The 50,426-nt window shown below is 45.4% G+C and carries 44 protein-coding genes and 1 pseudogene (1 of these 45 only partly in view); 24 read left to right on the forward strand and 21 right to left on the reverse strand.

Annotation, left to right across the window (positions count from 1 at the left end; translation table 11 throughout):
- Together K2P83_RS00905 and K2P83_RS00910 are read left to right on the forward strand one after the other, a co-directional pair.
- On the forward strand, positions 1 to 97 hold the end of the coding sequence (locus K2P83_RS00905; protein WP_292925992.1) for a hypothetical protein. Its footprint begins 590 nt before the window's first position; the window shows 97 of its 687 coding nt (coding positions 591-687); its start codon lies beyond the left edge, outside the window; its stop codon occupies positions 95 to 97.
- Entirely contained in the window at positions 94 to 390 is a 297-nt protein-coding gene (locus K2P83_RS00910) for a hypothetical protein (protein WP_292925993.1), read from the forward strand. The genes K2P83_RS00905 and K2P83_RS00910 overlap by 4 nt, the downstream gene beginning before the upstream one ends.
- Positions 391 to 625: 235 nt before the next feature.
- Here K2P83_RS00910 and K2P83_RS00915 read toward each other — a convergent pair whose 3' ends face one another.
- The 6 genes from K2P83_RS00915 to K2P83_RS00940 form a co-directional block, all read right to left on the reverse strand.
- Entirely contained in the window at positions 626 to 1,144 is a 519-nt protein-coding gene (locus K2P83_RS00915) for a GNAT family N-acetyltransferase (protein ID WP_292925994.1), read from the reverse strand.
- Positions 1,145 to 1,187: 43 nt separating this feature from the next.
- On the reverse strand, positions 1,188 to 1,574 hold the full coding sequence (locus tag K2P83_RS00920) for a SirB2 family protein (RefSeq protein WP_292925995.1): 387 nt from the start codon (positions 1,572 to 1,574) through the stop codon (positions 1,188 to 1,190).
- Between the two features lie 2 nt (positions 1,575 to 1,576).
- Entirely contained in the window at positions 1,577 to 1,993 is a 417-nt protein-coding gene (locus K2P83_RS00925) for a hypothetical protein (protein WP_292925996.1), read from the reverse strand.
- A gap of 184 nt (positions 1,994 to 2,177) precedes the next feature.
- The gene (locus K2P83_RS00930; protein WP_292925997.1) at positions 2,178 to 2,534 is read right to left on the reverse strand and encodes an STAS/SEC14 domain-containing protein; all 357 of its coding nucleotides are present in this window, start codon (positions 2,532 to 2,534) and stop codon (positions 2,178 to 2,180) included.
- An 85-nt stretch (positions 2,535 to 2,619) separates the two neighbouring features.
- A complete protein-coding gene (locus tag K2P83_RS00935) occupies positions 2,620 to 3,465 on the reverse strand; it encodes a DMT family transporter (protein WP_292926034.1) in 846 nt (281 codons plus the stop codon).
- A 59-nt stretch (positions 3,466 to 3,524) separates the two neighbouring features.
- Entirely contained in the window at positions 3,525 to 4,631 is a 1,107-nt protein-coding gene (locus K2P83_RS00940; protein WP_292925998.1) for an aromatic ring-hydroxylating dioxygenase subunit alpha, read from the reverse strand.
- Between the two features lie 223 nt (positions 4,632 to 4,854).
- On the opposite strand from K2P83_RS00940, the gene K2P83_RS00945 reads away from it, so the two are divergent.
- The 3 genes from K2P83_RS00945 to K2P83_RS00955 all read left to right on the forward strand — a co-directional run bounded on the left by K2P83_RS00945 (position 4,855) and on the right by K2P83_RS00955 (position 8,914).
- Positions 4,855 to 6,294, forward strand: coding sequence for an adhesin (locus tag K2P83_RS00945; RefSeq protein ID WP_292925999.1), 1,440 nt, complete (start codon positions 4,855 to 4,857; stop codon positions 6,292 to 6,294).
- Positions 6,295 to 6,415: 121 nt separating this feature from the next.
- Complete coding sequence (locus tag K2P83_RS00950; protein WP_292926000.1) at positions 6,416 to 8,602, forward strand: primosomal protein N'; 2,187 nt, start codon at positions 6,416 to 6,418, stop codon at positions 8,600 to 8,602.
- A 75-nt stretch (positions 8,603 to 8,677) separates the two neighbouring features.
- Positions 8,678 to 8,914, forward strand: a complete 237-nt coding sequence (locus tag K2P83_RS00955) for a DUF465 domain-containing protein (protein ID WP_292926001.1) — start codon at positions 8,678 to 8,680, stop codon at positions 8,912 to 8,914.
- A gap of 73 nt (positions 8,915 to 8,987) precedes the next feature.
- Here the strand turns inward: K2P83_RS00955 and K2P83_RS00960 are convergent, their stop codons facing one another.
- The 5 genes from K2P83_RS00960 to K2P83_RS00980 all read right to left on the reverse strand — a co-directional run bounded on the left by K2P83_RS00960 (position 8,988) and on the right by K2P83_RS00980 (position 12,827).
- Positions 8,988 to 9,428: a YaiI/YqxD family protein gene (locus tag K2P83_RS00960; protein ID WP_292926002.1), complete on the reverse strand. Its 441-nt coding sequence runs from the start codon at positions 9,426 to 9,428 to the stop codon at positions 8,988 to 8,990.
- A 30-nt stretch (positions 9,429 to 9,458) separates the two neighbouring features.
- On the reverse strand, positions 9,459 to 10,043 hold the full coding sequence (gene pgsA, locus K2P83_RS00965) for a CDP-diacylglycerol--glycerol-3-phosphate 3-phosphatidyltransferase (protein ID WP_292926003.1): 585 nt from the start codon (positions 10,041 to 10,043) through the stop codon (positions 9,459 to 9,461).
- 64 nt (positions 10,044 to 10,107) lie between these two features.
- Positions 10,108 to 11,925: an excinuclease ABC subunit UvrC gene (gene uvrC, locus K2P83_RS00970; protein WP_292926004.1), complete on the reverse strand. Its 1,818-nt coding sequence runs from the start codon at positions 11,923 to 11,925 to the stop codon at positions 10,108 to 10,110.
- 5 nt (positions 11,926 to 11,930) lie between these two features.
- Positions 11,931 to 12,119, reverse strand: a complete 189-nt coding sequence (locus K2P83_RS00975) for a 4-oxalocrotonate tautomerase family protein (RefSeq protein ID WP_013966196.1) — start codon at positions 12,117 to 12,119, stop codon at positions 11,931 to 11,933.
- 33 nt (positions 12,120 to 12,152) lie between these two features.
- Positions 12,153 to 12,827 (reverse strand): uracil-DNA glycosylase, encoded by a 675-nt coding sequence (locus K2P83_RS00980; protein ID WP_292926005.1) that lies wholly within the window; start codon positions 12,825 to 12,827, stop codon positions 12,153 to 12,155.
- 158 nt (positions 12,828 to 12,985) lie between these two features.
- Between K2P83_RS00980 and K2P83_RS00985 the strand changes: the two genes are divergently transcribed.
- The 4 genes from K2P83_RS00985 to K2P83_RS01000 all read left to right on the forward strand — a co-directional run bounded on the left by K2P83_RS00985 (position 12,986) and on the right by K2P83_RS01000 (position 19,912).
- On the forward strand, positions 12,986 to 14,773 hold the full coding sequence (locus K2P83_RS00985; RefSeq protein ID WP_292926006.1) for an autotransporter assembly complex family protein: 1,788 nt from the start codon (positions 12,986 to 12,988) through the stop codon (positions 14,771 to 14,773).
- A 12-nt stretch (positions 14,774 to 14,785) separates the two neighbouring features.
- Positions 14,786 to 18,622 (forward strand): translocation/assembly module TamB domain-containing protein, encoded by a 3,837-nt coding sequence (locus tag K2P83_RS00990; protein WP_292926007.1) that lies wholly within the window; start codon positions 14,786 to 14,788, stop codon positions 18,620 to 18,622.
- A 51-nt stretch (positions 18,623 to 18,673) separates the two neighbouring features.
- Positions 18,674 to 18,811: a hypothetical protein gene (locus tag K2P83_RS00995; RefSeq protein ID WP_292926008.1), complete on the forward strand. Its 138-nt coding sequence runs from the start codon at positions 18,674 to 18,676 to the stop codon at positions 18,809 to 18,811.
- A 591-nt stretch (positions 18,812 to 19,402) separates the two neighbouring features.
- Positions 19,403 to 19,912 (forward strand): hypothetical protein, encoded by a 510-nt coding sequence (locus K2P83_RS01000; RefSeq protein ID WP_292926009.1) that lies wholly within the window; start codon positions 19,403 to 19,405, stop codon positions 19,910 to 19,912.
- 327 nt (positions 19,913 to 20,239) lie between these two features.
- On the opposite strand, the gene K2P83_RS01005 is transcribed toward K2P83_RS01000, so the two are convergent.
- The 4 genes from K2P83_RS01005 to pyrE form a co-directional block, all read right to left on the reverse strand.
- On the reverse strand, positions 20,240 to 21,013 hold the full coding sequence (locus K2P83_RS01005) for a M10 family metallopeptidase C-terminal domain-containing protein (protein WP_292926010.1): 774 nt from the start codon (positions 21,011 to 21,013) through the stop codon (positions 20,240 to 20,242).
- Between the two features lie 226 nt (positions 21,014 to 21,239).
- Positions 21,240 to 22,019, reverse strand: coding sequence for a response regulator transcription factor (locus K2P83_RS01010; RefSeq protein ID WP_292926011.1), 780 nt, complete (start codon positions 22,017 to 22,019; stop codon positions 21,240 to 21,242).
- 609 nt (positions 22,020 to 22,628) lie between these two features.
- Positions 22,629 to 25,154: a DEAD/DEAH box helicase gene (locus K2P83_RS01015; RefSeq protein ID WP_292926012.1), complete on the reverse strand. Its 2,526-nt coding sequence runs from the start codon at positions 25,152 to 25,154 to the stop codon at positions 22,629 to 22,631.
- Positions 25,155 to 25,241: 87 nt separating this feature from the next.
- Complete coding sequence (pyrE, locus tag K2P83_RS01020) at positions 25,242 to 25,886, reverse strand: orotate phosphoribosyltransferase (RefSeq protein WP_292926035.1); 645 nt, start codon at positions 25,884 to 25,886, stop codon at positions 25,242 to 25,244.
- Positions 25,887 to 25,913: 27 nt separating this feature from the next.
- Here pyrE and K2P83_RS01025 point away from each other — a divergent pair, with 27 nt between their 5' ends.
- The 4 genes from K2P83_RS01025 to K2P83_RS01040 all read left to right on the forward strand — a co-directional run bounded on the left by K2P83_RS01025 (position 25,914) and on the right by K2P83_RS01040 (position 29,877).
- A complete protein-coding gene (locus tag K2P83_RS01025) occupies positions 25,914 to 26,687 on the forward strand; it encodes an exodeoxyribonuclease III (protein ID WP_292926013.1) in 774 nt (257 codons plus the stop codon).
- Positions 26,684 to 28,060 carry an MFS transporter gene (locus K2P83_RS01030; RefSeq protein ID WP_292926014.1) on the forward strand — a complete coding sequence of 459 codons (1,377 nt, stop codon included), beginning with the start codon at positions 26,684 to 26,686 and terminating at the stop codon, positions 28,058 to 28,060. The genes K2P83_RS01025 and K2P83_RS01030 overlap by 4 nt, the downstream gene beginning before the upstream one ends.
- Positions 28,061 to 28,066: 6 nt before the next feature.
- A complete protein-coding gene (gene zapE, locus K2P83_RS01035) occupies positions 28,067 to 29,278 on the forward strand; it encodes a cell division protein ZapE (protein WP_292926015.1) in 1,212 nt (403 codons plus the stop codon).
- Positions 29,279 to 29,727: 449 nt separating this feature from the next.
- Positions 29,728 to 29,877 (forward strand): hypothetical protein, encoded by a 150-nt coding sequence (locus tag K2P83_RS01040; protein ID WP_292926016.1) that lies wholly within the window; start codon positions 29,728 to 29,730, stop codon positions 29,875 to 29,877.
- 1,076 nt (positions 29,878 to 30,953) lie between these two features.
- Here the strand turns inward: K2P83_RS01040 and K2P83_RS01045 are convergent.
- Positions 30,954 to 31,247, reverse strand: coding sequence for a hypothetical protein (locus tag K2P83_RS01045; protein WP_292926017.1), 294 nt, complete (start codon positions 31,245 to 31,247; stop codon positions 30,954 to 30,956).
- 660 nt (positions 31,248 to 31,907) lie between these two features.
- On the opposite strand from K2P83_RS01045, the pseudogene K2P83_RS01050 reads away from it, so the two are divergent.
- The 4 genes and pseudogenes from K2P83_RS01050 to K2P83_RS01065 form a co-directional block, all read left to right on the forward strand.
- Positions 31,908 to 32,213, forward strand: a pseudogene (locus K2P83_RS01050) (transposase); the annotation flags it as partial.
- Positions 32,214 to 32,420: 207 nt separating this feature from the next.
- Positions 32,421 to 34,025 (forward strand): multicopper oxidase domain-containing protein, encoded by a 1,605-nt coding sequence (locus K2P83_RS01055; protein WP_292926018.1) that lies wholly within the window; start codon positions 32,421 to 32,423, stop codon positions 34,023 to 34,025.
- 743 nt (positions 34,026 to 34,768) lie between these two features.
- Entirely contained in the window at positions 34,769 to 35,635 is an 867-nt protein-coding gene (locus tag K2P83_RS01060; RefSeq protein ID WP_292926019.1) for an HDOD domain-containing protein, read from the forward strand.
- Between the two features lie 459 nt (positions 35,636 to 36,094).
- Complete coding sequence (locus K2P83_RS01065) at positions 36,095 to 37,981, forward strand: multicopper oxidase domain-containing protein (RefSeq protein ID WP_292926020.1); 1,887 nt, start codon at positions 36,095 to 36,097, stop codon at positions 37,979 to 37,981.
- 166 nt (positions 37,982 to 38,147) lie between these two features.
- Here the strand turns inward: K2P83_RS01065 and K2P83_RS01070 are convergent, their stop codons facing one another.
- The 3 genes from K2P83_RS01070 to K2P83_RS01080 all read right to left on the reverse strand — a co-directional run bounded on the left by K2P83_RS01070 (position 38,148) and on the right by K2P83_RS01080 (position 41,042).
- Positions 38,148 to 39,167, reverse strand: a complete 1,020-nt coding sequence (locus tag K2P83_RS01070) for a UDP-N-acetylglucosamine 2-epimerase (RefSeq protein ID WP_292926021.1) — start codon at positions 39,165 to 39,167, stop codon at positions 38,148 to 38,150.
- A gap of 35 nt (positions 39,168 to 39,202) precedes the next feature.
- Entirely contained in the window at positions 39,203 to 39,766 is a 564-nt protein-coding gene (locus tag K2P83_RS01075; RefSeq protein WP_292926022.1) for an SGNH/GDSL hydrolase family protein, read from the reverse strand.
- Between the two features lie 301 nt (positions 39,767 to 40,067).
- Entirely contained in the window at positions 40,068 to 41,042 is a 975-nt protein-coding gene (locus tag K2P83_RS01080) for a Gfo/Idh/MocA family oxidoreductase (protein ID WP_292926023.1), read from the reverse strand.
- A gap of 249 nt (positions 41,043 to 41,291) precedes the next feature.
- On the opposite strand from K2P83_RS01080, the gene K2P83_RS01085 reads away from it, so the two are divergent.
- The 7 genes from K2P83_RS01085 to K2P83_RS01115 all read left to right on the forward strand — a co-directional run bounded on the left by K2P83_RS01085 (position 41,292) and on the right by K2P83_RS01115 (position 48,739).
- Positions 41,292 to 42,479, forward strand: coding sequence for a radical SAM protein (locus K2P83_RS01085; protein ID WP_292926024.1), 1,188 nt, complete (start codon positions 41,292 to 41,294; stop codon positions 42,477 to 42,479).
- Between the two features lie 73 nt (positions 42,480 to 42,552).
- Complete coding sequence (locus K2P83_RS01090) at positions 42,553 to 44,451, forward strand: alginate lyase family protein (protein ID WP_292926025.1); 1,899 nt, start codon at positions 42,553 to 42,555, stop codon at positions 44,449 to 44,451.
- Positions 44,452 to 44,706: 255 nt separating this feature from the next.
- The gene (locus tag K2P83_RS01095; RefSeq protein WP_292926026.1) at positions 44,707 to 45,207 is read left to right on the forward strand and encodes a low molecular weight protein-tyrosine-phosphatase; all 501 of its coding nucleotides are present in this window, start codon (positions 44,707 to 44,709) and stop codon (positions 45,205 to 45,207) included.
- Positions 45,207 to 46,313 carry an S-(hydroxymethyl)glutathione dehydrogenase/class III alcohol dehydrogenase gene (locus tag K2P83_RS01100; RefSeq protein WP_292926027.1) on the forward strand — a complete coding sequence of 369 codons (1,107 nt, stop codon included), beginning with the start codon at positions 45,207 to 45,209 and terminating at the stop codon, positions 46,311 to 46,313. The genes K2P83_RS01095 and K2P83_RS01100 overlap by 1 nt, the downstream gene beginning before the upstream one ends.
- Before the next feature lie 2 nt (positions 46,314 to 46,315).
- Complete coding sequence (gene fghA / locus K2P83_RS01105) at positions 46,316 to 47,158, forward strand: S-formylglutathione hydrolase (RefSeq protein ID WP_292926028.1); 843 nt, start codon at positions 46,316 to 46,318, stop codon at positions 47,156 to 47,158.
- A 142-nt stretch (positions 47,159 to 47,300) separates the two neighbouring features.
- A complete protein-coding gene (locus K2P83_RS01110) occupies positions 47,301 to 47,777 on the forward strand; it encodes a hypothetical protein (RefSeq protein WP_292926029.1) in 477 nt (158 codons plus the stop codon).
- Between the two features lie 119 nt (positions 47,778 to 47,896).
- A complete protein-coding gene (locus K2P83_RS01115; RefSeq protein WP_292926030.1) occupies positions 47,897 to 48,739 on the forward strand; it encodes a hypothetical protein in 843 nt (280 codons plus the stop codon).
- A 197-nt stretch (positions 48,740 to 48,936) separates the two neighbouring features.
- Here the strand turns inward: K2P83_RS01115 and rdgB are convergent, their stop codons facing one another.
- Both rdgB and rph read right to left on the reverse strand, forming a co-directional pair.
- Positions 48,937 to 49,539, reverse strand: a complete 603-nt coding sequence (rdgB, locus tag K2P83_RS01120) for an RdgB/HAM1 family non-canonical purine NTP pyrophosphatase (RefSeq protein ID WP_292926031.1) — start codon at positions 49,537 to 49,539, stop codon at positions 48,937 to 48,939.
- Positions 49,532 to 50,269: a ribonuclease PH gene (gene rph, locus K2P83_RS01125; RefSeq protein ID WP_292926032.1), complete on the reverse strand. Its 738-nt coding sequence runs from the start codon at positions 50,267 to 50,269 to the stop codon at positions 49,532 to 49,534. The genes rdgB and rph overlap by 8 nt, the downstream gene beginning before the upstream one ends.
- Positions 50,270 to 50,426 lie beyond the last annotated feature (157 nt).

A 50,426-nucleotide genomic window follows, 5' to 3' on the forward strand; every position in this document is an offset into this window, starting at 1 on the left:
AACCACTGAAGAATTGAAACAACGATATTCAACTGGCTATGTCCGCAAAAGCGCGGAGCCGGTTAATTCTCCGTTAGACCACATGGCTCACCTATGAAAAACAGCGTCAAATCTTTGATCGTGGGTACTTTTATCACGGTAAGCACATTTGATTTTTCCTATGTAGCCTCTGTATTGAAACTTATTGGGCTTTCTCATATTCTCTATTGGCAAGGCTGGTGGCTGCAAACATTCATTCCATGCTTGAATATCGGTACCGCAGAAAATCCGGTCTGTGAAGGTACACCGCTAAACTTAGTTGTATTTTTATTGGGTATTCCGTTTGGCATAATTCTCTACTCTTTGTTGGCCTATGGCGTTATATCTTTCTGGAGCCGCCGTGCCGTCTAACATGGTGTTCAAGCGGGACGCACTAAAGCGCGCTCCTTAACTATATGTTAGTTGCATATATTGAGATATCAAACTGGAATCTTAATAAACCAATTACCAGATTTATCCGCTTTGGTGAACCATTAAGGGCAAAAACCAATTAAATTATGTTTGGCAATAAGGGAAAGTTAGGATAAAGATAATCCTTCAGTGCTGCGACGATCCGCACACAGTGCATCGCTTCAACAGCAGTGGGTTAAATGATCTTCTCTAGATATTCAATCGTTAATCCGGAAACTTTGGGCACACCGATACCCAGATGCAATGGATAAGTTTCAATCCTGCCGGTGCGCGAGTAGCCTCTGCGTTGATAAAATGCGATTAATTCCGGGCGCTGTGATATCACGAACATGACAAACTTGTGCACGCGCAGAGTGCTCAATGCAAAACTTTCCGCCTGCTCAAGCACATACTTGCCGAGCCCTTTTCCTTGCAGACTGGGGTGAACTGAGAAAAAGCCGATGTACGCAAAGTCGTTTTCTTTGGCGACATAGATACACGAAGCCAAACTTTCCGGTTGATTGATGACAAAGAATCGTGCATCGGGATTAGACATGGCCGTTTCCACTTCCTGCCGGTTGGTTCTGTCGCCCTGGATAATATGTGTTTCCCGGGTCCAGCCGGTTTCTCCGCGGTAGGTCAGATTTACCAGATCAGCTATCGCCTGTGCTTGATCCTGGCTGGCTTTGTCAAGACGAAAATGCGAGAGATCCATCGATTTTTAGGGTGTTTTGCAGGATAAAACAGTCTTGCCAGTTTTAGGACCAGAGACCTAACACCGGGCTTTTGGTCAGGGCAACCAACACGATATAGATAAATACGCACTGTGCTGCAATCCAAGCGGTGATTTTTGTTCTCCGGGTTTTGCCGAAGCGGATTGCTATCATGCCAAGACCGATATAGAGCAACAAACCGGTTACTTTGGCAGTTAACCAGGAATTATCGAGCGGATTTTGCTGAATAGTTATTGCCAGTATAATGGCGCTGGTCAGCAGAATGGTATCCACAACATGCGGCAGGATTTTTACCCAGCGTTGGCGCAATTTCTCCGAGTCTTGCATCAACCAGACGCCGCGCAAGAAAAACAACGCATAGCTCACGATAACGCTAGTAATATGAATCAGTTTTAGCGCTTCGTAACTCATGCTCAGCTCCCGGCAATCAACCAGCCGTGACTGCCTGCCACGGCACCGGCAATGGTGATCAAGCTCAGAGTTAATAAAAACAAATGCTTGCGCTGAATTTTGACAAATGTTTCTGCCGAAACATCTGGCTGCACAGGCACATTGGCTTGCTGACGCCGACCACGCGGTTCCATAACAAACAACATCACGCTAAACAACAGCCAGATCAGCACCATCGTGTGCATCCACCAATACTGCCATTGCGTGAAACGCTGCCAGGCATCCAAACCATACACCATATAAAAACCGCTCAGCCCAACGATTAATGTAGAAACACGAGCTTGTGCGGCAAATCGTTGCCTAAATCGAGCAAAAAATTCCATCGCTTCCGGGGGTGATTGCATGCGCGCCAGAGTCGGCAACAGTACGGTCGTCACCATGCGACACCGCCAATCCAAAACACCACGCCCAGAACATGCAATACTCTGGCAAAAACAAACTCATCCATGCGATTTCTTCTTACCGGTTAACATTTTTTAAAATGACCGAATCATCGAACCCGAATGTGCTGTAGCTAAGGTGTGATGCTTTGATACAGCGCATCCGGAGATTATGCGCAACGCGTCAACTATTCACGCTGTCAGATGCCCATTCCTCGGCTTCTTCATAGTTATGGAACACCAATACGTTCGCATTGGTAAACAAATTAGAAACCCAAGCACCCCACGCTTGCCATTCGTCATCAGTCACTATAGCCACCCGGTTAAACTCACTGCCGTGATCACGCATGAATTTGATTTCTTCCCAAGCCACATCAACGGTGTAATCCAACATGTCGCGCCAATCAAATAAAAGGTTCGCTTCACCTTCAAAGTGTGACTGGTAAAGCACCTGTTGTTCAAATTCGTTATAGTCTGCCAATGTAAATTCACCAATGACCGCAACAATAACAAGATTGTCTTTCTTCTGAATAGTAATCATGACTTCACCTCAAATGATAACAATCTCATCATAGGCAATTAAACGGGATGGTGCAAATTTTGCTTCCGGGCAATTCGTCGCGCAGTCATTTTTGTGCAACAGCAGAATTCACCTTTATACTCAAGAAACCACTGAGAGATCCGCCAAGTATAATCAATCCCATGCCTATCCACGCAATGGGTGACAACAGCTCATTCCACAGCAGGATACCCCAAAGACTGGCAAACAATACGGTACTATAACCCAGCGAAGTCACGACCAGCGTTACACCTTTATGATACGCACGGGTCATAGCGAGTTGCGCCAATGTCGCGGTCACACCGATGCCAAGCAGCAACCATAATCCGGGCCAGGTGACCGGATTCAGTGTCGTGAACATCAATCCTACCCCGGTAATCAGCGTACTGATCAATGTAAAATAAAACACCACGAGCCATTCCGTTTCGCCCAGATTGCCCAGTTGTTTGACATTAATGTACGCAATCGCTGCAAAAAAACCGGAAGCCATACCCATCAGGCTAGCAACCCAATGATCTTCCGGTAACGTGGGTTGCATCAGTAAAATAACTCCTGCAAAGCCAATCAAAATAGTGCAGATTAATGGCCAATGAATATGTTCTTTCAGAATCAGCGTGGAAAATAACGCTACGAAAAGCGGCCAGGTGTAATTCAATGAAATCGCCGTTGCCAACGGCAATTGCGTCAGGCAATAAAAGAACATCAACAGACTGACTAGCCCGGAGATCCCCCGCCAACAGTGAATCCGCCAATGCGGCGTGCACACTGGGAGGCGATAGTAGCGGAGGATCAGATAAGTCATCCAGACACCAAACAACGAGCGGTAAAAAACCAGTTCGGTACTGGAAAAATAAGTCGCGCCTAGTTTGACCAACACACCCATGCAGGCAAACATAAAGGCAGCCACCAGCATCCACAGCGAGCGCACGTGTTGATGTTTCCTAGAATACAGAAATTGCGGTTAAGCGATGATCAGACATGCGGCCCGATTTCTCGTTGCAGAAATTGATGAAAATGCTCCATTCCTGCTTCCATAGGGATTTGGTACGGTCCCGTTTCATTACGATTCTGTTCGTATAACGCACGCCGTCCGGCTGTCATCAATTTGCAGATTTCATCATCTTCGAGTGCAGTTTCTTTATAGGCAGCCTGCTCCGCTTCAACAAAGTCACGCTCAAACAGCGCAATCTCTTCCGGGTAGTAAAATTCCACCACGTTCGTGCAACTTTCAGCGCCGGTAGGAAGTATTGTGCTGATTACCAACGTATGGGGATACCATTCCAACATGATATTGGGGTAATACAGCAGCCATATGGCGCCATGCGGCGGTGTTTTTCCTTCCGTTTGCTGCAGCACCTGCTCGTGCCATTTGGCATAAACCGGGCTGCCTGGCCGCTGGAAGCGTGCATTATCGATTGCTATGGTTTGCACACTATACCAATCGCTAAACTCCCAATCGAGTTGCTCGGTATTCACAAAATGACTCAAACCCGGATGAAATGGATCGACATGATAATCTTCCAGATACACTTCAATAAATGTTTTCCAATTACACTGATATTCATCAATTTGGATACGATCCAGCAAATAACCGGAAAAATCAAAATCCTTGAGCACATTCAGTTTAGCCATATCTTGCGAAACCTTGCGATTGCCGTTAAATAACAAACCATTCCAATTTTGCAGTGGTGTCTTATCCAGATTGAGGCAAGGATTCTGCTTAAAATGCGGCGCGCCGAGCAACTTGCCATCCAGTGCATAAGTCCAGCGATGAATGGGGCACACAATACTCTTGGTACTGCTTCTACCTTTCAACAAAAGTGCTTGCCGGTGACGGCAAACATTAGAAAGTAATTCAATACCGTGTCCATTACGTACCAGTATCTTGGCATTGTTCATCCATTCTGGCACATAATAATCCCCAACATTGGGTAGCATCACTTCATGCCCCACGTAGCCAGGACCCTGATCAAAAAGGATACGTTTTTCAATCTCCAGAATTTTGGGATCCACATACCAATCGATGGGAAGCTGCACTGACAACTCTGTCAGTTGTGAGATCTCAGCCATGTTAGACATATAAATACCTTATATCTCCCGATTAAAAATTTAGCGGCGAAAATACACGAAAAGACAAAAATTTAAAACCTATTTAAGCAAGTCAGGAAAGAAAATTGAATGCTTCGCTATAATAGCAATCTTTTGGTAGTAAAATATTAGTATCCATTTGCACGTTATGCGTACAAAATTGCGAATTGTACAATATTGAATTATTTAATTAATCAAAAAGAGAGTCTCTTTAATGAAATTCACACACCTGTTAAGAAAGAATTCCTGGTTACCCGTAATATTCACCCTATTGATTGTTGGTTTAACTGCCTGTGGCAGCGACGATGAAAAATCAACCGCGTCGTCATCTTCATCTTCATCTTCAGCGTCATCTTCATCAGCGACGACGACTAATAGAACCATGCCTACCGGCCCAGCAACCGGTATTTTGGTTGACTCCCCTGTTTCCGGCGTATCCTATGCCGCATCTTCCGGAAAGTCTGGCTTAACCAATGACAAAGGCATTTTTAATTTTAATCATGGTGACAAAATCGAATTTAAACTGGGCAGTTTGACACTGGGCAATATTCCCGGTTCACAAATTGTGACACCGATCGAATTGGCCAACGGCAGTGACAATAAGTTACAGAATTTGCTGGTATTGCTGCAATCTCTCGATTCCGATGGCGATCTTTCAAACGGCATCGCCATTTCGAGTGAAACAGCCGCTGCTGTCAAGTCATCGATCAACCTGGAAAGCGATCCGGAAACGTTTTCCGCTTCGGCCAATTTAAAGAGCATTATGGAAGCCAGTAGCATTGAAGGCGATGTCAGAACAATCGAAGAAGCCCGCACACATTTCCTTTCGCAAGGCACCGCTCTCCTCAGCGCCCAAATCTGGGTTAGCTACGACACTAAAACAGCCAGCGTGCTGCGAATTGCTGCTGACAGCAGCGGAGAATACTTACAGGGCGATGCCAGACCGGATGATTCCTGTGACGAGAACCGTGTTTGTGGTGGCCGCACCATTTTCCAGGCCGGTGTCGAATATGGCATTGCGGTTGCAGAAGAATTTGATACCCGTGGATTCAAACTGACTGGAAAACCATCCATTGACACCAACCTGAAAGCTGGATTTTCCAATCCTGGTCCAACCCGGCGAGTTCGCACCGATGGCTTTGAGCTGATCAATTCCGACATCGTCATTGTGCAAAGAGCGCGCACAGAAAGCAGTGTATTCGGCGAACTGTTCCATATCGCCAAACCGATTCAGCTGAGCGATGAAAATGAAGTGGTAGAAAAAGAAGTCAAAGAAACACGCTACGCAAAAATTGATAACGATGTCGCCGGTATCGTCGGTGCTTGGGCCTTTGATGAGCATGCCATCCAAACACAAACTTTGGTTTTCTTTCCAAATGGTAAATTCCTGATGATTGATCCGACCGGCGCTACGCAGCGGGCAGATCAAGCAAAATGCGGAAAACCTGGTATCGAGTTTTCTTCCTACGCGTACAACAAAGGCGCCAGCAAGTTAAACTTATCCAGTTTCACGTACAACACCAACGGATGTGCTGGCTTCTCTGATCTGGATAACAATACAGCAATCGGCTTTTCGATCAATTCGAGTGGGAATACTGCCAAACTCGACAAGCCAGGTGAAGAATCGGTAACGATTTATCGGGTTTCCCGCTAACACGGCTACTAAAAGACCGTTGAAAAACTCACCGGAATTGCATGGATTTCCGGTGAGTGTTTTGTTTCTGAAGTAGCAAAAAGCTCTGATCGTTCTGGATCACCCTGCCTTTACATCGCCTATGCCCATCATTCGTGTCGCACTTAACGTTCCAGTCGACACTTTGTTTGATTACCAATCAAATGACGCAACCCAACTCGATATCGGCTTGCGTGCCTGCGTACCTTTCGGAAAAAAACGAGTAACCGGCATCATCATTGCAGTCGGTTCTGAAACGCGAATCTCTGTTGAGAAGCTTAAGTCAGTACATTGTATTTTCAGAGAAATCGAACCCTTGCCCGCTGCATTACTCGATTTGTTTCATTTTTGCAGCCAGTATTATCATCACCCGCTCGGGTTGGTTATCATGAATGGCTTGCCCGTCAAGCTGCGTGGCAACAAACCGGTTAAATTGAAAGAACCTTCGAACAATGTTCAATTCAGCCTTACCGAAGCTGGAAAACAAATCGATTTATCCAGCATTCCAGCACGTCAGCGTGTAGCTCGCCGTCTATTCACCGAACTCCAGCACACGACGGTGCTCAGCAATCTCCAAGCAAAAAAAATCTCGCCGCGCGCGAGCAAGTTATTACAGGAATGGATACAACTGAAATGGGTGTCGGCAATGCCCATTCCTGCAACTGCGGTGACAAAGGCTGTAAAAATCCCCTCGTTAACTGCCGAGCAGGAAATTGCTGTAAGCGCCATCACAACTGACATCAAGCAATTCAATACCTGGCTGCTGCATGGCGTGACCGGCAGCGGCAAAACCGAGGTCTATCTCAGAATCATTGAACACGTACTTGCTCACGGAAAGCAGGCACTGATACTCATTCCCGAAATCAGCCTAACACCACAACTGGAAACTGTTTTTCGCGCCCGTTTTCCCACTACCCATTTGGTCAGTTTGCATAGCGGACTCAACGATACGGAACGGCTAACCGGTTGGTTACAGGCGCAACGCGGTCAAGCTAGAATTATACTGGGCACACGCCTTGCTGTTTTTACCCCATTGCCCGTTCTGGGATTGGTCATTGTCGATGAAGAACAGGACAGTTCTTTCAAACAGCAAGATGGGTTGCGTTATTCGGCACGTGACTTGGCAATTTTTCGCGCCAAAGAAAATGACATTCCGGTGGTACTGGGGTCGGCCACTCCTTCACTGGAAAGCTATTACAATGCGCTCAATGGGCGCTACCACAGCGTACGCTTGCTATCCCGTGCCATCAAAAACGCCGCGCTTCCGTTGATTCAGTGTATTGATACGCGCACCAACAAGACTCAGGAAGGCTTATCCGAACCGCTCATCAAAGCGTTGGATAAGTGTCTGGCAGAAAAACATCAGAGTCTCGTTTTTATTAACCGGCGCGGCTATGCACCGGCACTTCTGTGTAAAGCCTGCGGGTGGACTGCCCTCTGCCAGCGTTGTTCCAGCCGCCTGGTCGTGCATTTACGCGATAAAAAACTATGCTGTCATCACTGCGGCCACCGGGAAAACTTTCCACACGCATGTCCACATTGTGGCAATCAGGATATTGCACCTTTCGGACAAGGCACGCAGCGCGTGGAAGAAACTTTGGCAGCGCATTTTCCAACTGCACGGATTTTGCGCATTGATCGAGATAGCATTCGCCGTAAAAATGCGTGGCAAGACATTCTGCATGCGATCCATGCGCAAGAAGTGGATATTTTGGTCGGCACTCAACTACTCGCCAAAGGGCATGATTTCCCGAACCTGTCATTGGTCGGTATTCTAAATGCCGATTCTTCGCTATACAGCACCGACTTTCGTGCCAGTGAGCGCTTGTTTGCACAATTGATGCAGGTCGCCGGCCGCGCGGGACGGGCGAGCGTCGCTGGTCACGTGCTCATTCAAACCGAATTTCCTGATCATCCTCTATACCATGCCTTGCAAAAACACGATTATGATGTGCTGGCACAAACCCTGCTGGAAGAAAGAAAAACGGCCGGATTCCCGCCTTTTGTCTATCAAGCCATATTGCGCGCGGAAGCCCACAACATTGCGATTGTACTGGATTTCCTTAAGCAAGCCGCCAGTCTTGCCAATCCGCCCCGTTCCGTTGAATTATTTGATCCAGTACCCGCGCAAATGCTGCGTTTAAAAGGCTTGGAACGCGCGCACTTACTGATACAATCCTCCTCACGCAGGCAATTACAAGCGTTTATGACCGAATGGTATACGAGAATTGATACATTGCCTGCGCATAAAGTGCGCTGGGTACTCGATATAGATCCGCTTGAATTTTGATTTAGATCAGTATTCGCTCGTCGTAATCAGCTCATTATGATTACTTAAACGAAAACTATAATGAGGAGCCAACCAATGATTGAGAAACATGATTTACACCATGAATTTCCAGAATATTATGACCGCATCCATGATCTAAAGATCAATAACAGCCATTTCGCGCACCTGTTTGAGGAATATCATGCCGTCAATCGAGAAATCCTCAGAATCGAAGAAGGCGTCGAAAATACTGCGGATGAATATTTGGAAGAACTGAAAAAGAAACGCTTGTTATTTAAAGACAAGCTATATGGAATGATTACCAATACCTAATAGTCGTGGCAATATCACCGCCGCTGCTGCTAATGGCGGGGCGGTATTGTTACTCGCTAAAGATCTTCACAGCTTATTGCGCCAATAATTTATCCAATTGATTAGCAAATGACTTTCGATCATTTTGACTCAAAGTAGACAACCCGCCAGTATCAACACCACTGGAACGTAAACCTTCCATAAAATCCCGCATGCTTAATCGTGCGCCTATATTTTCCTGGGTATAAAGCTCACCACGAGGACTCAGTACAGAGCCTTCTTTTTTGATGACTTCGGCTGCCAGCGGGATATCACTGGTAATCACCAGATCGCCTTTTACCAGCCTTTTTACAATTTCGTTATCCGCCACATCAAACCCAGATTCCACCTGATGCATTCGAATAAATTGTGATGGCGGGATATATACCGGATGATTTGCAATCAATACCAAATGCCGCTTGGTTCTCTCGGCCGCTCTAAACAGAATTTCTTTGATTACGCCGGGACAAGCATCCGCATCAATCAAAATCTTCATCGTCTATCACTTGCGGCAAATGAATGGTAATTAAAGAATCTTGCTGTCATCCTTGAGCACCTGTGGCATAGCAGCCTTTAAGTAATAGAACATAGACCATAGGGTTAAAACGGCGGCAATATAAATAAGCCATGTGCCTATTTCTTGTGAATCAAAGCTCTCACCAATGCGCTCATGATAAAGTAGCAAGGGGATAGCGACCATTTGTGAAGTCGTCTTGATTTTACCGAGGAAAGATACCGCAACACTTCTTGACTGACCGATTTGTGCCATCCACTCGCGTAACGCTGAAACGGTAATCTCACGCCCGATGATGATTAAGGCAATCGGCGCATCCAGCCGCCCAAGATAAACCAATACAATCAACGCGGCTGACACCATCAATTTATCAGCAACCGGATCAAGAAAAGCGCCAAACTCGGAGGCTTGATTCAAAACTCGCGCCAGATAACCGTCAAGCCAGTCCGTAATGGCTGCACCGGTAAAAATCAGCGTAGCCACCAGATTCTGATTGTCTGGCGATAACCAGGAATGCGGTAAATAAAAAATACCGACAAATAATGGAATGGCGAGTATCCGTAGCCATGTGAGTAGATTAGGTAGATTGTAAGGCATGATCGTTAGCTGATACTGATTGATTAAATGGGTAGCGATCTGGACTGGTAACAGAAATTAATCATTAATGTATTTCTTTATATATTTTCTCTGCCAGCTTCCGGCTAATTCCCTCTGTTTGTTGCAACTCTTCAATACTCGCGGTTAACACTCCTTTCAATCCGCCAAACCGGCCTAACAAGCGTTGCCTGCGTTTAGCCCCAACGCCGCTAATATTTTCCAGACTAGAGCTGGTTCTGGCTTTACCACGTCTGCCACGATGACCCTGAATCGCAAACCGGTGCGCTTCGTCACGAATCTGCTGAATCAGATGTAACGCCGCATGCTCACTGGGTAATTGTAACGGCTTTTCCAGTGCGGGAGAAATCAATTGCTCTAAACCGGGTTTTCGTTCTTCGCCTTTGGCCACACCCAATAAATTGGCGTCAGAAATACCGAGTTCTTGCAAGGCCTCCTGTGCTGCTGTGACTTGCCCTTTCCCGCCATCGATTAGAATCAGATCAGGCAATTGTCCCTCTCCGCTAGCAACCTTCTGATAGCGCTTGGAAAGCGCTTCACGCATGGCGGCATAATCATCGCCTGGGGTAATCCCATCGATGTTATAACGGCGATACTCATTATTGCGCATAGAAAAATTATCATACACAACACAAGATGCAACGGTAGCTTCCCCCAGAGTATGACTGATATCGAAACATTCAATCCGGTTCAAGCCGGGCATTTGCAATTCCTGCTGTAGTGCCAACAAACGCTTCTCCTGGCTGGCGTGCCGGCTCATCATCTGTTTCAGTGCAAGATGCGCGTTCTCGGTCGCCATGTCGAGCCATACGCGCTTCTCGCCGGTCGGATTCAAGTTAATCGTAATTTTATGCCCGCATTGCTCAGTTAGCAGATCCTGTATTGCTTCGCGCTCAATTTTTTCGCTCAGAATAATCAGAGGTGGTACGCTTCTATTCAAATAATGCTGCGCCAGGAATGCTTCAACAACGGCTGCTGCGGTGCAATCATCCGCATTTTGTGGGAAAAAACTCTTGTCCCCCAAGTGCCGCCCTCCCCTGATCATCGCTAAGTTGACGCATACTTTTCCTGAACCATCGTTCATCAGTACGCAGGCGACGACATCCGCATCCAGTGCTTTCCCGCTGTCGACAAACTGTTTTTCCCGGATTCTGCGTAAAGCTTGAATCTGATCCCGCAATGCAGCTGCCTGCTCATACTCCATGCGATCTGCAGCCTGCTGCATCTTCACTGAAATGACTTCCATCACTTCAGTTTGCTTGCCTTGTAAAAACAACTCGGCGTTCTTGACGTCATTTTGATACGCCTGCTGAGAAAGCTGACCGATACACGGGCCACTGCATCGCTTGATCTGAAACAGTAAACAAGGCCTTGTCCGATTACTAAAAACACTGTCCTCGCAGGTCCGAAGGCGGAATATCTTTTGTAACAACTGTATGCTTTCCCGGACTATACCGGCATTCGGATACGGTCCAAAATACTGATGTGTTTTATCCAGCGCACCGCGATAAAATCCTAACCGGGGAAAATTGTGACCGCTCAGAATCACATAGGGATAGGATTTATCATCCCGGAATATGATGTTATAGCGCGGCTTCAGGCTCTTGATTAAATTATTTTCAAGTAACAGCGCTTCGGCTTCGGAGCGAGTGACCGTTGTTTCAATACCGGTCACTTGCGAAACCATGAGCTGGGTTCTGGGCCCCAGATTAGTCTTCTGAAAGTAGGAAGAGACGCGTTTCTTAAGACTAATCGCCTTTCCGACATAGATCACTTCGCCTTTGGCATTTATCATGCGATAAACACCCGGCTGATGCGGTAAATTTACACAAAAATCCTTTGCATCAAAATCGGTGTTCGACAAACTGCTTAATCCTGACTACCGAGTAATTTTCCTGCAATTGCCCAATTTTCATCAGGAATCTCATCAAAACTGATATACGTATAGGATTTCGGCTTCTTGGCGATGCGTTCCAGGGTATCGGTCAGCTCGGCAGCAATTTGCTTTTTCTGTTCACGTGTTAATGTTCCGGCAACGCGGATATTGACATAGGGCATATAAAGTTTCTCCTTTGGTTTTTAGTGATATTCTTATCGCTTCATATCGGCAACAATTTTTTCAAATACTTGTTCAAACATTGCCGCTGTGAGACGTTTGGTTTGGGTATTGTAGCGGCTGCAATGATAGCTGTCATAGAGTTTCACGTCATTCTCAAGCGGCAAATGATGCACAGCGCCATGACCAAACGGATAATCTTTTAATTTGAGCCGCGCGCTCATTAACGCCGCTTGATGCGCGACTGTCCCGAGTGCAAGTAATGCCATGCCGTCTTTTTGAACAAATTCGTTGATTTCTGCTGTCAGATATTGGTTACATTGCTTAATTTCCTGAGGAACAGGCTTATTCTCCGGTGGCAGACACTTAACCGCATTGGTGATGCGGCATCCAAGCAGTTGCAGCCCATCATCCGCAGAAACGGATTCGGGTCGAGTGGCGAAACCAAATTTATGCAATGTCTGGTACAGTAAAATCCCCGCAAAATCACCGGTAAATGGCCGGCCTGTCCGATTGGCGCCATGCATACCGGGTGCTAGACCAATAATCAACAGTTTCGGACACCTATCCCCAAAAGCGCTGACGGGTCGTGCATGATAATCCGGGTGCTTGGTTTTTACGGATTGCAAGAAATCCGACAAGCGTGTGCATTGCGTACAATCAAAAAAATTTAAAGTATTGCAGTGCTGTGTTAAAGATTCGTTCGTCATGAGTGGGAATCAAAGTAATTGGTGATATTGCAAGGTTCAAACAGTCCAACAGTGAGTTTTTGTTAAACTTATTTTGATAAAGGTACACTGATTAACTATAAAAGTATAAAAGGATGTTATTTAGACTGAGGCCGTAGCCGGTTTTAGATCGAATCACTATGTCAAGCGCTCTCTCAAAAATTGATTACTGTTATATTCGATTCTGGTCAACGATCCTGCTGCTCATCGCAATCATACCCGGTATAACTCTGGCGCAAGAATCATTCGATATCACAAAAAACTCAACAACCGTGATATTGTCGGCGCCGGACACTATTAAAGAATTTCTTGTAACGTACTTTAAACTCCCAGCAGAGCCCTTTGCTGACAGTACTGCTGAAAAAACTTTCCTGTATCGCGCGCAAAAAGAAATTCGCAGCTTACTGGCAACAGAAGGTTACTTCTCACCCGTAATTTCATCATCGCACCAGACTCAAGGCGAAGTTACAAAACCAGAAATTCGAGTCGATCCCGGCGTAGTAACGCGCATTGGTGAAGTTTCCATCGTGTTTCGTGGTGAAATCATACAAGAAGACGCCAAATATCAGAAACGCATTGAACAACTTCGTGCCGCATGGCCTTTGCAAGCGGGTTCACCCTTCCGTTCTTCCGAGTGGGAACAGGCAAAAGCGACTTTATTATCTGAGCTAACACAAGAAGATTTTGCGGCCGCAAATATTGTTACCAGCCAGGCAACGATTGATCCTGATCATGCCCGCGCCGATCTTTCCGTAACCATTGATTCCGGGCCCGTTTTTTATTTGGGCGCGATACAAATAACCGGGCTAGAACGCTATGACCAGACTTTGATCACTAATCTAGCGCCATTTAAAATTGGCGACGCGTATCGACGCGATTTACTGAATCTTTTTCAGATTGCGCTCCAAAAAGCGCCACAATTTAACACGATCTCCGTCAATATTTCCCCCGATACGTCCCAACATAAATCCATTCCTGTTCAAGTCGTTTTGACTGAAGCGCAATCGCAGCGTTTCGCATTCGGTGGCGGGTACAGCTCGAACAACGGGGCACGGGGTGAAATCAATTATCGTAATCATAATTTCCTGGATCGCGCCTGGAATTTGACGAGCATGCTACGTCTGGAGCAAAAACGCCAAACCTTTTTTGCTGGCATTGATACACTCCCTGATCAAAATAATATCAATTATTCATTGATCACCAGTCTGCAAATGACTGATATTCAGAATTTGAAGACGAATGAACAAAAAATTGGTATGACGCGCAATTATCAAACACCAGAAATTCAAATGCAGTTTGGATTGAATTGGCAACGAGAAAATAAACAGCCTGCAGGTGCAATCAATCAGATTAATGAAGCATTAACACTGGATTGGCGCTGGCGACGTCAGATTGTCGACGATCCGCTTAATATCCGGCGTGGTAATGTGACCGAGATTCGCATCGGAGGAGGCAGTCAGCAACTCCTATCAACTCAGGATTTTGTACGCACCTATGCGCGCCATCAAATCTGGTGGCCAGTTGGCTCTCAGGATGTCATTTTTCTGCGGGCAGAAATTGGTTACACACTGGCTTCATCACGTTTTGGAATTCCTCAGGAATATCTCTTTCGTGCGGGTGGTATTCAATCGGTTCGCGGCTATGACTTTAAAAGCATCGGAGTGCAGGAAGGCAATGCAATTGTTGGCGGTCGTACCATGGCAACGGGCACCATCGAATACACGCGCTGGATAACTCACCAATGGGGGGCCGCTGCTTTTGCAGACATCGGTAGCGCTGCAGACAGCTGGCAAAAAATGCATCCGTTTATAGGCTATGGCGGGGGCATCCGCTGGCGCAGTCCTGCTGGACCTATCGCGCTTGATCTGGCCCGGGCGCATGAAACCGGCACGCTACGCTTCCATTTCTCCATGGCGGTTGCATTCTAAACTCTGATCATGATGACCAATCAAACCAATAGCAATCAGAATCCCAAGCGGATCAGTCAGCGCTCTACACGGCTGATCGGTTTGCTCGTTGTATTGCTGGTATCCGTCTTGATTGCCGGGTATTGGTTATTGAACAGCCAATCCGGGTTGCAAGGAACGCTCTCGACAATCAATCGATTGAGTTCCGGGGGGATTCAATTTGAAGGAATTCAGGGAACACTGCGAAACATTCAAATTAAAAGCATTCATTTTGCCCATGAAGAATTCCAGTTAACACTGCATAATACCCACGTAACCTGGAATCCCACTGATTTGCTTCAGAAGCAGATAAAAATCGATCAGTTATCTGTTGAAGCAATGGATATCCGCATACTCCCTTCACCCGCTGCAGCGCCACAGCGCACTTTACCTGAAAACCTATCTCTACCGTTCGCTCTGTCAATTCATACGATTAAAGTAGATTCAATACATTTACTTTCAACAATCCATGAGAATTCTGATTTGATTATTTCTGACCTTACGCTATCGGTTGATAGCAATGGGCATTACCACCAACTTAACAATCTGGATTTTCGTACACCTTGGGGGGGGGTCAGTGCTCTGGCAGAACTCAACGGAAATTCTCCTTTTGATCTGTATGCGCAAATCGATCTGTCTGATGCCCATCAATGGGGCGATTCGCAAGCTGTCATCTCCGGGAATCTGGAGCAGATGAATATTCAGATTCATGCCATGCAATCGGTCACAAAAAGAGATTTGACTCTACAACTGCAACCATTTGCAGCCAATCCAGTAACGCAGCTTCATGCGGTTCTAGAAAAGCTTAACCCGGCTAGTTTTGTTTCGGACTCACCCCATGCCAGCCTTTCCGTCATTGCCAATTTGACCTGGAATGAATCCGGGCAACTGGAAGGCAAGATTCTGCTTGAGAATCATGCAGCGGCCACATTGAATGACGGCGGCCTACCCTTTTCCGCATTCAGCGCGCAGGCTCGCATCACTGCAGAAATCCTGCAGTTGCAGGATATCCATGCGCAAATTAAGCCCGGCGAAATTGTAAGCGGGGATCTTATCTGGCAGTTAGAAGAAGCATCCGGGGCAGCCAATCTGCTTGTCAGCAAAGTAAATCCGCAGCATATTGATAGTCGCATCCGCGCAGCCCAAGTTTCGGGGAAAATTAGCTTGGAAGGTAGTGCGCAGAAACAATCGGCGCGCGTCAATCTTAAGGATAGTTCAATCAGTTTCAACGCAGCCATCACACGAAATGACGAGCATGTTACGCTCGAGCAATTTCAACTGCAGCGTAGCAAATCACAATTAGCCGGGCAAGGGAAATTCGATCTCGGCAATGAACAATCATTTGAACTGTCAGGGAATTTAGAAAACTTTAATATTGCTGATTTTATCCAGGCACCGAATTCCAATCTGAATGCGGCGATCCAGCTATCCGGTCAACTGTCTCCGCAAATTTCCGGAATGTTGAAATACACGATTCAAAAAAGCCGCTTGGAGAAATTCCCGGTAACAGGAGCCGGTCAGATTGCATTCAACGGGTCTAATCAGTTTAAGGGTAAGGCAGAATTAAATATCGGATCCAATCATTTTCTGGCGCAAGGCGGCACCGCTGAATCCGGAGATACTTATCAATTTGCTGTGAATGCGCCCGCTTTAGAACAAATCGGATTTGGTTTTGCGGGCGATTTACAGACGCACATTCAGTGGAATGGAAACCTAAAGTCACCCGATTTTGATTTCAAGATAAAAAGCCGGCATCTCCAGTTACCGGGAAATCAACACCTCTCAGGACTGGTTGCTGATGGGCATTTAAACAATAAAACCATTTCACTGAAAGCAGCTATTGGAAACTATGTTGTCAGCGATAAAGCAACCCTGCAACACGTGGAAATAAACGCCGGCGGAAAAATTTCTGACCACACGTTATTGGCTAAAGCACAGATAAATGATATTTCCAAAATCCAATTAAAAGCTGTTGGCGGCCTAGATAAAAGATCACCCGCTCAATCCCTGCGCTGGAACGGGCAACTAGCAGAATTCACCTCCACTGGAAAAATACCCGTTCGCTTAACAGCGCCAACAACTTTGGCAATCAATTCGGAATTCGTATCACTCGGCCAAACAAAATTATCCGTTTCCGATGGATTCTTAAACATCGATCAACTGCACTGGACACCCGGGGAATGGAAAACTCAAGGTCATTTTTCAGGCATCGCCTTACTGCCGGGCGAATACCAAAACTCAAAACAATTGTCGTTACAGTTAGGTGGTCATTGGGATTTTGTTTCCAATTCGCAATTAACCGGCAGTCTGCACATGCAATGTGAAAAAGGGGATTGGTATTTACCCAACGAAATATCACAGCCTTTGGGCTTGGAGGTGGCTCAGCTCAAAATCGTTGCACAAAATGGGAAAATAACCGGCCAGTTTGAATTAGCCAGCCAATCTATCGGCACTGCCAAAGCGCATTTGACCGTACCGGCAAAGCAATCGAACAATAGCTGGACTATTCCCGATGAAGCACCGCTGAACGGTGAAGTCATTGCCCGCATCAAGGACTTAAAATGGATTGATTCCCTTTTAGGTAACCGTGTGAGTACCAATGGACAGCTTCAGGTTCAGGCAACTATTCAAGGAACGCTCAAGCAACCGGACTTTAATGGCCGCGTTTCCGGCACGCAATTGAGTGTGGTTCTGCTGGAGCATGGCATAAATTTGCAGCAAGGCAGTTTGGTTGCCAATTTCCGCCAATCGAACTTAAAAATAGATCGACTGCACTTTATCACCCCGCACGAAGCACCACCGGATGACCGGTTGTTAAAAGATGTCAAGCTGGATAGCGCATCGGGTTCTTTAACAGTTACCGGAGACATCGGACTTATTGGCAATGAAAGCCAATTGGATTTCAAATTGAATCAACTCCCTTTCACGCACAAAACAGATTATTGGATCGTTGCATCCGGTTCAGGTCAGGCTAGGTTTCACAAAAACAGTTTGAGCGTGACAGGCAGCCTAGCGGCAGATGCCGGCTTATTGTTGCAACCGCCGCAAGATCGCCCTGAATTATCGGATGACATTGTGTTTGTCAACAGCCCCAATACTGCCCCGCAAAATCTGTCGCTACTGTTGGATATAGCGCTCAATTTAGGAGAAAAATTCTATCTCCGTGCAGCCGGATTGGAAGGCCGCTTAGCGGGTCAATTACAAGTTCAAAATGATAAAAATAATACGCTCAAGGTGAATGGCGCCATTGCAGCGCAAGATACCACTTTTAAAGCGTATGGCCAGAACCTTACGGTTCAACGTGGCATCGTCAGCTTTCATGGCCCTCTGGATGATCCCGGGTTAAATATTTTGGCCGTGCGGGAGGGTTTAGCGGTTGAAGCCGGCATTGAGATCATGGGTTCGGTGCGTCACCCAAGGGTGACATTGGTATCGACTCCGAATGTTCCCGATACCGAAAAACTTTCCTGGATCGTTTTAGGTAGAAAACCCGATCCCGGCGGATTAGATACATCGGTATTACTGGCAGCGGCGGGTTCGATATTAGGCGGGCAATCCGGAGCCGGAATTACCGAAAAAATTACTAAGGCATTGGGTGTCGATGAAATTTCATTCAAGCAAGCGGGAGTTGGCAGTTCACTGAGCGGGCAAATCGGTGTAGTCGGAAAACGTATTTCTTCCCGTGTTTATTTGAGCTATGAGCGCAGCCTGGCGACAACCACCATGGGAATCACGAAACTGACTTACAATTTGACCCCAAAAATAACTGTTGTGACACAAGCGGGCGAAGACAGTGCGATTGATCTATTTTATACATTTCAATTTGATTAGAACTAATTACTGTACTGATAAGACTGCGACATATGCCAGGAGGCGATTTTGATGCCTCTCTTCGATAACCCCATCGGTCATTTTTCTTTCCAGCCTATCATTGCGATTCCCAGCGAGAGCCTGATGTATCAGGCGGGGAAATTCCGGCAGGATAAAGACGACTTGAATATACCAAAGCAGCAAAAATAGCCGATTACAAAGCCTTTGTCTGCGATCGCAACGCAAATCAATGATCGAAAAAAGGCGATTGGAGATATTTTTCGAAAATAAAAATTCTTTACTATAGACACCCTTACTTCGAAAGCTATGTAACTTTACTGTCACTTATTCCGACACACCAAATACACATGATCTCAGCAATATAGAATCTGCCATTAAAAAGATTGATTGAAATCTCCGCATTCTGCTATCGAAACTTTGAGAATTCTTCCTGTTTAATGGCTGATTCCATAAAATTAGATCAGACTAATTACGATCCCCTTCAGGAACGTTATGGTCTGGTTTAATAGTCTTTCCATATGATTCCGTATCAGGTGAATCAACTGTTGGTTTGCTACAAGCGGTTAATGTCAATGCCAATACCATAATGATAGTAACTAATGCTATTAATTTTATTTTATCCCTTATATTTAGTAAACCTGAAGCTAACATGCTGCAGATGTAGCTATGCTGCCAATTATGGTTAAACTTAACATTGATCTACATCAATATTATTCGTTTTCATGAAGAGAAGTAAGAAAGGGGTTGCAACATCGAAAAATCATAATAATTTTGCTCCGCGTGCCCTGCCCCTATCCCCGCGGCAAGACCACGGGGAATCGCAAATTGAAAGTTTATGTGTTGATGGATAGCTGGTATATGCGACGCCGCGTGATTTCCGCCAACACCCGACTAGGTTTTTCGGTGATTGGTCAGATAAGGGTAGACACTCGCCTCTACGATCTACCACTACCGCGGCGTCACGGCAAATTAGGCGAAGTAAGAAGTATGGGGAGAAATACACGCCGAAACAAATTGATCAACTGCATCGTACCATCACAACGCTCAAGAATTACGGCAAAGTACAACGCGTGCGATTGCGCAGCCAACTTAGTCAGAACGCGCTTTCTCGATGGTCAGTTAGTGCATGCTGTTTGGTACGAATTTGAAAGAAGGAATGGAGAATGGGAAGTAGCCAGCCTGATATTGAGCTCAGACATCACACTGACGTCGGAACAAGTAATTGAAAGCTATAGCCGCGTTGGTCGATTGAGCCCATGTTCAATCAACTTAAACAAACTTGAAGCATGAAAGAAGCATGGCAGCAAACACACAAAGCCTTACAGCGCTGGGTGCATATCACTAGGGTGAGTTATGGCTTAATACAACTGCAAAGTTGCTAAAACAACACAACAATCGATGCGCTTTGTCAGCATACGCCTTGGCGCAAAGAAAATTAGTGAGGAAATCAACAGATTCAAGTTAAAAATTACCAGCTCGAACTGATGGCTCTATACTCTATTCAATAGAATTTTAGCCAGACAAATGCCAATCCCAGTCAGAAATTCGCGATTCTATATGAATAAAACATCCCGTTGTAAACCACAACGGGATGCCAAAATCGAGAGAAAACCAGAACTAAAGGATAAAGTCGCTAGCGTTGATTCCGGTTGTGGCTGCTCCGGTTAATTGGATTTCCATATCAGCCGTCAAATTACCATCATTATCCAATTCCACCTGGATAATAATGTCACTTCCTGAAGTGAAATATCTGACCTCACCCGCAGTTCCAGTGAAAGCAACATTGCCGATGAAAGTGAACGCTTGATTTCCCGCCGTGACAACATTCGCATCAATCGTTGACAAATCAATTTTGTCGACTAAATGTGTGAAATCAGTACAAATATCACGATTTGCTCCAACTGCACTTTCACTGGTTGCGTTGAAATCATAGGTATCATTTCCGCCACCATCGGTCATCGTGTCTTTGCCGGACCCACCGATAATGGTGTCGTTACCACCACCAGCACTAATGGTATCGTTACCCCCTAAGCCTGTGAGAATATTGGCGTTGCTATTGCCCGTGATAACGTTTGCTGCGCTGTTACCCGTCCCGTTAAGTGCCGTGAGAAAGCCGGCAGTATTGTCTAACGTCAGATTTTCGAAGTTGGTTTTCAACGTAGTGGAAGCATTGCGTGTGATCACAGTATCCGTACCATTGGCAAAGGCTTCGAATATTTGATCGGTGATTGAGTTGATCCTATAAATGTCATTGCCTGCACCGCCATACATCGTGTCATTGCCAGCAGACCAATTAGCGTTCAGGTCATCATTGCCGACAGTCCCCAATAAGGGAAAACCCGTGCCCGTGCTACCGTCATCACTGCTCGCTGTTCCATTAATAATAGCCATAATAAGATCTCCTTGTTATTTAGAAATACATTCCTAAACTACGCCACAAAAAGCTAAAGATTATTTTTGATGAGATTCTTCATCTCTTTGAAAGAATGAAACACTTTCCGATTCGGATTGGTTAATCGCTAAAGCAGTTTCACTCTATACTTGTTCGAATTGGGTGAATATGATTTTTTTGCTTTTTTACTAGGCTTTTTTTGCAGAAGCTATCGATGTAACTCATTCAGTTATTATGTTTCCTCTGATAGCACGACGGTACCATGCCAATATAACGGCGAAACAAACGTGCGAAGCTGGATGCATCTGCAAATCCACTCAGTTGCGCGACATCGGTGATCGTTATTTCCGGATTACGCAGGAATTCTTTGGCCTGCATGATGCGATGTTTTATCAGAAATTCACGAAAAGTCATGTGATGTTCATTGTGGAAAATTCTGCTGAAAGTAAAAACACTCATCCCGCAGATGGAGGCCACTTCTTTCTCGATGATTTTTTCCTGAAAATGCGCTTGTACATAGTTAATAGCTTGAATTGTGCGTTTCGATAGCAGCACTGTAGGACTACAATGAAATTCTTTGGGGATCTGACAACGTCTAAGAAGATTTACTCGCGGCTTAGTGGACCGAGATCTGGATTGAATGGAAAGCTGGTTAATTTCTTCGATGACCGATTCTGCTTTAAGCGGCTTTATCAGGTAGTTTCTAACACCGGTTCTAAATGCCCAAACCGCTAAATTTTCATTGTGCTGAAGAGTCAACATGATAACGGGGATGCCCGGGTGATCCAACCGGATCTGCCTGAGCAATTGTAAGCCAGACACGTCAGGAAAATCGTAATCGAAACAAATCAGATTGGGTTTGTTTTCTGTAATGGTGCATGTGATTTGATTCGTATCGACCGAGTAAATTTTGTGGACAGCTATTTCGTTTTTCCTAGAAAAAATAGGCTGCGCATTTTTATTATTTTTACACAAAGCTATCCATAAGATATTGATATTTCGCATTTCATATCGCCTCGTTTGAATGGTAATAACTGAAAACCAAAATCTCTCGATATCAGTTTTCAAACATTCTGAACTTCGAAGTGAAAGGTGTTATACCGATCCTTTCAATTGATATTTACTCAAAGGCCTCTCTAAAAATCCATATTTCGTCACAACACTTTGTTGCTCGAAAAAAATGTTTCCTTGTGATTACGGTCACATGATTACGGTGATAGTTTATTAAATGTACTTAACTCCACCCTTTACTTTTTTTTCGGGCTGCATTTCTCGCCTTAAGTTCACGACCAGTCATGGGAGTTACAATACGAGGTAAGCGAGCCATACTGACAATATGGCATATTAGTGTATTTAGTAAACTGTCACTGTAATTCGATTTGATAGGGAGAGTTCAGACTGAGAATATACTCACTCGCGCCGACACGGCTTGCCACTCAATCACTAGTGTGCGTAAGCTACTGGTTAAATGGGAGGAGAGATACCATACCAAAGAACAAGAAAATTGATCGTAACCTACTGAATAATAAAGGGTCAAATGCGTGCGCATTTTGCTGAATAGAAATTCTTTATTCTGGACTTGGCCCCGTTCGTTTCTAGCACCGACTTTTTGTTTCATAAAGGAGTACTCAGTAGCTTATCGATTGACTCGCCATCTAATTTCATTAAGCGAATTTCAGTTTTCAGCTGTTCATGTACAGCCCCATACTCCTTGCCCGTAAATTGTGTGCGCAACTTTTGAAGTCCGATTGCTACATTCTGCCCAAATTCTGCGATATCGGACGTCGATATAAAATTGAGCCCATTGACGAATGGTCTCACTACTTCATCGATTTCATTCCCCGTAGAAACAATGAGCGGTTGTATTGGAATGTCACTTAACTCTTGATGCTGTGCTCTTACCCAGTCAGGGTGGCCTTTAGCCTGTAGCACGTATTTCTTTGACAGCTGATTTCCTGCCTTTGCCTCAAATGTGTAACAGCGTCGATGAAAAATCCACACAATATCCGGAGCTCCTCCCGCTGTAGACCTTATTACCTCCGCCCCAAGACATTGACCAAGGTGCTCTAAACCAATGTGAAATCTTGTGTGTTCTCTGGGCGCCGATAAGCCCGCAAGCATTTCATCGATTTTCCTGCCAAATGCTGGACCTTGCCACCCCCAACTTTCTATCCGATTCCAGATTGATTCTACTTGCACATCCAGCTCATCTGATTTTTCTGGTATTTTTACGCCCTTACTACGAAGCCGAAGTATCCTGTCCAGAAAGCCTGAGTTAATCCCTATTGCTTTTGCTCTTTGCAAGCAGTCAATTTCACCAGTGTTCTCATCGGCTAAGTGCGCTGCAATAGATGCGAGAAAAAGCCACCAAGCGCGATAGCCTGCAAGCTCTGGCTTATTTATATTGTCAATCGTTTGGCGTGCCACTTGATAAGCACCTGAATAGTCATTACTCCACATGGCACGAAGATAGAGAACTTCTGCTTTGCCGGTTACATCATCTCCAAACTCATCAGGTTCCTGATCTGGAATATTCAGCTCCGCAATGTTTTCGTTCGCATTTCTCCGATATTCTTCATCTGTTAGCAAACCGATGATCATTTCGGTTAAACCTTCAGGACTCTCTCTGGCAACTTCTCCCTGTTCGATACCCCAAGAAAGTTCCCGTTGAATCTCTCCAGGAAGTTTTTTCGCGAATACCGGCGAAGTAATGCTATCAATTAATGATTGCCCAAGTAGAACTATAACGGCAAAATCGGTTGCATCGCGCGTGCAACGACCCATACCCTGAATCAAACGCGTTCTTTCGCGGCGGCGAAGCAAAGGTCCCAGCTTCCAGCGCTCACGAAGATTGCGTTCCAATGCTCCAACAGCGCCAGGACTCTCGGTTATAACAAGCAGACGACAATCATCGCCGGGAAGATCAACACCATCGTACCGCCCTGCAAGGCACAGTACCACACCTTCCATTCCAGTGAATGATTCAAGACTATTTTCTATATCCCGCGCATCAAGTTGTTTTGGTTCTGGACTCATACCGGCGGAAACCATTTTGTAGGTACGTTCCGCTATCGGAAACGATGGTGCAAGGATGAGTGCACGATGTTGGCTTACCCCGTTCCAAATTGATGAAACGACACGGGGGCATTTCTCTTCTTCGAAATAAAGGCTAGGCATAAAGATGTAGCGCTTGCCCCATTGCGCATGTTTTACTCGAATTGTCTCGATGTTTGTTATCCCATATCCACGAAGCAGGTCGCCTTCCCCGCCAAGTGTAGCCGACATATATATGCGCTGTTTTGTTTCACTGAACGGATTATGAGTATGCGTCGGTGAAACAATTGGACGTATTTCTATCTCACGGAAAGATACGAAGAACAAACATGCCGGAAGATTATTGCGGATTACGGTCCATGGATAATGGATACTTGGCTCGCTCGCTTTATCAAGCACTGCCGTTATGCTTGAAAGAACATCTGCACGCGAATGTACATCTGCTAACTCGACCGAAGAATATTCTCTCCCATCGGTGACAATACGATATTGCGAGTCAGATAATGAAGGACGAAGAGCAGTCAAAACATCGTCATAGATTTTCTTATTCTCCCGAGAATCAATCTTCACTGTCCACATTGCAGCAACATACTGTTCACCACCGTGCGCATCATCGAACACTAAAACATTCGAAGCTTGCACAACTGGATTGACGTTAAAAAAATTCGAAAACGTAGTTACGCCAATAGCATTTCCCGTCGTATAACGACCAACTTCACCAGGATCGCGAGTCTCTTTAGAGCCAATCAGATTAGCGCAATCGATTCCGAGATTTTTTGCCTCACGCAGCACCTGCATCGCCAATTGGTTAGTAAGAGTGAGATAAGCCACACGCTCACTTGTTTGGCGTCTGCGCCATTCTGCAATGAGCAGTCCTACTATAGTTTTACCAGTACCTGTTGGTAACTCACATGCTATGTTGCTCTTATCTTGCAGATTCGTATAATCGCGCAAAGCATCGGCTTGTGGGCCGCGAAGATAACCATGAGATTTCGCTCGATTGGGAAGCTTGGCAAACAATTCTTCGGGTGTCGCGTAAGTCTGCGCGGCTTTTGGTTTTCGAAACTGCGGTCTGCTTTTTTCCATAACTTATGCTCCACCTAATTACCACCATCGCTGCTCTTTCTTTGTAATTTATACTGAAAAAATACACTCAAAACGTTGCCCGCAGCATCAGTAGTTTACGCCATACTGACTCCGGTAGCGTTGCACTGCTTGTAAATACTGCGACAGCTCCGGATGGTGATGCAAATAAGCGACCAAATCATCCAGATCAATGATCGGCGTGACCGTCAGGCCGTGCATTTGCTGCACTTCCTGCACCGCTGAGCGCTCACCTGTGCCACGCTCCATACGATCGAGCGCGATCACGACACCACCGGGTACCGCACCTGCGGCTTTGATCAGTTCGACCGATTCGCGCACCGAGGTACCGGCGGAAATCACATCGTCGACGATCAGCACGCGGCCTTGCATCGGCGCGCCGACCAGCACCCCACCCTCGCCATGATCCTTGGCTTCCTTACGATTAAAGCAGAACGGATAATTCTTGCCCATTTCCGCCAGCGCGATAGCGATGGTACTGACCAGCGGAATCCCCTTATAAGCGGGACCAAACAGCATATCAAACGGAAGCGCTGCAGCGACAATCGCTTTGGCGTAAAATTGCCCGAGCTTGCGCAGTGAATCGCCATCGTTAAACAAGCCGGCATTAAAAAAATACGGGGACATGCGCCCTGCTTTGGTTTTAAATTCACCAAAGCACAGCACATTGCGCTCAATGGCGAACTGAATAAATGCCTGCCGGAAATCGGACATAAACTTGATCAACCCAAAAATAAAGATATGCAAATTATAACGCTTAACCTGAACGGCGTTCGCGCGGCCGCAAAAAAAGGCTTTTTTAAATGGCTGGCCGCACAATCGGCGGATATTGTGTGTGTTCAGGAATTAAAAGCGCAATTGCCCGATCTTTCCGGCGATATGCTGTCGCCCGACAGTTATCACGGTTACTTTCATTGTGCGGCGCAAAAAGGCTATAGCGGTGTCGGTATCTATTGCCGCAAGCAACCGGATAACGTCATTGAAGGTGTCGGAATCCCGGAAATTGATGCGGAAGGCCGCTTTATTCAGGCGGATTTTGGCAATTTGAGCATCATTTCGCTCTACCTGCCATCCGGGTCCAGCGGCGAACACCGTCAGGCCGCGAAATTCTTTTTTATGGAAAAATTCTTTCCGGTATTGAAAGCACTGATCGCCAGTGGCCGGGAGATTATTTTATGCGGCGATTGGAATATCGCGCATAAGGAAATTGATCTGAAAAATTGGCGTTCCAATCAGAAAAATTCCGGTTTCCTGCCTGAAGAACGCGCCTGGTTATCCAATGTTGTGGATGATATCGGTTTTGTCGACGTGTTCCGGCAGCTTAATCCGGAACCCGACCAATACACCTGGTGGTCCAATCGCGGACAAGCCTGGGCAAAAAACGTGGGGTGGCGGATTGATTATCAGATCGCCACACCGGCGATTGCGCAAAAAGCGCGTAGTGTTTCGATTTTTAAAACGGAACGTTTCTCCGATCATGCGCCATTGATTATCGATTACGATCACATCTTATGAAATCCACAGGATTTTCCGGTTGGTTGCAGGCATTGCGCGTTTATACGCATCCACGCGTGTTGGGAATGCTGTCGCTGGGGTTTTCCGCCGGACTGCCATTGTTGTTGATACTCGGCACGCTGTCATTCTGGCTGCGCGAGGCGGGCATCGACCGCACCACAATTGGACATCTCAGTTGGATTGGCCTGGCCTACAGTTTTAAATGGCTTTGGTCGCCGTTGGTCGACCGGCTGTCGTTGCCGCTGTTGACACATCTGCTGGGCCGGCGCCGCGCCTGGTTGTTACTCTCACAAATTATCATTACCGCTGCATTAGTGGGTATGGCCAGCACTGATCCCGTCGTGAATCTGACCCAAATGGTGTTTTTTGCGCTCGCGGTGGCCTTTGCTTCCGCCACGCAGGATATTGCTTTGGATGCCTACCGTATCGAAGCGGTCGCCGCCGAGCTGCAAGGCGCTATGGCCGCGACTTACCAAGCCGGTTATCGCGTCGCCATGATCCTGGCCTCAGCCGGTGTGCTGTGGATCGCTGCGGCGGTGGATCTCTCTGCGGATGTCTACGACCATGCGCCGTGGCGCTTCGCTTATCTGGTGATGGCTGCCAGCATGGCCGTCGGCATTATCTCGACGCTGATCATCCGTGAACCGGACGTTCCATACAGCAAACTCATTTCAGAAAACGAAGCAATTGCGCAACAAGCGATTGCACACTGGAACCTCCCTCCGCGTATCAGGGTCATGTTGATATGGCTTTACGGTGCACTGATCGCCCCTTTCCGCGATTTTATTGTGCGTCATGGCCGACAAGCCTTGCTGATCTTAGGGTTGATTGCCATCTATCGCATTTCCGATGTGGTGATGGGCGTGATGAGCAATCCCTTCTATGTGGATATGGGCTACAGCAAAGACGAAGTTGCCACGATTTCAAAAGTGTATGGCGTGATCATGACTATCGTCGGCGCGGCGATTGGCGGTGTGCTGACCCTAAAAATTGGCATTATGCGCACATTGTTCCTGGGTGCTGTGCTGTCCGCTGCAACCAACTTGTTGTTTGTCTGGCTGGCAGGACGCGGTCATGATGTGAGCGGATTGATTTTTACCATTTCAGCAGATAATCTGTCTGCCGGCATTGCCTCCTGTGCTTTCATTGCTTACTTATCGGGTTTAACTAATTCCGCCTACTCGGCCACTCAATATGCCTTATTCAGCTCGGTGATGTTGTTGTTGCCTAAATTCATCGCCGGTTTCAGCGGTCAGTTTGTTGATGCGTATGGTTATGAAAATTTCTTTATCGCCACGGCACTATTGGGTTTCCCCGTTTTGATACTGGTCTGGCTTGCCGGACAAGCAAAATTTGCAACTTCTGCCAAGTAATCAACCATGCAACAGAATTTAGAAAAAACAGGCCCGGAAGCAGAATACCAAGCACTGATGCAGGCCGGTGAATTAAAACCGGATGACGATCAAGTCAAGGCAGTCTCTACACTAGAGAGATTACACTGCGCGCTCATCGATTACCCGGAAATCGGAAATAAACGCGATGGCTTCGCTTTCAAAAGCTGGTTTCCTGCCGGTATCTTGCGTTGGCCGGGTAATGACAAACCTGCCCCCAAAGGCATCTATCTCTATGGCGGTGTTGGTCGCGGCAAGTCTATGTTGATGGACTTGTTTTATTCCGTCGCTCCGATACCATCAAAGCGACGGGTACATTTTCATGAATTCATGCTAGATATTCATGCCCGACTCAAGGAATGGCATGATCTTTCCGTACGGGAACGCGCACAGCACGGTAGCCGTGCGAATGACGATGACCCGATGCCATCCATCGCACGGCAAATAGCCGGTGAAACAACATTGTTATGCTTTGACGAATTACAAGTCACTGACATTGCCGATGCCATGGTTCTGACCCGATTGTTCAAGGAGTTGTTCGCCCGAGGCGTGATTGTGGTCGCCACTTCCAACCGCCCGCCCGATGATCTTTACAAAAATGGACTGAACCGCCAGCGCTTTCTGCCTTTCATTGCGCAACTCAAGGAAAAACTTGAAATCATTCCGCTCGAAGGTACGGTAGATTATCGCTACAGCCGTTTGAAAGGCGCAGAAACTTATTATTTCCCAATCAATGCAGAAACCACGGACCAATTAGCAGCAACTTTTTTCCGCTTGACCGACCGCCGAATTGAAGACCGGGCGAAAGTTCCCAGCGAAGTATTGAATGTGCAAGGACGTACACTGTTTGTGCCCAAATCAGCACGCGGGGTTGCGGTTTTTTCGTTTAAACGCCTGTGTGCAAATCCATTAGGGGCAGCAGACTATCTCGCTATCGCCAGAACCTATCATACCGTCATTATGGTCGCGATCCCGCAATTCAATAGAGAGAACAGCGATGAGACCAAGCGCTTTGTGAATTTTATCGATGCGCTCTACGAACATGGTGTCAAATTCCTTTGTTCGGCCGCCGTACCGCCCCAATCACTGTATACCGGAGGCGATGTCGGTTTTGAATTTGAACGTACAATTTCCCGCTTGATGGAAATGCAATCGGAAAGCTATCTGACAAGGGGTCATGGCAAAAAAATGACTGCTTAGCAAAACCTTCTAGACAGAACATTCTTGAAAAATCATCAATAAGAACAAGAACCCAGCCACACACTTCCTCTTTTATCGATGTATACGGCCCTGGCATCAAATTTTTGATGCTCAATCATTGCACCCATTCAATCACTGCGCGCCTGTCTGTTGCGTTTAAATTTCACACATTATTAACATTTTTAATGTTATCCTTGAATCAGAATAAGTGTTATCACTTATTCTTAGTTACATTACTTAATTACTTTAGAGATCATGTCCTATCCTTTTAGAAGATTAAGTTTGTACGAATAGGTAGTCTTCTAAAAGCATATTTTCTGTCTTTGGAACAGCAGTTTAATTCCAGATAAAGATTGTAGACTAGGTATGTGACTTGTAGCTGATTGAGTTTCAACGTAACGCTGAAATATCTATTAACATCATTTGATATAATTACAAAGGAGATTATTATGAAATACTCACTCTTCGTTATTACCCTCATCGCGTTTACTTTTACAGCTGCACTCACCGGATGTGGTGAGCCCAAGCCAGGCTCAAAACCACCAAGCTTGTATGAAAATGAAAAAGGCGAAAGATTGGGCGCTCCTGCTGGCAAGTAATAATTGGTTAATTTACTATCAAACGGCTCCTATTTGTTATGAGGAGCCGTTTTTTATTTAGGATTATCTGCAGGGACAATTCCCTTAACCCCAATTCCAATCTTCTCTTAGCAATCGCATCATCACGGCTATAGTTCAAAATCGTTTCTCTAATGTAACTATTCAGCGTTAAAAAATAAAAAAGTACTTGTCAATTTTTTTGTGCAAAAGAGCTGAAGTGAAAGCGCAGTTTGAGCTCTCGAATAGTAGCTATGCAAACAGTCTATTAAGGCATGTTCTGTAGGATAATAATCAGTCTACATACTTGAGGCAGGGGATTCATGCTGAAACCTTTGCAAAAAGATGCAAATTTTTTATTTCAGTGTAATTCTGGGTTAATTTGCAAGGAACCGATTATTATTTAGTTATTTTCCCGCATATGAATCAGGAATAACCATACTTAATCGGCGCTGCGAAAGTGTTTTTAATGATGCAATGTGTCCTACGGTTATGCACCCTACTTAGCTAAAGCCGAACTCGAAAAAAATGAACAAGAAGCCGCAGGGAAAAATGATAACTAATTGTCTCTATTTTCTTATTCCTTAATATTTGATAGGGAATCGATTCAGAAGTATCAGCAACAAGCTAAAGACACAAATAAATTAGCATTTTTTGTGTATAAGCAAAAACTATAATGAACAGATGAAATGTACAGATTGTTCTCCAAACGACCTCAATGCAACAACAATTACATACATCCCACAACTACAAATTCGGCACGATTTATCTATGAATCTTTGTACGGGCAGATGCTTATCCTCTATGTTTATAGAGAATGCGCGGCATCTTGAATAATTCGTTCCGGAGCAATAGTAATTTCAAGTCCTTCTATTTTTCGAAAAAAACGACTCTAGCATTGCTACCAGAATCGTAGTGATCTATACAGCTTTAAAGCTTTCCTTGTATGACCTCCTCCTTAAGGAAATTCTGATTTATTTCTTTCTGTCTAAGCACTTAATCAGAATCTCCTTGATAGCCACCACGGACGTGCTGCATCTTCGGAAAGTGGGTTTTTTAGCTTTTTCTAAATTGTGTTCTTATTCTGATTTTTCTTTCGAAGTTTTGGAATCTTCGGTGGAATCAGTTTTTTCAACATTATCTTCTACCAATTCCTCATCTGATTTAGCATGTGGTACAGCAGGATCATCGGCGGGAATAGCTTTCTCTGCTGCCTCTGCAGCTTGTTTTTTATTTTTTTCGAGTTCGGCATCAGACAGTGCACCTTCTCGTTCTTGATACAGGCTTGGCGGATATTGACCTGGCTTGCCCTCGCCTTTACAGGCAGTCAACATCACGGCAATCAGCACAGCAGTAAGAATTGGATAGTTCATTATGATCTCCTTAAATTAAAAAAAGCTACTAACGAATACAAAATACACATTTATGATTCCTTCTGAAAAATCATATGCTACTGAAGATTTAATTTCTCGGAAGAAGAAAAACAAATGAGTAAATTGCCTATTTATTCCCGGCCAATCTTAATAGACAAAAAAGTACAGGTGATGCCAAGGAGGCAGCTTAATCCTGTATTGCCTGTTGTATCGCATTGCGATGACGCCCATTCCAAATCCCTCACTGTATTGTGACAATAATCACATACACAACAAAACAATTGCTGGATACTGTTCCTAACGTACTGCAGAACTCTCTCTCCTACTGCTGCTACGTTCTCCAACTTTTGGCGATAAAGTTTGAGATACCTCCCGGTCAAATGGACTTAACGGTTCATTTGACCTTTTTTATCAGAAACGCATGTGAATTTTGTTTTAAGTGCCCGTTGCATCAGCCAAAAGCAACCGCCGCTCGAAGGATTTGATACACCACCAGGCATGATTCTTGATTCCGATACTCGCTGAGTAAAACTGAGAAATTGCCTACCCTACCGTGGGATGAGTCGACCGAGGGTTACTACAAGACGTTATGTTCAAGACTGAGAAGCCCAGCCAACAATGCCGGAATTGTGATTGGGGCGGTGATTATTAAATCATAGGTTATCGGTTTCAGATGAAGAGACGATTGAACAGATTCGAGAAAATCCGTACCTACACTATTTCATTGGCCTGAAAGGTTTCCAAGCGAAGGCGCCGTTTGCGTCATCATTAGTGGTTGAGATACGTAAGCGCATGGGTCAGACGGTATTTGATGAATTCCATGAAGCGCTCATCGAAACGATTGCGCGCAGAAGAGCAAAGAAGTCAGTCAAAGCAGTTGATGATGACAACGACAGCGATGCAGGTGCAGGCAAATACATCTACATTTCCATAAATGTTGATGGTGCTACTGTCTTAGTCAATTAATACTCTAACTTCCCATTCCCTGTTTTTCTCAGGTCTGCTCCTCAACAGAATTTCCATACCTTGCTCGAATCAGGTTGCTAATTATGGTTGAGCTGGTACACTAATTTACAAGTAGTAATCTTGCATATATGAGAAATAGAAATACTTAGTATTAGTTAAGTTTTCTAACCATCATAAGACTTATCGTTGTCACACGAGAGGTTGATCATGACAAACATTGATTATAGAAGACGTCAATTCCTGCAATATGCCGCATTAAGTACACTAGCCACCACATTGCCCGGATTTGCATTAGCAGAAAACCGCGAGCTTAATCAGACACCCAACAAACTATTCAAAGCCGATGTTGAAATCGCATTAACTGCTCAAACCACTGATGTCTCTATCTTGCCTGGTGCTCATACCCATGTTTTTAAGTATCATGGGAAACTATTAAAAGGTCCCCAAACCGCACTAAAAGAACTGCCAGGTTATTTAGGACCGATTCTCAATTTCGAACAAGGCCAGAAAGTTCGGATATATTTCTATAATCAATTACCAGAACCGTGTGTTACCCACTGGCACGGAATGCATGTACCGCAGGTAATGGATGGACATCCCATGTACGCCATCTATCTCGGTGAACAGTATGTCTATGAATTTGAAGTGAAAAACCCTGCCGGCACTAACTGGTATCACTCGCACGCGCATGAATTAACCGCCACACAAGTATATCAAGGCTTGGCGGGCCTCATTACCATCTCCGATGAAGCTGAACGAAAACTGGATTTGCCCAGTGGTGAATTTGATATCCCGCTTATCATTCAGGATCGTAGCTTCACCAATGGCAACCAATTACGTTACATGCTTAATAGGCACCAGCGGATGAGAGGTTTTTTGGGCGACACGATTCTGGTTAACGGCCAGGAAAACAGTACTATTCCGGTAAAAACCAGAGCCTATCGCTTGCGCATACTGAATGGATCAAATTCCAGAATCTACAAACTGGGCTGGAATGACGGCACACCGATGACAGCAATCGGTACGGACGGTGGATTACTGGAGAAACCTGAGACTTTACCCTATATCATGCTTGCGCCTGCTGAACGTGTTGAGTTATGGGTTGATTTTAGCGGTCGCAAACCCGGCTCCGATCTTATGTTGCAAAGCTTGGCCTATCAGGGATCTGCAGCGCATATGGGAGGTGGCATGGGGGGTGGAATGCGCCAGGGCATGGGCAGGATGGATGGTGCGCCGGTCCAAAATGAAGTTATATCTATCGCCAAGTTTCACATTGCCGAACAAATCAGTGATTCACCCAAGTTGCCGACAGAACTGGTTCCCATGCGCCGATTGAACTCTCAGGATATCTCCAATCCCGAAAAAACTATTCCTATTGCCATTGGCATGCGTCACATGGCATTCCAATTAAATGGCAGAACATTTGACATGCAAGGCCATACGGAACTTGAAAAGATTCCCGTCAATAGCGTTCAGAAAATCAGGATATTCCACGACAACCATGGAATGGGTGGAGGAATGCGCGGTGGTCGGGGCGGCATGGGCATGATGATGGCGATGCCACATCCCATTCATTTACATGGTCAGCAGTTTCAAATTCTATCGCGCAAGCAAAACAATCTCAGCGGTGCCTATGAAACTGTCAGAGATGGGTTTATCAACAACGGCTGGAAAGACACCGTCTTGGTGATGCCAGGAGAGGAAATTGAGATTATTAAGCCATTTAAAGACTATACCGGTTTATTCCTCTATCACTGCCATAATCTGGAGCATGAAGACATGGGTATGATGCGCAATTTTTTTGTGAGCTGATTCATCCCGAATTTAAAGTGTTTTCGTAAGCATTTTTCGTTCACCTCCAGTAATACATTGTGCTTGGGACAGCGTGAAGGATGAACGAAAAATATATTAAATCAGAATCTGATTTATTTATCTGTAATTCGCTTGATAGTAACCAGAAACAAAAAATACTCCCAACACCAAATTTACTTTCCATTCGATAGTTCAACAAGTTGACGTGCAACAGACAATCAGATTTCAGTGCCTTCAATCCTGCTATTGGCAGCATCCAATCGATAAAAGATTAAAAAACTCTCCCATTTTATGTGGCGCAATGCCAATCCAGGATCGTTAACGATTATCTTAGTAACCTGGATGTCTGATTTCCTTAACTCGACAGGTACTTTAATGCTCGTACGATTGCATTTAACAGCATTGGATTCCCGATTCGATTAATCAATGCCAATATTTTATCGCGTGCTTTGTCAAGGATGATGAGCTTCCTCAGAAAAGATAACATTTCACATCTCTATTTACCCAATACACATTAGGGATACTTTCTATAATGATGCATCTTGGCACCTGCTCCAGTGATTCGATATTCATTGAACCTCACCAAATGCCGGAGTAGATAGTTGTGCTGTGAAATTCTAATTATTTGAAAATTTCTCATGGCAATAGGGTGTGCCAAACCATTATTGTTACATTGATTATAGGTATCCGTCATGAGTAGAACTATACTAAGAGAAATGGAATTTACGCCGGAGGAACGCACTATGTCTCACAGCATTATTGACTTACAGCAATCTCTTGAGCGTATTAATACGCTGCCCGCTATGCCGGTCATTGCCCAAAAAATGCTTGCATTAGCGTTGAATACAGACGAAGGTGAAACACAATTGCTCAAACTCATCGCGCAAGATCCGCAGATCTCCGCCAAGATCATTGGGCTGTCAAACTCTTCCCTTTTTGGAGTACCAGGTACAATATCCTCGATCAGCGATGCAGCCATGTTCTTAGGTCTGACTCAAGTGAAATCAATCGCTATCGGTATGGCCACCCTATCAGCCTTGGCTAAACCACCTGAAGGTAAATTTAAATCTACTGATTTATGGGCTCACAGTATGGCCATTGCCACTATGATGCGCGCTATTGCCAGGCACATACCTGCACGAAACCGCCCGATGGATGATCAAATTTTCCTATCAGGACTCTTGCATGACATTGGATATAACGTACTAAACTTTATTGCAAAAGATATCAGCGATACACTTTATGAAAGACTGAGTACTGCTTCCGTAATATCACTTTTAGAAACAGAGCAAGAGCTATTTGGCACACATCACGGTGAGATCGGCGCACAGCTGGCCGCACACTGGGGATTACCGGCGGAAATCATTGCTGTGATACGCTATCACCAGATACCCGACCATGCGAATGCCGAAGTCGGCCAACCCCTGGTCAAACTTGTCAATATTGCAGAAAAAATGCTGCCGGATTTTGCGGACGCCGAACACACGACACAATCAATTACCGAACAGGAATGTACCGATCTTGGCATAGATCCTAGCAAGGCCGATGCTATTACTGAAGAGATTGGAATCGTTGCTGAGCAGGCCAAGCAGCTTGCCGATATTGTTTGAAATGCACCGAATTGAACAAAATATCTGACTTCCTGCCTCCGCATCGAAAGTTGAATTTTCTATTCGCGCTTAGAAGTTTTGTAGTCAAATAACCATCCTCCATCCTCAAACTTTTTTACTGTCAGTACCAAATTTACTTATAAGAGCCTCAGGAAAAGCGACTTTTAGTACTTCTATTCCCTTCAATACATTTCAACGTGCCTTTTTATAATGATACGGCTTGATGGTCGATTGCAGTCATTGAACTCGTAACCTAATCAAGTGATATCAAGGATATTTAGCACTCCAGCATGATGCGGCTGGAATTCTTGATTCAATCGATACTTTTTCTCCGGACCCAGTCATTTCAGTCGTCTTATTCATGACTGGTTAATCAGCAACTCATTAGGAATAATGAAATGAAAAAAAAAAGCCTATCAGTTATTTACCATCCAGTTAATCTTCTTTGTTTTTCTCGTCATGACGATCGCATTGACACATGCGCTTGTTCACGCTGCGCCACTGCAAATGCCTGTATCAGCCAGTTCCGGTTCCACGAAATCATTAAGTGTGCAATTGGATGTTGAGTCCGCCCAGTACACACTGCTTGGCCCATCGCCGACTGCCAAGAACGGCCCCAGCGAGAATCCGGTGGTAAGTGCGCGCGGAGCAAAACTCGCTCATAGCAAGCCAACCGCTTCCCAATCTGCTAACCATTTACTGGTTGGGCCTACGTTACGCGTTCGCCCTGGAGACAAGCTGAATATTCTTTTCCGGAACAACCTCGACTATGAGAAATCTGCTGGAGATGCAAGCCATAGCACCACTAATCCGCATGGATTTGATGTCATCAATCTGCATACCCATGGATTGCACGTTTCACCCAACAGTCCGAGCGATAATGTATTGCTGAATATTTTTCCTAAGAAAACACCTAAAGAACCACTGAACGAATGTTACGCTGAATTCGGCAAAGAAAATTGTGTGACAGAGAAATTTGCTTATGCGTACAAAATTCCCGCCAACCACCCTTCCGGCACCTACTGGTATCATGCGCACAAACACGGTGCGGTCGCAATGCATTTGGCCAATGGCATTGCCGGCGCCTTAATCATTGAAGATCCGGTGCATGGTTTGGAAAGCTTGCCCGCAGTGCAAAAAGCGCGCGAACAAATTATCCTGTTGCAGGAAGTCGCTTACGGCGGCAATTATCCGGATAACACCGGCTCAGGCACTGAAAAAGATCCCTATCGCATCGACTGCATGAGCGTCTACGGCAATCAAAAAGGTTGCGCATTCGGTGGACAAAAACCACCCGCCCCTGGTATTACCAATACCGAATTATCCGTCAACGGCCAGTTCCAGCCATCGATCACCCTATCGACCAACGAGGCGCAGCTTTGGCGCGTGATTAACGGTAGCATCGGCAATGTCATCCCGATGTGCCTGATGCCTGTTAATCAGCCAAATGCTAAAGCCGCCACAGCAACACTGTCGGCGTATGTTCTAGCGGCAGATGGGGTCCCAGTGCAAAATCCCAATGCCGGAAAAAACGATCTACCGATACTCTTGACCAACCCGGTTGTGAAACCAACTGATGGCGCAGGAGTATTGAACAATGAACTGCTCTTCCTGGCCGCAGGCCAAAGACTCGATTTAATGGTAAAGGCGCCATCCACACCGGGCACTTATGCTCTGTATGATGGCGTTGATCAATCCGGCAATGCGATTCCCAGAGATCAATTATGCCAAGCATCCACCTATGCGCAGCTAACTCCGATCCTCACCGTGAATGTCGAGGTCAGCACGAGTGAAATTGTCTACAACACCGACGTACCAACGCAACAAGCAGTCAACAAACTAATAGCACCAGCAACGATCACATCCGCTGAAAGCCCCGAGTTACCTACCCAAGGTGCTGTCTTTGGTTTCACCAATAGCGAATTCGCCCCAATTGACGGTGGCGCATCGGTCATCAACGCCAGAGTTTTCAATCCCATCCGCAGCCAGCGTAATCTCGAATTGAAACAAGTTGATCTATGGTCAGCACAAAGCGCCGTGGGAACGCATATGTTCCATATCCATATCAACTCATTTCAATTGGTTTCGCGCGGGCAAGTGAAATATCCGTTCCCCATCTGGCGGGATACTTTGCTGGTAGAGACACAATCCGATAAGGAAGGGAATGCAGAAATCGGTGATATCGTGCAATTCCTGCAAAAACCGCTAGACTACACCGGCTCCTTGGTCATGCACTGCCATAATGTTTTTCATGAAGATAATGGCATGATGGAATTGGTGAGGATTTTACCGTCTTCCAGCAGCAGTCATAAGCCTGCGCACAAGAAACATGCGGGAGTGCCCTGATTCGGTTGCTGCTATATATGCGGTTCAGATTTTAGAATAAAAATTTGAACCGTATTATCACTTTCACAACAAAGGAGACCTAAGGAAACACTGATTTAATAAAGAACCTCGCCGCAAGAAACCTGGAATATAGCCCGAAGAGATTTAAATTCAATCAGTGCGCCAGTTAATAAGTACGCCAATTCGAGAAGCATTCCTGTAGCGTTTTTACAATCCTTTGACCGGCGCCAGATTCTCCATATACAGGTGGAAATGGTTGATTGTGGCAATGTCGTTGCGAACGTACTCTGTCGCGGATAATTGTTGGAGAAAAACCGGTTAGAACATTGGCACCCGCTACGATGGTTTCCGATCGTTCCGTATTGTCTCGCACGGTCACACAAGGTACACCTAGAATATACGCTTCTTCCTGAATACAGCCGCTATCGGTAATAATTAATTCTGCAGATTTCTGATAAGAAAGTGATGTCAATGGATCTACGGAATCAATCACTTCTATTCGTGACAAAAGATCTAAGCTAAGTCCATGCTCTTTCATAGTTGCCCGTGTCCTTGGGTGCATGGGAAAAATCATAGCATCGAATTCATCAGCTAATGCATTGAGTGTTAAAAAAACATCAATCATTCTTTCACGGCTATCGGTAAATTCTTTGCGATGCAAAGTGATATAGGCATAGGTATCGGAACGCAGTTTGACAAGCTCGTCAGAAAAATCCTGAATAAGATCAACAGTCGTATTACCTACATTGAAAATTCGTCCACGCAAATCCGGAATTTTATTTAAATATTCGGCATGCTGCTGGGTATAAGTAAAGAGATAATGAGCTGCACTATCCACCATGATCCTGTTGCGTTCTTCGTACATGCAATTATCAAAAGCACGCAGACCTGCTTCGACATGTACCAATCCAACATCAGAATAAACAGCAGCAATCCCTCCGATAATGGATGCGGCAGTATCTCCATTGACCAGAATCAAATCAATCTGGAGCAAGTGAATGAGGTCGCAAACCCAGTCAATGGCGGCGCCAATACGATATGATTGAGGAAAAATAAAGTCAGGCACATAACCCATTTGAGAGAATATGGCTTCTCGCAGCAGAGGATCTTGATGTTGATTGGTATGCAGAACAACGAAATCTACTTCAGCCGCGCGTAGCGCCTGAACGATAGCATAGTTCTTCATCACCTCGGGCCGGGTCCCGAGGACAATCCCAACTTTCACCGTGCGAGGATAGCTTGGGTAAATGATTCGGCTACAAGACGATTTCCTAATTCATTGAAATGAACAGAATCGACATAGCAATTACGACTGAGCTCATTGAAAGGTACCCAGACTATATTTCTATTTTCTTCTGTAACTTTCATGATAGCTGCATTGTATAAATTACGTTTCTCAGCGGTTTCTTTGCAGAAAAAGATATGCCCATCTGGATAGATAGGCGGAATCTCGCCGCAAAAAACTGCTTTGTATTTCTTGATCAGAAAGGTTCTGATAATTTGACGATAATATTCTTCGAACAAATCTAAAGGTGTTTCGTTGCCAACATCATTAGTACCGATAAGTATGCATGCTTGATAGGTATCACTGACAATTTCAATTTCGTTATTAAGTAAGAACCACAGATCTCGAGCGGTATATCCATTAACGCTGCGATTGATCGTTCGCCACTGATACGGAGTATGCTCAGTCAATATCCGAGCTAAATACAAAGGATAGCAACCATAAGTTCGAGCGCCAAAAGTTTGACTATCTCCGATGCAAAGCAAGTTTTGGTAATGCATATCACGACTTCCTAACTTATTGATAAATTGTAAAAATAAAAGATATTGGAGATTCTTTAGAATCTGCACGAATACTCCGAGTTAATAACAGAATGGTTCTATCATCCTGTTATTCCTTGAAAAAATGTTTGTACTCATTGTTGAGAAGTAAGTTTGAATCATCTTATTACTACTCTATAAATCAGGACCAAGCTGAACATATACCGTAGTCTTTAGCTTACAAAGGAATTGATTCCATTAGTTGAATTAGTTATGAAGTTATTCCCTACACAGAGAATAGTGTGTATCTCTTGGGCAACTCTTATTCTCCGGGATACTTCAGTCCGACTTTCGCTCTTATTTGATCCAATATCTCCATTCGAGCAAGCGTATCTGCAAGAGAAACGGTAGTGCTTTCCAGTTTATTTTCTCTGATGCATCGATTCACCTCAGCCGCTTCAAAGTGATATCCCGCCTGATTCCAGGTAATCCGAGGTAATTTCTTAGCGCGCCATAGCAAGGATAACCGGGCGCGCCAAAACAAAGGAATCCAGACTATCCCCTCCGTGCCAAAAATAAATGCATTATGCAGCGTGCGTGTACGAACAGCGCTTGACAGCAGGGCAAGTTGACCATGAGGATACTTCAGAACGATTCCGGCCTGCTCGTCAACCTCAGTTATACCCAGACAGGCAAGTGCCTGAATATCAGTTGGCTGAGAACCCAATAGTTGAGATGCCAAGGCAATCGGGTAAATACCGACATCAAGAATCGATCCGCCGCCAAGCATCGGATTAAGAATTCTATATTCAGGATCCCAAAGAGCGCGGAATCCGAAATCGGCTTTCAGCATGCGTACTTCTCCAATCATGCCATTTTTGATCCAATACATGGCGCGCTGATAGGCAGGGTTAAATCTTGACCACATGGCTTCCATCAGAAAAAGTTTCTTTTGATGTGCGCAGGCAATCATCTGGCTGGCTTCTGCAGCATTTAGTGCAAATGGTTTCTCGCAGAGAACGTGTTTGCCGTTCTCGAGACACAACAACGTATGTTCTTTATGAAGATTATGTGTTGTTGCCACATAAATAACATCGATATTGGGATCTGTCGCCAATTCCGCATAAGATCCATAGGCATGTGGAATATGATGTTTGGCAGCGAATTTTGTCGCACGCTGAAGGGATCTTGCTGCTACAGCCATGATTTCCGTGTCTGGAACTTTTCTGAGATCGGTAGTAAAACGATCGGCAATCCGTCCAGCACTTAAGATACCCCATCGAATGGGCACGTTCATGGAATTTTCCTTGGATCGATGTGACAAAATATCTCTCAGTTTTGAGATGCCCGAACTGTCTGCATTCAGACTAGTATTGAAATTGGACAGCATTGTATCGGTGCACCAAAGTTTCTCCTAGTTGTATTTCAACAAAATGAGGTAACTCCCTATTTGCTAAAGGGTTGCCAAATCTGTTAATTACTCTACACTCGTTGGGCGATTTACGACTCATCATGATTCAATCAATGGAAACAAGATAACCAACATATGCCGAGTCACACAAAGAAAGTTGAGATTAATCTGGGGTATGCGTGCAATGCGAAATGTCCTTTTTGCTATTACTATGATTCCGTAGTCACCAGAACCAATGAAGATACGTTGACTACCGATGAAGCGATGCAGCAATTAAAACTAGCCAGAAATCTGGGTATCACAGAGATTGAGTTTACCGGTGGCGAAGCTACGCTGCGTAGTGATTTACCGGCGTTGATCACTTATGCCAAGAAAGTGCTTGGCTTCTCCATTGTTTGCCTGATTACCAATGGTATTCGGTTGTCCAAAATGGATTATGCCGTCAGTCTGGTTGCTGCCGGTATCGATGACATTCTGTTCAGTATTCATGGGCATGATGCCCATACGCATGATGATTTGACGAAAGTACCGAGAAGTTTCCATCACATCATGCAAGCCATCGATAACGCCAATGAGCTAGGTATCCGTGTGCGCACCAATACGGTAGTTTGCAAATCGAATCATCAGCATCTGACTAAAATCATGCGGCTATTAATTGATAAGCAAGTCGATAATATTAACTTTGTGATGTTCAACCCGGTATTGCAGGCAAAAAACATTGATATCGTTCAAGAAGTGTATGTCAACTATGCTGATGCAGGCCGGGAAATCATTCGCGCCATCCAGTCATGCGAAGCTGAATTGCCCCACTTCAACGTAAGATACATGCCTTTTTGTTTTCTACCGGGTTATGAGCGATATGTTACCAATATGGATCAAATGACGTTTGATCCTGATGAGTGGGACAATTATGCGAGTTTTAGAATCAGAAAGGGCCGCTTGATATCCTGGCTATCTGCGGCGATGGGTATTTTGAAAATACCCTACCTTCCATTTATTGTTCGACATGGCTGGAAAGCTACCTTTACGGCCGCGATCAGTCGATTTTATGTGATGAAAGATCGTGTCAAGACAAAACAGTGCAAACAATGTGCCTATGAGAATGTATGTGATTATCTTTATCGTCATTATTACGCTATTTATGGGGCAGCCAATATGATTCCGATAACAGGGAAGAAAGTGAATAATCCCGCGTGGATTATGAGCTCGGCGAAGATTCGTCAACCGGGTGTGTTGCCACAAAAGCCCAACCGATCGGCAAAGACACAAGATTCCTTACCATGGAAGGATCCGGAAATCACGCGGCAAATCACTGGTGAATGATGAGGATGATAGGGGTTGCCATTTTGAGATTCAATGTTGATCGATACACACAACGAATGCGCTGATATCATTCATGTATCTCGAAGAATTCAAGTATCGCATGGTGAGAAAGGCATCGCTTGTCGGTATGTGGATCAGAATGCGGATAGGTTACGGATTGCCATTCAAGAAAACGATCCTTGCAGACAATTACGGATTTTGTAATAGCAAACAACCCTGTTTGCCTTCTTTGCCTTGGAGTTACCCGGATTTTGACATATCAAAGCTCTCCGCAGCCGATAATGAATCCCTCGAAGGGGTCATTACAACCATAGCCGGGCCGCAGGACAACTGGCATAAAGAACCGGATACCGGATTATTCTGGCCTGTTCAATTTTTTCCCCGAATCGCTTTCCATCCTGGCAATCCCGTTGGAGACATTCAGCGGGTTTGGGAGCGATCCCGATTACAAAACCTGGTTACCCTTGGTCTGATTTGTCGAGTGACGCAGCATGCGAATGCGCAACACTTATTGATCCGAATGCTAGAAAAAAAAATGTTGTCATGGATTGACGGGAACCCATGGCTTCTAGGCATACATTATATTTCCACCATGGAGTGCGCACTCAGGCTAATCAGTATTTGTCATGCATTGGATCTAATCAGAAATCAAAAAGTCAGTCTGCAAGCCTGGCAAGGCGTGGTGTATCTGGTGCATAGCCATGCCTATTTTATCCGGCGCAGATTATGTCTTTATTCGTATGCTGGTAATCATACACTTGGAGAATGCGCAGGATTGATATATGCCGGCTTACTCTTTCCTGAACTACCCGACGCGCAAGATTGGTTGCAAACCGGATTGGATCACATGGAGCGGGAGGCCAATGTGCAAATACTTGCCGATGGCGGCAATCGTGAGCAATCGTTTTGTTATCTGACCATGATGGTCGATCTGTGTGGATTGGTAACGGCGCTATTAAAACATTACGGCAAATCTGTGCCTGATGGCATTGAGCAAGCCTGGATACGCGGCAGCTTTTTTTTGCAAGCATTCGCCGCTTCTCCTGACAGATTGCCCGCTATGGGAGACAGTGATGATGGGTATGCGCTATCTCGCCACCTTCAATTATCATGGCAACCAAACAGTCAATTTCCTGAATTATGCAGGAAACGCTTGCAAGTTTTTGAAGCATCAGGTTTTTCAAAGATCCAGGGTGAAACGGTGCATGGCAATATGCGTTTCACACACGGACAGCTTGGTATTGCGTGTGGATCCGGTCATGGACATGCTGATGCCTTGTCGGTCTGCTGGGATCTGGGTGATAAGCCGACCCTGATCGACCCAGGAACCTATCTCTACGATCGAGATCCGCATTTTAGACGCTATTTCCGCGGCACATCAGCGCATAACACGATTATCGTCAACGCCTTTGATCAGGCGCTGCAAAATACCCAAACATCCTTTGGCTGGCTACAACCCTATAGGGCCGAATTAGTTTGGCAGCAAAACGATCTAGAGGGGAGAATCCTACTATTAGCCTGTCATAATGGTTATGCCGGAATGGGAATCACACACTGGCGAGCGTTGATCTATGATTGTCGATTCGGTTGGGCAATTTGGGATTGCGTCCATGGCACGGGAGAACACCATTTGGCAATGCACTGGCACGTGGATGCGCCGATTGAAAGATCTCGCGGTGAATGGATAGTTGATTGTGCGAGTCAGCCCTGGTTCATCCGCATAGAAGGCGGAAAATCCGATCGTTATTGTGGTAACGAGGATTTGCCATTAGGATGGATTTCCAGAAAATATGCATCGCGAGAACCGATAAACACTATTAAAGCCGAGGTACGTACGCAACTGCCACATGAATTCCTGACCATCATCAGTCCGCAACTAGTCATTCCAACGGAATTGTTTATTGATGATACATTGATCCAAAAGCTGCGGAATCATTGTAAGCGCGGAGTTGGTGTTCAAGTCCAGCATTGAGAATTTTATTTCTTGCTTACTCTCGCAAAAAATAACCATACCTGTTGTTGTGAAGCTTTGTTCGAAAAAATATGCCGACGAATGGAAGTACCTACCTGCCAATATTAAGGCGATTGTGGCTTTAAGTTTCTCCTAAACAAATCCTAACACTGAATTTCGTTTTAACCGGCATCGTGTTACTCTTTATCCTGCATTTTTCAATTTTTTCTGCTTAAACTTGCTACTTTCAAAATCCAATTACACTAACAATTTGCTATGAACCAGAATAAAAAGATAAAAGTATTATTTGTCTGCATGGGGAATATTTGCCGGTCGCCGACAGCCGATGCGGTTTTCCGGCATTTAGTCAAAGCAGCCGGTGTTGATCATCTAATCCACGTGGATTCTGCGGGCACACACGCGTATCACATTGGTAATCCGCCGGATCACCGCGCCCAAAACACAGCACTGCAGCGCGGCTACAAAATGCATGATTTACGGGCTCGTGCAGTTCAATCAAACGATTTTGAGGAATTCGACTACATTCTTGCGATGGATAAGGAAAATCTTTCTTTACTGCAACAACGAAGCCCTCAGCAACACCTCAGTAAAATTCAATTATTCATGCAGTACAGTACCCAAGCTGAACCGGATGTCGAGGTGCCCGATCCGTACTTCGGCGGGAATCAAGGCTTTGAACTGGTATTGGATATGGTTGAGGAAGCCAGCCAGGGTCTGTTGGTGCATCTTCGCAATAATAAAAAGGAAACATTCTGATGAAAACAAGAGCCGCAGTTGCCTGGAAAGCCGGTCAGCCGTTAACGATTGAAGAAGTTGATTTGGAAGGCCCGAAATCCGGCGAAGTATTGGTAGAAATCAAAGCCACCGGCATTTGCCATACCGATTATTACACGCTTTCCGGTACGGATCCCGAAGGTTTGTTTCCTGCCATTCTCGGTCATGAAGGCGCCGGTGTGGTGGTGGATGTCGGCCCCAACGTCAAATCTTTACGCAAAGGCGATCATGTCATTCCGCTCTACACACCGGAATGCCGCGAATGTAAATTCTGTCTTTCCAAAAAAACCAATCTGTGCCAAGCAATCCGCAGTACGCAAGGGCGCGGCGTGATGCCCGACAGTACCTCGCGTTTTTCTCTGGGTGGAAAACCACTGTTCCATTACATGGGCACGTCGACCTTCTCCAATTACACCGTTGTCCCTGAAATCGCATTGGCCAAAATTCGCAAAGAGGCACCATTCGATAAAGTGTGTTACATCGGCTGCGGCGTGACGACAGGCATCGGCGCGGTCATCTATACCGCCAAAGTGGAAGCAGGCGCCAATGTCGCGGTTTTCGGTCTGGGCGGAATCGGTCTGAATGTAATTCAAGGCGCACGCATGGTCGGCGCCGACAAAATCATCGGCATCGACATCAATCCGCAACGCGAAGCGATGGCGCGCAAATTCGGCATGACGCATTTCATCAATCCGAATGATGTGCCTAATATCGTCGATGCCGTGGTGCAATTGACCGATGGCGGTGCTGATTACAGTTTTGAGTGTATCGGCAATACCAAAGTCATGCGGCAAGCCTTGGAATGTACGCACAAAGGCTGGGGGCGCAGTATCATCATCGGCGTGGCAGAAGCGGGTGCTGAAATCAGTACCCGTCCTTTCCAACTAGTGACCGGCAGAAAATGGGAAGGCTCCGCTTTTGGCGGCGCGCGCGGCCGCACCGATGTACCGAAAATTGTCGATTGGTATATGGAAGGCAAAATTGACATCGATTCGCTGATCACGCATACCCTGACGCTGAATAATATCAATGAAGGGTTTCGTTTAATGAAAACCGGCGAATCGATCCGCTCAGTAGTGATTTACTGATCATGACGCCACTGGAAACCCGCAGTCAGCATTCGTGTTTCGACGGAATACAAGGCTTTTACCAGCACCAATCGACTGTTATCGGTTTGCCGATGCGGTTCTCAGTGTACCAACCGCCGCAAGCAAAATCCCAGCGCGTTCCGGTGCTGTTTTTCCTCGCTGGACTGACCTGCACCGAAGAAACCTTCATGATCAAAGCCGGTGCGCAGCACTATGCCGCTGAATATGGGCTGATGCTGGTAACCATGGACACCAGCCCACGCCAGACCGGCATTCCGGGCGAAACCGGTAGCTGGGATTTCGGTGCGGGTGCAGGATTCTATCTGGATGCGACGGTTGAACCCTGGTCGCGCTATTACCGGATGGAAAGTTACGTCACGCAGGAACTGCGCAAAATCATTATCGAAAATTTCCCTGCCGATCAAAACCGCATGGGTATTTTTGGTCATTCGATGGGCGGGCACGGCGCATTGACATTGGCCCTGCGCTACCCGGACATTTACCGCTCGGTGTCGGCATTCGCCCCGATCTGCGCACCGATGCAATGTCCCTGGGGACAAAAAGCCTTCCGCAATTACTTGGGTGAAAATCAGGAAAACTGGCAGAAATACGATTCGACCGCACTCATTGCCGCAGGTCATCGTGTTCCGGAACTATTGATAGATCAGGGATTGAACGATCAATTTCTGGACGAACAATTGCATCCGGATCGATTGGAAAATGCCTGCGCCGCAGCCGGACAGAAACTGACATTGCGTTACCACCAGGACTACGACCACAGCTACTATTTTATCAATACGTTTATCGGCGAGCATTTGAGCTATCATCGAGAGCAACTTGGATAGTTTGCGTGTTACATTTCAAATGTCATGGGGGATAGTATTGTGGATAAACAAGATTCGCGTTATTGCAATTCATTGACAATATTCTTGATTCGCGACCTAACCCTGTCTTGCTAATTGCCGGAAAAACCAAGAGAGATACAAAGTGAATAAATATCTATTGGCATTATGTGCAAGCTTTATGCTTTTTTCATCATCAATCCTCGGCGCAGCTGAAGCTGATAGGTTTTTTGATGCTGCTTCAACACTTAATAGTCGAGGTAGTTCAATCGGAAAAACTATGAGTAAGTATACAAGTGAAACAAAGAAAAGTGGCCATGAACAACGACAGGCTGATTTGGTTTTACTTTGGTCAATAGCAGAAACAGGGAGCATGTGCGCAATTTTGAACGCAAATATAATTGGCGCCGCAGGGATGATGGATAAAAAATCTAGAAACAGCTACATGGAAATGGTCAATGATTCTATTACTATATGCAAGAAAATTATAATAGAAAAGGCCAGATTCTTAGATGTCCTTCCACAGGTTAAAGATGACGAAGTAACCAAGCTATTTGCCACAGAACTCGCTTTCCAATTTCGGGAAATGGATCGAGAGTTCAATGCATTTACATCCAAGTAGTTTTGCGCAAATACTCATAACCCGGTGTTCGAGCGAGACGCCGCAAAAGTACGACGCCCCTCAACTTTACGGTATGAGTAATCTGGAATTCTGGCTTACCTGTAAGAATAGTAAATTCAATGATTGATTTGGAAAGGTCAAACAGACAACGATTTGGATATGAAGCGATTAGCTCTCATGTTGAAGGAATCGAAAGAATTTATTCTAAATCAAACATTCGTATTACTCATCAATTATTTAGTCTGCTAAAAGATGCCAAAGATTTGGCTGCGCAATGGGCAGAAGGAAACATTGTTGAAACTGATATGAATAAATTATTCAACTCTCTTCATATTGAGAGAATCTATGGCGGAATTAAGCTATTGGACGGTTATGATAATAGAGAAAAATATTTAAAAGATCTTCTCAATGGAACTCTGGATTTTTTTCTTAGAGAGAGTTCGCATGCAAAAAGTATATTTTGGGAGCTGGAAGTATTTACAAAAATCAAGAAAGTCATACCTGATACTCATTTAAACGAGCCAGACATCGTTGTTGATATTGGCAGGTATAGTATCGCCATACCCTGTAAAAAGATATTTTCAGAGAAGGGTGTTCCTAAGGTGCTCTCGAACGCAGTCTCCCAAATTGAAAAACAGCATGAGTTCGGTATTGTCGCTATAAATGTAGATGACCTTATCCCAGAAAGGGTGTTGTTAAAGGCGAGGACATTCCAAGAAGCTGGTAACAAATTGCACGACCAGAATATAAATTTTTTAAAACGATATGAACGTCATTTCTTAAAATATCTTTCTGCTAGCAGAATTATTGCAGTCATCGCATCTACATCTATGGTTACTGACATTTTGGATGAATCACCAAAATTCAACAACTTTAGCCAATGGTCTATTTGGACTATCCCTGGATTGCAATCAGATCATAAAAAATCAATAGATGAATTTCGGAGCAAAGTAATCGGATGACATTGTGTAATATTCCTCATAACAATCGCGTCAAATTCGACGCTCGTACCTCGTGTGCTTTACGCTAACGCTAACGTTATGCCTACTGACACCCGCATTGCTGACCAAAGCCTGGGACCAGGTCTAGAATTAAGAATTTTTTGTTTCTGTGAAGAACTACCCTGATGAGCCAAGGAAATTTTGTAAGTTATTGGTTTTTAGAATTTCCCAGCACGTAAAATTTCCGCCAATTGTGCCAGCGCCTTACCGCGATGACTAATTAAATTCTTCTGTTCAGCAGAGAGCTCAGCCGATGTTCTACCAAACTCGGGCAAAAAGAAATACGGATCGTAACCAAACCCCTCATCTCCCCGCGGTTGATCAATAATTTCACCATACCACGAACCATCGACGATAATCGGTTGCGGATCATCGGCATGGCGTACCAGCACAATCACGCAATAATAATAAGCGCGCCGGTCTGAGTTATTTTTAAGCGCTTCAATCAACTTCAGGTTATTGCGTTCATCGGACTTTGGCTCTCCGGCATAGCGCGCGGAATTCACGCCGGGTGCACCGTTTAAGGCGCTGACACAAATCCCGGAGTCGTCGGCCAGCGCCGGTAATCCTGAACAGCGGCTGGCATGGCGTGCCTTGGCTAGCGCATTTTCAACAAAGGTGCTATGCGGTTCATCAATTTCGCCCGCGTTAAAAGCCGATTGCGGTATTACTTCGATGGATAAAGGTGCCAGCAAGGTATTTATTTCACGTAACTTGCCTTGATTATTACTCGCGATAACCAGTTTTTCCAGCTTAGCCATGACTTGCCGTGTCCTGTGCCAAAACTTTTTTCTGTAAGGCGATGAGTTCTTGTATGCCCTGCTGCGCCATATCCAGCATGCTATCCAATTCCTTGCGGCTGAATGCGGCTCCTTCCGCGGTTCCTTGTACTTCGATCATCCCCAGGTTTCCAGTCATCACCACATTCATATCCGTATCACACGAAGAATCTTCAACATAATCCAGATCCAGCACTGGGATTCCCTGATGAATACCCACTGAAATCGCCGCCACATGGTCAATGATCGGCGTAGTTTCAATCAGTTGCCGGTAAATTAATTTCTCGACTGCGTCGTGCAAAGCTACAAAAGCCCCCGTGATACTGGCGGTCCGGGTGCCGCCATCGGCTTGAATCACGTCACAGTCGATTTGAATGGTGCGTTCTCCCAATTGCTTTAAATCAACAACGGCGCGCAAAGCACGTCCGATCAGACGCTGAATTTCCATCGTGCGCCCCGATTGTTTGCCTTTAGCCGCCTCGCGTTGCATGCGTGAATGCGTTGAGCAAGGCAACATGCCGTATTCGGCAGTCAACCACCCCTGCCCCTGGCCTCTCAAAAACGGGGGGACTTGTTCACTGATGCTGGCTGTGCAGACGACTTTGGTGTCGCCGCACTCGATTAAAATGGAACCGTCTGCATGCTTGGTATAGTGACGTGTGATTCTAACGGGGCGGATTTGAGCGGGTGTGCGCTGGTAACTTCGTGTCATAGTCAATAAAATTCCGGAGTGAAAAACTGAAGGAAATGCTGATTAATTAACTGCACGAGCGAATCACTTCGTTGCGCGGCACTCACTCCCTCGCCTATCATATTGATATGTCTCGGTTGTTGCGTTCCGTGCGCCTCGTGCTTCATCTCGTTCGCCG

This window comes from Nitrosomonas sp. (assembly GCF_019752415.1).
Classification (GTDB): Bacteria; Pseudomonadota; Gammaproteobacteria; order Burkholderiales; family Nitrosomonadaceae; genus Nitrosomonas.

Excerpts from the sequence above, each read along its gene's own strand:
- K2P83_RS00920 (WP_292925995.1), bottom strand. The coding sequence starts at position 1,574 with ATGAGTTACGAAGCGCTAAAACTGATTCATATTACTAGCGTTATCGTG.
- K2P83_RS00930 (WP_292925997.1), bottom strand. The coding sequence starts at position 2,534 with ATGATTACTATTCAGAAGAAAGACAATCTTGTTATTGTTGCGGTCATT.
- K2P83_RS00950 (WP_292926000.1), top strand. The coding sequence starts at position 6,416 with ATGCCCATCATTCGTGTCGCACTTAACGTTCCAGTCGACACTTTGTTT.
- fghA (WP_292926028.1), top strand. The coding sequence starts at position 46,316 with ATGACGCCACTGGAAACCCGCAGTCAGCATTCGTGTTTCGACGGAATA.
- K2P83_RS01115 (WP_292926030.1), top strand. The coding sequence starts at position 47,897 with ATGATTGATTTGGAAAGGTCAAACAGACAACGATTTGGATATGAAGCG.
- K2P83_RS00995 (WP_292926008.1), top strand. The coding sequence starts at position 18,674 with ATGCCTCTCTTCGATAACCCCATCGGTCATTTTTCTTTCCAGCCTATC.
- K2P83_RS00990 (WP_292926007.1), top strand. The coding sequence starts at position 14,786 with ATGACCAATCAAACCAATAGCAATCAGAATCCCAAGCGGATCAGTCAG.
- rph (WP_292926032.1), bottom strand. The coding sequence starts at position 50,269 with ATGACACGAAGTTACCAGCGCACACCCGCTCAAATCCGCCCCGTTAGA.
- K2P83_RS01040 (WP_292926016.1), top strand. The coding sequence starts at position 29,728 with ATGAAATACTCACTCTTCGTTATTACCCTCATCGCGTTTACTTTTACA.
- K2P83_RS01100 (WP_292926027.1), top strand. The coding sequence starts at position 45,207 with ATGAAAACAAGAGCCGCAGTTGCCTGGAAAGCCGGTCAGCCGTTAACG.
- pgsA (WP_292926003.1), bottom strand. The coding sequence starts at position 10,043 with ATGCCTTACAATCTACCTAATCTACTCACATGGCTACGGATACTCGCC.
- K2P83_RS00960 (WP_292926002.1), bottom strand. The coding sequence starts at position 9,428 with ATGAAGATTTTGATTGATGCGGATGCTTGTCCCGGCGTAATCAAAGAA.
- K2P83_RS01030 (WP_292926014.1), top strand. The coding sequence starts at position 26,684 with ATGAAATCCACAGGATTTTCCGGTTGGTTGCAGGCATTGCGCGTTTAT.
- K2P83_RS01005 (WP_292926010.1), bottom strand. The coding sequence starts at position 21,013 with ATGGCTATTATTAATGGAACAGCGAGCAGTGATGACGGTAGCACGGGC.
- K2P83_RS00925 (WP_292925996.1), bottom strand. The coding sequence starts at position 1,993 with ATGGTGACGACCGTACTGTTGCCGACTCTGGCGCGCATGCAATCACCC.
- K2P83_RS01055 (WP_292926018.1), top strand. The coding sequence starts at position 32,421 with ATGACAAACATTGATTATAGAAGACGTCAATTCCTGCAATATGCCGCA.
- K2P83_RS01060 (WP_292926019.1), top strand. The coding sequence starts at position 34,769 with ATGTCTCACAGCATTATTGACTTACAGCAATCTCTTGAGCGTATTAAT.
- K2P83_RS01075 (WP_292926022.1), bottom strand. The coding sequence starts at position 39,766 with ATGCATTACCAAAACTTGCTTTGCATCGGAGATAGTCAAACTTTTGGC.
- rdgB (WP_292926031.1), bottom strand. The coding sequence starts at position 49,539 with ATGGCTAAGCTGGAAAAACTGGTTATCGCGAGTAATAATCAAGGCAAG.
- K2P83_RS01010 (WP_292926011.1), bottom strand. The coding sequence starts at position 22,019 with ATGCGAAATATCAATATCTTATGGATAGCTTTGTGTAAAAATAATAAA.
- zapE (WP_292926015.1), top strand. The coding sequence starts at position 28,067 with ATGCAACAGAATTTAGAAAAAACAGGCCCGGAAGCAGAATACCAAGCA.
- K2P83_RS01070 (WP_292926021.1), bottom strand. The coding sequence starts at position 39,167 with ATGAAGAACTATGCTATCGTTCAGGCGCTACGCGCGGCTGAAGTAGAT.
- K2P83_RS01085 (WP_292926024.1), top strand. The coding sequence starts at position 41,292 with ATGCCGAGTCACACAAAGAAAGTTGAGATTAATCTGGGGTATGCGTGC.
- K2P83_RS00980 (WP_292926005.1), bottom strand. The coding sequence starts at position 12,827 with ATGACGAACGAATCTTTAACACAGCACTGCAATACTTTAAATTTTTTT.
- K2P83_RS01025 (WP_292926013.1), top strand. The coding sequence starts at position 25,914 with ATGCAAATTATAACGCTTAACCTGAACGGCGTTCGCGCGGCCGCAAAA.
- K2P83_RS00985 (WP_292926006.1), top strand. The coding sequence starts at position 12,986 with ATGTCAAGCGCTCTCTCAAAAATTGATTACTGTTATATTCGATTCTGG.
- K2P83_RS00975 (WP_013966196.1), bottom strand. The coding sequence starts at position 12,119 with ATGCCCTATGTCAATATCCGCGTTGCCGGAACATTAACACGTGAACAG.
- K2P83_RS01045 (WP_292926017.1), bottom strand. The coding sequence starts at position 31,247 with ATGAACTATCCAATTCTTACTGCTGTGCTGATTGCCGTGATGTTGACT.
- K2P83_RS01080 (WP_292926023.1), bottom strand. The coding sequence starts at position 41,042 with ATGAACGTGCCCATTCGATGGGGTATCTTAAGTGCTGGACGGATTGCC.
- K2P83_RS00910 (WP_292925993.1), top strand. The coding sequence starts at position 94 with ATGAAAAACAGCGTCAAATCTTTGATCGTGGGTACTTTTATCACGGTA.
- K2P83_RS00940 (WP_292925998.1), bottom strand. The coding sequence starts at position 4,631 with ATGTCTAACATGGCTGAGATCTCACAACTGACAGAGTTGTCAGTGCAG.
- K2P83_RS01015 (WP_292926012.1), bottom strand. The coding sequence starts at position 25,154 with ATGGAAAAAAGCAGACCGCAGTTTCGAAAACCAAAAGCCGCGCAGACT.
- K2P83_RS00915 (WP_292925994.1), bottom strand. The coding sequence starts at position 1,144 with ATGGATCTCTCGCATTTTCGTCTTGACAAAGCCAGCCAGGATCAAGCA.
- pyrE (WP_292926035.1), bottom strand. The coding sequence starts at position 25,886 with ATGTCCGATTTCCGGCAGGCATTTATTCAGTTCGCCATTGAGCGCAAT.
- K2P83_RS00945 (WP_292925999.1), top strand. The coding sequence starts at position 4,855 with ATGAAATTCACACACCTGTTAAGAAAGAATTCCTGGTTACCCGTAATA.
- K2P83_RS00955 (WP_292926001.1), top strand. The coding sequence starts at position 8,678 with ATGATTGAGAAACATGATTTACACCATGAATTTCCAGAATATTATGAC.
- K2P83_RS01095 (WP_292926026.1), top strand. The coding sequence starts at position 44,707 with ATGAACCAGAATAAAAAGATAAAAGTATTATTTGTCTGCATGGGGAAT.
- K2P83_RS00935 (WP_292926034.1), bottom strand. The coding sequence starts at position 3,465 with ATGCTGGTGGCTGCCTTTATGTTTGCCTGCATGGGTGTGTTGGTCAAA.
- K2P83_RS01090 (WP_292926025.1), top strand. The coding sequence starts at position 42,553 with ATGTATCTCGAAGAATTCAAGTATCGCATGGTGAGAAAGGCATCGCTT.
- K2P83_RS01065 (WP_292926020.1), top strand. The coding sequence starts at position 36,095 with ATGACGATCGCATTGACACATGCGCTTGTTCACGCTGCGCCACTGCAA.